Here is a 56970-nt window from a genome sequence, read left to right on the forward strand (position 1 = left end):
CTGGCCCTCTACGTGGAGCCGGCGTGCTGGGGCGACGGCACCGCCGCCGCGCTGCTGGCCGCTGCTCGTGCCGGGCTCGTCGAGCGGGGCTGGACCGGCTACCGGCTGTGGGTGCTGACGGACAACCGGCGGGCCCGCCGGTTCTACGAGCGGGCCGGGTTGTCACCGGACGGTGAGCGGTCGACCTACCAGGTGCCCCTCGCCGGTGGGTGCCCGCCGGTCGGGCTGGTCGAGCTGCGGTACGCCGGCCGCCTCGACGACTGATCCGCCCGGGGTCAGCCACCGGCGGATCGGCAGGAAGGCCAGCAGCGCCAGGCTGATCCAGACGTAGGCGTTGCTGCCCAGGAATCCGTCGACCCCCGTGAAGTCCTTCTCCCAGAACCAGACGGTCCGGCTGATCAGCAACGCGTACCCGATGGTCGCGGCGACCAGCAGGACCCACCGCCGGCGGCCGGCCGGCGCCGCCATCGCGTTGTCGACCAGCAGGATCAGCGCGGGCAGCAGCCAGACCAGGTGATGCACCCAGGTGACCGGGCTGACCAGACACATCACCGCGCCGGTCAGCGCCAGACCGGTCGCTTCGTCGCCCGTCGCGACGGCCGTCCGGGACCGCCAGGCCCACAGCGCCAGGGTGCCGAGCACCAGCAGCAGCCAGAGCAGGGTGCTCGGGTGCTCCGGGTCGAGCCGGGCGACCACCCCGCGCAGCGACTGGTTGGACACGAACGCCAACTCGCCCACCCGGCCGGTGTTCCACAGCGCCTCGGTCCAGAACTCCCGGGAGGCGTCCGGGAAGAGCGCGCCGGCCAGCAGCGACACCCCGGCGGCGGTGCCGCTGGCGGTGAGCGCCGCCCGCCAGCGCCCCGTGACCAGCAGGTAGACGATGAAGATGCCCGGGGTCAGCTTGATCGCGGTCGCCAACCCGATGCCGACCCCCGCCCACCGGTTGCCGGCGGGCAGCAGCCGCAGCAGGTCCACCGCCACCAGGAAGAGCAGCAGGGTGTTGACCTGGCCGAAGTTGACCGTCTCCCGCATCGGCTCGAACGCGGCGGCCAGGCACAGCGCCACGGCGAGCGCGAACCACCGGGTCCAGCCGGCGCGGCGGGCGATCGGGTCGACCAGCCACCAGATCACCACCGTGGTGGTGACCACGCTGGCGAGCACGCTCACCACGATCGCGGCCGTCCACGGCAGGTACGCCATCGGCAGCATGACCAGCGCGGCGAACGGCGGGTACGTGAAGCCGTACTGGGTACCCGGCTTGAGGTAGTCGTAGATCTCCCCGCCGTCGTGCACCCACCACGTCAACGCGCCGTAGTAGACCTTCAGGTCGAAGAAACCGTGTCGGACGGCCGCGACGGCGAGGAACGCGGTGACCGCCGCGGCGAGCACCACCACCCCGACGACCTGCGCGGTCGTCCTGTTGGCACCCTGCGCCACCGTCGCCTCCCTCGCCCTGCGTAGGCTTCCGTCCCATGGCTCTCGGGTACGTCCGCCCGGCGCGTCCCGAGGACGCCGGCGAGATCGCACGCATCCAACTCGCAACCTGGCGGGTCGCGTACCGCCGGATCCTGCCTCGGCACGTGCTCGACAACCTGGACGAGGCGTTCCTCGCCCGGCAGTGGAGCGCCGCGGTGCAGGAGCCGCCCTCGGGCGCGCACCGGGTGCTGGTCGCCGTCGAACAGGCCGAGCAATCGTATCTGGTGGGGTTCGCCGCTTCCGGCCCGGCCGACGCCGAGGCGCTGGCCCCGGGCGAGCCGGCCGAGGCGCTCGGCCCGGACGTGGCCGCGGTGACCGACCTGCTGGTCGAGCCGCGCTGGGGTCGGCGTGGGCACGGCAGCCGGCTGCTCGCCGCCGCCGTCGACCTGTGGCGGGAGGACGGGTTGAGCCGGGCGGTGGCCTGGGCGTTCGAGGGTGACGAATCGACCCGCAAGTTCCTCACCAGCACCGGCTGGGAGCCCGACGGCGCGGCCCGCGCGCTGGACGTCGACGACATGCTGGTGCCCCAGGTGCGCCTGCACGTGGCCGTCCCGGCCGAGAAGGTTCCAACCGACGAGCAGCCCGGCGCCTGACACGCGATCCAGCCGGGTCGCGCGGCGCGTCCGGGCCGTTACGGCGGCCGATGTCACACGGGTCGCCTAACGTCGGCCCCATGAGCGCAGCGACCGCGCCGGTGCCGGCGCCGACCGCGGACGGCCGGCTGGAGGAGTTCCGGGTCGAGCTGACCGGCTACTGCTACCGGATGCTCGGCTCGCTGTACGACGCCGAGGACGCGGTGCAGGAGACGCTGCTGCGGGCCTGGCGCGGGTGGGACGGCTTCGACGGCCGGTCCAGCCCGCGCACCTGGCTCTACCGGATCGCCACCAACGTCTGCCTGGACCTGCTGCGCGGTCGTCGGCGCCGGGCCCTGCCGATGGACCTCGGCGATCCGTCGTCACCGGTGGCCGCGGCGCTGGGCGGTCCCGAGACCGGCTGGGTGGAGCCCGCCCCGGACGCGGCAGTGCTGCCGGCGGCGGCCGATCCGGCCGAGCTGACGGTGGTTCGGGAGTCGGTCCGGTTGGCGTTCGTGGCCGCGCTCCAGCACCTGCCGGCCCGGCAGCGCGCGGTGCTGATCCTGCGGGACGTGCTGCGTTGGCGGGCCGAGGAGGTCGCCGGTCTGCTCGACACCACCGTGCCCGCGGTCAACAGCGCGCTGCAACGAGCCCGGGCCACGCTGGCCGACCGGGTCGGTGACCCTCCGGGCCGGCCGCTGGATCGGGAGCACCGCGACCTGCTCGACCGCTACGTGCAGGTCTTCGAGCGCTACGACGTCGACGCTCTGGTGGGCCTGCTACGCGCCGACGCCGTCCAGAGCATGCCGCCGTACCGGATGTGGCTGCGTGGCGCGGGCGACATCGGTCGTTGGCTGGTCGGGCCGGGGGCGGGCTGCCGGGGCTCCCGGCTCATCCGGGTGACGGCCAACGGCGGCCCCGCCTTCGCCCAGTACCGGCCCGACCCGGCGGGCGGGCACCGACCGTTCTCGATCCAGCTGCCGGAGGTCGCCGGTGGCCGGATCACCCGCCTCACCCACTACCTCGACCCGGGGCTCTTTCCGCGCTTCGGCCTGCCCGCCCGTCTCGACCCCTGACCGTCCGGGCCGGCCGGGCGATGAGTTCCGGCCGGCGACATCGTCCACCCCTCGTACGCCGACAACGAGGAGACCACCGTGTTCACAGACACCAAGGCGTTCAGCGGATTCTCGGTGGACGACACCGGGCGCGCCGAACGGTTCTACGGCGAGACGCTCGGCCTGCGGGTCACCCGGGACGACGCGATGGGCGGGTTGCTGACCCTGCACATCGCCGGGGACCGGCCCGTCCTGGTCTATCCGAAGAACGACCACACCCCGGCGACCTACACGGTGCTCAACTTCCCGGTCGACGACATCGACCGTGCGGTCGACGGGCTGATCGCGCGGGGGGTCCACTTCGCCCGCTACGACGGGATGCCGCAGGACGAGAAGGGGGTCATGCGCGGGCAGGGGCCGGCCATCGCCTGGTTCACCGATCCGGCCGGCAACATCCTGTCCGTCCTCCAGCAGAGCTGACCGGTGGGGCGGCTCCGCACGTCGGGGCCGCCCCACCGGGGCAGGTCAGCCCTTGTCCGAGCCGTCGTTGGCATCCCGGACGAAGTACCGCTGGAACACCACGAAGATGATCGCGACGGGGATGGTGGCCAGCAGCGCCGCGCCCAGCTTGAGCGGATACTGGGTGCCGCTGCCGAGTGAGCCGCTGACCAGGTCGGCCAGCCCACGCGGCAGGGTGAACAGGTCCGGGTCCTGCACCGACACGAGGCTGTGCGGGAACTCGTTCCAGGAGCCCTGGAACGACAAAATGGTCAGGGTAATCAGCGCCGGTTTCGCCATCGGCAGCACCACCGACCAGAAGGTGCGGAAGATGCTCGCCCCGTCGATCCGGGCGGCCTCCTCCACGCTCAACGGGATCGATTCGAAGAACTGCTTCATGATGAACACGCCCGCCGCGTCGGCCAGCAGCGGCACCACCAGACCCGCGTAGCTGTTGTAGATGCCGAGCTGGTTGAGCACCAGGAACTTCGGGATCAGCAGCACCACTCCGGGCACCGCCATCACCGCGATGACGGCGGCGAACAGCCCGCCGCGTCCCCGGAACCGCAGCCGGGCCAGCGCGTACCCCGCGAGCGAGTCGAAGAACACCCGACCGAGGGTGACGAGCACCGTCACCAGCAGTGAGTTGCCCAGCCAGAGCGGGAAGTTCGTGCCGCCGAAGATCCGCTCGAAGCCGGCCAGCGTGAGCGGGTCCGGGAACGGGGAGAGCGGGTTGGCCGCCGCGTCGGGCTCGGTCTTTAGCGAACTGCTGATCTGGATGACGAACGGGTAGAGGAACACCAGCCCGAAGAAGATCAGCGTCGCGTACCCCAGGAAGCGGGTGGCCAGGGTGCGCGCCGCGCGCTGGTCGCGCCGCGCGGGCGCCACCGGCGGCCGGTCGGTCAGCACGGCCATCTCAGGACCTCCCCGGTACGCGCCGACGCCGCCAGCCGCGTCGCGGCCGGTCGGTGTCCCGCTCGGCGAGCACTCGGCGCTGGATCAGCGTGAGCACGATGATGATCAGGAACAGCACGAACGAGATCGCGGCTCCGGAGCCGTAGTCGAAGTCCCGGAAGGCGGTCCGGTACGACAGGTAGGCCGGGGTGAGCGTGGTCTTGGCCGGGCCGCCCTGGCTCATCACGTACACCTGGTCGAAGACCTGCCAGGAGCCGATCAGGCCGAGGGTGAGCACCAGGAACATGGTCGGCCTGATCAGCGGCAGGGTGACGTGCCGGAACCGCTGCCACCGGGACGCGCCGTCGAGGGTGCTCGCCTCGTCCAGCGTGACCGGCACGTTCTGCAGGCCGGCCAGGAACATCAGCATGAAGGTGCCGGAGGTGGTCCAGATGACAAGAGTGATGATCGACATCATCGCCACGCTGGGACCGGCCAGCCAGTCCCACCAGCTCAGCCCGAACGGGCCGCCGTCGGCCAGCGCCGCCGGGGGCGAGTCGACGCCGACCGCTTTGAACAGCAGGTGCAGCACGCCCCGCGAGTCGGCGAACCACTCCGGTCCGTCGATGCCGAGGACGTTGAGCAGCGCGTTGACCGCGCCGGAGTTGGCGAACAGGAACAGGAACACCACGCTGATCGCGACCGAGCTGGTGACCGAGGGGAAGTAGAAGGCGCTGCGGAAGAAGCTCTTGCCCTTGAGCATCCGGTTGTTGACGACCAGCGCCAGCCCGAGCGCGAGCACGGTCTGCGCCGGCACCACGATCGCCACGTAGTAGATGTTGTTGCGGATGCTGGTCATGAAGTCGCGGCGGGCCAGCCCGTCCTCGGTGAACAACTGGGTGTAGTTGTGCCCGCCGACGAACGGCACGTCGCCGGTGAACGGGCTGCCCTGGCCGTTCCAGTCGGTCAGGCTGACCCAGAGCGCCATCAGGATCGGCAGCAGTAGGAACAGCCCCAGGATGACGATCACCGGCGCGACGAAGAGCCAGCCGGCGACGGTCTCGTTGCTGCGGATGCCGCCTCGGCGTCGGCGGGGGCTCTCGCCGGACGCGGTCGCCACGGCGCTCAATGTTTCGGTTGCCATCTCCCCTCCCTCCCTGTCTCGGGCCGACGGTGTAAGGAAGGGCCCCTTGTTATCGCCTGGTGCATAAAAAGGGCCCTTCCTAACACCTCAGCTGGCGCCGAGCGCCGCCTTGGCGTTCTTGTCGAAGTTCTGCAGCACGGTCTTTGGGTCACCGTTGACCAGGCCCTGCAGACCGGTGTCGAGGTCGCCGAGGACGCTGTCCATCTTCGGGGCGTTCACCGGGCCCTGGGCGTACGCGGCGCCGTCGATGAACGGCTTGTCCGCCGGGAAGGCGCTGGTGTACTGGTCGCGCACCGACTGCCGGGACGGCATCACGCCGAACGCCTTGGCGAAGGCCATCTGCTGCTCGCCGCTGGTCATCGCCTCGACGAACTTGATCGCCTGGTCCTTGTACTTGCTCTTGGCCGCGATGCCCCAGCACTGGGTGAAGGAGAGCGTGCCCTGGCCCTTCGCGCCGGCCGGCAGCGGGACGACCTTGTACTTGATGTTCGGGAAGTCGTTCTGGAGGGCGCCCTTGATCCAGTTGCCCTCGATGGTCATCACGGCCTTGCCCTTGCCGAACGCCTCACCGGACCAACCGGCGTCAAGCTGCTTCGGGTACTTGGCGAGGCCCGTGGTCAGCATGGTCTTGACGTACTGGAGGGCCGCCAGGTTCTCCGGGGTGTCGGCGGTGGCCTGCTTGCCGTCCTTGCTCATCAGCCACCCGCCGTTCTGCACCATGAAGGCGCCGATCCGGTCGCGGGTGTCACCGAGGGCCAGCGGGACCTGCCCCTTGGCCTTGATCTTCTGGGCGGTCGCGGTGAGCTGGTCCCAGGTGGTCGGCACGTCGGCGTCGGTCAGCCCGGCCTTGGTCCACAGGTCCGTGTTGATCTGCAGGGCCAGGGTGGAGAAGTCCTTGGGCGCGCAGTAGAGCTTGCCGTCGTAGGTGAAGGCGGTGCGCAGGCTCTCGTAGAAGTCGCTCGTGTTGCTCACCTTGTCGCCGTACGGCTCCAGGGCCCCGACGCTGGCGTAGTCGGCGAACCGCGCCGCGTCGACGTAGAAGACGTCCGGTGGGGTGCCACCGGCGAGGGCCTGACCGAGCTGCTGGGTGAGGTCCTGCGCCGGGGTGACCGTGGCGGTGTTGCCGGAACTGCCGGCCCACTTCGCCGCGGCGTCCTGGACGGCCTTGGTCTCAGCCTCGCCCGAGGAGCCGATCAGGATCTGCAGGCTGGCCGGGCCGCTGGACTGGGTGGCGTCGCCGGAGGAGTCGTCGAAGCCACTGCCGCAGGCCGCAGAGCCGAGGAGGGCGACGGCGGCCAGGCCGGCCACCGCCGCCCGGGTGAGGGTTCGAGGTGCCATGGGTTTCTCCTGGTGGGGGAAGGGACTACGCGGTGTGCCGAAGCGCCAGCGCGGGCTGGAGCAGCACGTGGGCGGGGGTCTCGTGGTTACCGTCGAGGACCCCGGTGAGCAGGTCCACGCAGCGGGCGGCGGCCTCGCCGAGCGGTTGGCTGACGCTGGCCAGCCCGACCGCGGCGGCCACCGGGGTGTCGTCGAAGCCGATCACCGACACGGGCGGGTCGACGCCGCGGATCGCCTGGAGGGCGCCGAGGGCGAGCGAGTCGCTGGCACAGACCACGGCGGTCGGTGCCACGGTGACGAGCAGGTCGCGCATCAGCCGCTCCCCCTCGGCGATGCCGTCCTCGGTCTCCCGGTGCAGCCCGGTCGGGTCGATGCCGGCGGCGCGCAGCGCGTCGCGCCAACCGGCCCGGCGGTCGTCGCCGACGCCGGAGCCGAGCGGCCAACCGATGAACGCGATCCGCCGGTGCCCGGACGCCAGCAGGTGCCGGGTGGCCTGGGCCGTGCCGGCCGCGCCGTCGACGTCGACCCAGGGATGGGCGTCGAGCGCGTCCCACGGCCGGCCGAAGGTCACGAACGGCACGTCCCGGCCGGCGAGCCAGGCGGTACGCGGGTCGCCGTACTTCGTGCCGACGAGCACGAACGCGTCCAGCTCGTACGTGCCCAGCAGGTCGTCGTAGGTGGCGATCTCCCGCTCGTCGTCGGTGGCCGTGTAGAGCAGCACCCGGTAGCCGGCGGCGTCGGCGGTCTCGGTGAGGCCGTGCAGGAAGCGGTCGAGCACCGATCCATTGATGCCGTCACGGGTCGGCTCGATCCGTGCGGCGATCAGCCGGGACCGGCCGGTACGCATCTGCCGGGCGGCCTGGTTGGCCCGGTAGCCGAGCGCGCTGATGGCGTCCTGGACCCGTAGCCGGGTCTCCTCCCGCACGATGTGCGGGGCGTTGAGCACGTTGGACACCGTCTGGCGGCTCACTCGGGCGTGCCGGGCCACCGTCGCGATGGTCACCTTTTCGGCCACTTAATCCCTCTCGCCATCTTGAACGATCCAATCTGGATAAGGCAGGATTAGATCGTTCAAGTTTCTGGAATGTTTCGCACTTTGCACCGCCAGGGGCGCGTTGTCAAGACGTCCGTCCCGCACCCTGAGGATCTGGAGCCACACCGTGATCGAACGCCAGCTGCAACCCCTCCTGCACGAGTTGGTGGGGGTGGTCCTCGCCCCGACCAGCGCACTGGGGGACGCGACCGGGCAGATCCGCCCGACCGGCGTCCAGGGCGTCTTCCACGCCGACGCCAGGGTGCTCTCCCGGGCCGAGCTACGGGTCGACGACCGGGAGCTGGAAGGGCTGACCCGCGGCGACGACGGCCCGCACGGCGCCCGCTTCGTGAGCCTGGCGCGCTGGCTCGGCGACGCCGTGCCCGACCCCACCGTCCGGGTCGACCGGCTCCGCCGGGCCACCCGTGACGGCCTCACCGAGGAGCTGCGGGTCGTCTCCACCGCCACCGTGCCGGTACGCGCCACCGTCAGCATCGACCTCGCCTGCGATCTGGCACCCATCGAGGTGGTCAAGTCCGGCGGCGCCGCGCCGCCGCTGGAAGCCAAGACCGGCCAGCCCGGCGTGCTCACCTGGGCGGCGGAGGGCATCACCGTCACCGTCACCGGCGCGGGCGCCGACGTCCTCGCCACCGGCGAACGGATCACGGCCCCCCGGCTGGCCTGGCCGGTCGAGCTGCCCCCCGGCGGCGAGACGGTGCTGCGCTGGCACCTGACCGTCGAGGACCCGCGCGCCGTGGTCATCGGCCCGGCCGGCGAGCCGGACTGGTCCCGGCCCCAGGTGACCGCCGACGACCGGCGGCTGGTCCGGCTGCTCGACCGCAGCCTCGACGACCTGCGCGGGCTGCGACTGGCCGAGACCGGCGCACCCCGCGACGTCTTCCTCGGCGCCGGGGTGCCCTGGTTCCTCACCCTGTTCGGCCGGGACAGCCTCTGGGCAGCCCGGATGATGCTGCCGCTCGGCACCGACCTGGCCGCCGGCACCCTGCGGGTGCTCGCCCGGCGACAGGGCACCCGCGTCGATCCGGCCACCGGCGAGGCCCCCGGCAAGATCCTGCACGAGCTGCGCCGGCACGAGTTCGCGCTGCCCGACGACGGGCTCCGCCTGCCACCGGTCTACTACGGCACCGTCGACGCCACCATGCTCTGGGTAAACCTGCTGCACGACGCCTGGCGTTGGGGTCTCCCGGTCGAGCAGATCGAACCGCTGCTGCCGCACCTGGAGGCGGCGCTGCGCTGGCTCGGCGAGCACGCCGACCCGGACGGCGACGGTCTGGTCGAGTACATCGACACCACCGGGCACGGGCTGTCCAACCAGGGCTGGAAGGACTCCGGCGACGCCGTCCGGTTCCACGACGGCTCGCTGGCCAGCGCGCCGATCGTGCTGGCCGAGGTGCAGGGGTACGCGCACGAGGCGGCGGTGAACGGCGCCGCGCTGCTCGACGCCTTCGGCCGCCCGGGTGGGGACCGCTGGCGTGCGCACGCGGCCGCGCTCGCCCGCCGGTTCCGGGACAGCTTCTGGGTCGACGGCCGGTACGGCCCGCAGCCCGCGCTGGCCCTGGACCGGGACAAGCGGCCAGTCGACTCACTGACCAGCAACATCGGTCACCTGCTCGGCACCGGCCTGCTCACCGGCGACGAGGAGGACCAGGTCGCCCGCCTGCTCACCACCGACACGCTGGCCGGTGGCTTCGGGCTGCGGACCATGTCCACCGACGACGCCGGATTCAGCCCGCTGTCGTACCACTGCGGTTCGATCTGGACCCACGACACCGCGATCGTGCTCGCCGGGCTGGCCCGCGCCGGGCACCGGGACGCCGCGCTCGGCCTGGCCGAAGGGTTGCTCGCCGCGGCCGAGGCGTTCGACTACCGGCTGCCCGAGCTGTACGGCGGCGACGACCGATCACTGGTGAACCGCCCGGTGCCGTACCCGGCGGCGTGCCGGCCGCAGGCCTGGGCCGCGGCCAGCGCGGTGCTGCTGCTCCAGGCCGCCACCGGGCTCTACCCCGACGTGCCGGGCGGCACGGTCCGGCTGGCGCCGCTGGCCGGAGCCGAGCTCGGCGCGGTCACGGTCAGCGGCTTCCGCCTGGCCGGCACCCCAGTGGACATCACCGTCGACCAAACCGGCCACCCCACCATCACCGGCCTACCCACCCCCCTGACCCCAACCCCAGCCCTACCCATCCAACGCCGCCCCACCACCTCAACCCCCCTCTAACCCACCCCCGCCGCACCCCGTCCCGACCCACTGATCACGAAGTTGTTGTCACCCGCCGCGGCGTGTCGTGGCAATAACTTCATGATCAACGGGGGTGGGGTGGGGTGGGTGGGGGCGTTACCGGGTTCGTTCGGCGATTAGTTCGTCGTCGTCCATGGCGCCGGTGGGGTGGAAGCCCAGGGCCGTGTAGAGGGATGCCGCCTGGGTGTTGTCGGGGTGGTACGAGAGGCGGACCGGAGGATTGCCCTCCTTGGCGGCCAGCCAGGCGGCCAGGGTCCGCACGGTGGCTCGACCGACACCCCGGTTCTGCTCGGCGGCGTCGATCAGCATCCCGCCGATCCAGTGCGAGCCGTCATCGTCCACGCCCCACATGACATGGCCGACGACGGCCTCGTCGGCGTAGACCGCGAGCGAGTTCCACACCTGGATCGGATGCTGACCAGCAGGTAGCGGGCGCCCAGCGCGGCGACGAACCGGCGCTGGTCGTCGCGCGGGGCGACGTCGGCCACGGCACGCCAGTTGTCGTCGTCCACCGGGCGCAGGGTGACCCGGCGTCCGACCTGGTCCAGATGTCCACCATTGATCATGGCGGCAGCCTAGGACCGGCCCGACTCCCCGCGATCCGGTTTCCGCCCACCCTCGACACTGCGGCGCGGTCAGTCGAGCAGGGCGTCCAGGCCGACGGTGAGACCGGGGCGGTTGCGCACCGCGCGCACGGCCAGCAGCACACCCGGCATGAACGAGGCCCGGTCGTACGAGTCGTGCCGAATGGTCAGCGTCTCGCCGGTGGTGCCGAACAGCACCTCCTGGTGGGCGACGAGCCCGGTGGCGCGCACGGCGTGTACGCGTACCCCGTCGATCTCGGCGCCCCGCGCGCCCGGCACCTCGTCCTTGGTGGCGTCCGGGACCGGGCCGAGCCCAGCCTCGGCGCGGGCCCGGGCGATCTGCCGCGCCGTGTGCGTGGCCGTGCCGCTCGGGGCGTCCAACTTGCGCGGGTGGTGCTGCTCGATGATCTCGACGGACTCGAAGTGCCGGGCGGCCCGCGCGGCGAACTGCATCATCAGCACCGCGCCGATGCCGAAGTTCGGCGCGATCACCACGCCCACCCCCGGCTTGCGGGCAAGCCAGCCGCGCACCCGGTCCAGCCGCTGCTCGGTGAAGCCCGTGGTGCCGACCACCGCGTTGATGCCCTGGTCGATGCACCAGTGCAGGTTGTCCATGACGACGTCCGGCGTGGTGAAGTCGACGACCACCTCGGCGCCGGCGTCGGACGCGGCGAAGAGGCCGTCACCCTGGTCGACCATCGCCACGAGCTCAAGGTCGTCGGCGGCGTCGACCGCCTTGCACACCTCGATGCCCATCCGGCCCCGGGCACCCAGGACACCGACCCGCACCGGGTCGGCGGGAGTTCTCTCCTGCTCGTCAGTCACGGGGCACAACCTATCCCAATCGGGACGCTGGCTCCCGGCCGGACCGGATCCACGCCACTGTCCGGGAGGTCACCCGGCCCGACTGCCCCACCGGGGCGGCAGCGCCCTCAGCCGACGAAGTCGGAGGCGCCGAACGGGCCGACCACGGCCAGCGACATCGGCCGGCCGAGCAGCTCCGCGGCGAGGGCGTTCACGTCCGCCACGGTGACCTCGTCGACCCGCCGGAGCAGCTCGTCCACCGGCATCAGGTCGCCGTAGAGCAGCTCCCCCTTGGCCAGCCGGCTCATCCGGGAACCGGTGTCCTCCAGGCCGAGCACGAACGAGCCCTTGCTCATCCCCTTGCCCCGGGCCACCTCGGCCTCGGTCAGCCCCTCGGCGGCCACCCGGGCCAGCTCGGCGCGGGTCAGGGCCAGCACCTCGTCCACCTTGCCCGGCGCGCAGCCGGCGTAGACGGCGAACAGGCCGCTGTCGGCGTACTGGCTGGCGTACGAGTAGACCGAGTACGCCAGGCCGCGCTGCTCGCGGATCTCCTGAAACAGCCGGCTGGACATGCCGCCGCCGAGCACGTTGTTGAGCACCCCGAGGGCGAAGCGCCGATCGTCGATGCGATCGATGCCGGGGCAGCCGAGGATGATGTGCGCCTGCTCGGTCTCCTTCGGCTCCACCAGAGTGGTGGCGGGCCGGGTCCGTACCGCCGGGGTGGCCTTGCGGTACGGCGCCGGGGTCGCCGGGTCGCTGTCCAGCGGGGTGCCGCGCACCGCCTGGCGGACCAGCTTGACCACCGCGGCGTGGTCGAGGTTGCCGGCGGCGGCGATGACGATCTGCGGCGCGGTGTAACGGCGCCGGTAGAAGCTCTGGATCTGCCGCCGGGTCATCGGCGTGACGGTCTCCTCGGTGCCGGAGATCAGTCGGCCCAGCGGGTGGTCGCCGTAGACGGCGCGGGCGAAGAGGTCGTGCACCTCGTCACCGGGCTCGTCGTCGTGCATGGCGATCTCTTCGAGGATCACGCCGCGCTCGGTCTCCACGTCGGCCGGCTCCAGCAGCGAGTCGGCGACCAGGTCGCACATCACGTCGATCGCCAGCGGCAGGTCCTCGTCCAGCACGCGGGCGTAGTAGCAGGTGTATTCCTTCGTGGTGAAGGCGTTGGTCTCGCCACCCACCGCCTCGATCTGCGAGGAGATCTCCAGGGCGGTGCGCTTGTGGGTGCCCTTGAAGAGCAGGTGCTCGAGAAAGTGTGCGGCACCGGCCTGTGGGCCGGTCTCGTCCCGCGAGCCGACCGCCACCCAGATGCCGAACGAGACGCTGCGCATCGCCGGAATCGCCTCGGTGAGCACGCGCAGGCCGCCGGGCAGCACGGTACGACGTACCGTGCCGCCCAGCGGGTCGTCGCTGAGCGTCCGGGTCACCGCCCGGGCGGTGCCGCCGGAGCGGCCCGCCCCGGTGTCCCGGGACGCGGCCACCCCCCGTCGATCCGGTGGAAACGGCGCACTGAAGGCCCGACTCACGTACTGCTCCCGGTTCGACGAGGGGTGGGTGATGCGATGTACGACGATCAGCTGTGCCGGGTCCGGCGGCGCGGACGCTCGCCGCCCTCACCACCCTCGCCGCCGCCGTTGCCGCCCTCGCCACGGTCGCCGCGCTCCGGGCCACGGCCGCCCTTGTCGCCGCCACGCTCGCGGTCGCCCCGGTCACGCGGCCCACGGTCGCCACGGTCGCGGCTGGCCGGCCGGTCGCCACCGGCGGCCTCACCAGCGGCCGGCGCCTCGGCGCCCTCCGGGCGGACCTTGTCCAGGTAGATCTTGCCGCGGGCGTCGATGTCCGCGATCTCGACCTCGACCCGGTCGCCGACGTTGAGGAAGTCCTCAACGCGCTCGACCCGCTTGCCGTCGCCCACCTTGGAGATGTGCAGCAGGCCGTCACGACCCGGCAGCAGCGAGATGAACGCACCGAACGCGGCGGTCTTGACCACCGTGCCGAGGAACCGCTCGCCCTGCTTGGGCAGGGTCGGGTTGGCGATCCCGTTGATCCGGTCGACGGCCGCCTGGGCCGACGGGCCGTTGGTGGCGCCGACGTAGATCGTGCCGTCGTCCTCGATGGAGATCTCGGCGCCGGTCTCGTCCTGGATCGCGTTGATGGTCTGCCCCTTCGGGCCGATCACCATGCCGATCTTGTCCACCGGGATCTTGACGGTGGTGACCCGCGGCGCGTAGTCCGACATCTCGGCCGGAGCCTCGATCGCCGCCTTCATGACACCGAGGATGACCTGCCGGGCCTCGTTCGCCTGCTGCAGCGCGGCGGCCAGCACGTCCGACGGGATGCCGTTGAGCTTGGTGTCGAGCTGGAGCGCGGTGACGAACTCCGGCGTGCCGGCGACCTTGAAGTCCATGTCACCGAACGCGTCCTCGGCACCGAGGATGTCGGTCAGCGTCACGTACTGGGTCTTGCCGTCCACCTCGTCGGAGATGAGCCCCATCGCGATGCCGGCGACCGGCGCCTTCAGCGGCACACCGGCGCTGAGCAGGCCCAGCGTCGAGGCGCAGACCGAACCCATCGAGGTGGAGCCGTTGGAGCCGAGCGCCTCGGAGACCTGCCGGATGGCGTACGGGAACTCCTCGCGCGCCGGCAGCACCGGGATCAGCGCCCGCTCGGCGAGCGCGCCGTGGCCGATCTCGCGCCGCTTCGGCGAGCCGACCCGGCCGGTCTCACCGGTCGAGTACGGCGGGAAGTTGTAGTTGTGCATGTAGCGCTTGCGGTTCTCGGGGGACAGCGTGTCCACCATCTGCTCCATGCGGAGCATGTTGAGCGTGGTGACGCCCAGGATCTGGGTCTCGCCCCGCTCGAACAGCGCCGAACCGTGCACCCGGGGCAGCACGCCGACCTCGGCGGTCAGCGGGCGGATGTCCCGCGGGCCACGCCCGTCCATGCGGACCTGCTCACGCAGCACGCGGTTGCGCACCTCGGACTTGGTCAGCGAGCGGAAGGCGGCGCTGAGCTCCTTCTCCCGACCCTCGAACCGACCACCCAGCTCCTCGGCGACCCGGGCCTTGACCCGGTCCAGGGCCTCCTCGCGGTCGGCCTTGCCGGCGATGGTGATCGCCTCGGCCACCTCGGTGCGGGCCAGCCCGGCGACCGCGTCGTACACGTCGTCCTGGTAGTCCAGGAAGACGGGGAACTCGGTGACCGGCTTGGCAGCGACCTCGGCCAGCTCGCTCTGCGCGCGGCACAGCTCACGGATCGCCGGCTTCGCGGCCTCCAGGCCGCTGGCCACGATCTCCTCGGTCGGGGCGGTGGCACCGGCCGAGATCAGGGCGACGGCGTTCGGCGTGGCCTCGGCCTCGACCATCATGATCGCGACGTCGCCGTCCTCGAGCGTGCGGCCGGCCACGACCATGTCGAAGGTGGCGCGGGCCAGCTCCTCCAGGGTCGGGAAGGCGACCCACTGGCCGTCGATGTGCGCGACCCGGGTGGCACCGATCGGGCCGGAGAACGGCAGGCCGGAGAGCTTGGTCGACATCGAGGCCGCGTTGATCGCCACGACGTCGTACGGGTGCTGCGGGTCGAGCGCGAGGATGGTCTCGACGACCTGGACCTCGTTGCGCAGGCCCTTGACGAACGACGGGCGCAGCGGCCGGTCGATCAGCCGGCAGGTGAGGATGGCGTCCTCGCTGGGCCGGCCCTCACGGCGGAAGAACGAGCCGGGGATCCGGCCCGCGGCGTACATCCGCTCCTCGACGTCGACGGTCAGCGGGAAGAAGTCGAACTGCTCCTTCGGGTGCTTACCGGCGGTGGTGGCGGAGAGAACGACCGTCTCGCCCAGCTGGGCGACGACGGAACCGGCGGCCTGGCGAGCCAGCCGACCGGTGGAGAAGGTGATCTCACGGGTGCCGAAGGACCCGTTGTCGATCACGGCGGTTCGGGATTCGGTGCCGAGGTTGGTCTCGGTCATGTGCTGTAGTGCTCCTTCGCGTCGTGGGCCCCACGACACGGGGAACTGCTCAGCCGGCCGGTCTTCGATCGAAGCGCCCGGGTGGCCGGCATGATGCCGGGATTCCCGGGGGCCACTACCGGAGACCGGTACGCTGACCGGCTCCCTGTCGGGTGGTCGCGCGGCCCGTGTTCTTCAGGTGGGACGCCGATCGGGGGAGCGGCCGGTCGGCCACTCCCCCGTCACGTCACCGGCGCAGGCCGAGCCGCTCGATGAGCGACCGGTAGCGGGCAATGTCCTTCTTCTGGACGTAGTTGAGCAGCCGACGGCGCCGGCCGACCAGCAGCAGCAGCCCACGGCGGCTGTGGTGGTCGTGCTTGTGCACCTTCAGGTGCTCGGTCAGCTCAGCGATCCGCTTGGTGAGGACCGCGACCTGGACCTCCGGCGAACCGGTGTCGCCCTCGGCGGTCGCGTACTCCGCGCGGATCGTGGCCTTGGCTTCCTGATCGAGCGCCATGTTCTCCCTGTTTCAGTGGGTTGATCAAGTAGGTGTCCGTCGTCCCGATGGACCGGGAACGGACTGGTACCTCGCACCCGCGGCGTCGAGCAGGCACGCGAGGCCCCACGCCGGTCACCCGACGTTTCCGCCAGACTACCAGCACCCGCCGGTAGCACCCGGTCAAGGGCCTCGGGCAGGCAGCTGCGTCGCCCGGGAGGATCAGCCCAGAGCGCGCCGGGTGCGTTCGACGTCCTGTTCCATCTGGGCGATCAACGGCTCGATCGAGTCGTACCGGATCTGCCCCCGCAGGTGCGCCACGAAGTCCAGGGCCAGCCGCTCGCCGTAGAGGTCACCGTCGAAGTCCAGCGCATACGCCTCCACCCGCCGCTCCCGGCCGGAGAAGGTCGGGTTGGTGCCCACCGACACCGCCGCCATCAGCGGCTCGCGCTGCCCGCGGCGGATCAGCCGGGCCGCGTACACCCCGTCGGCGGGCACCGCCGCGTACCGGTGGCAGAGCAGGTTGGCGGTGGGAAAGCCCAGTTCCCGCCCACGCTGGTCACCGCGGACCACCACGCCCTCCAGCCGGTGCGAACGGCCCAGCGCGGCCGCCGCCGCGCCCACGTCGCCCGCGTCGACGCAGGAGCGGATGTACGTCGAGGAGAAGACGGTGCCGTCCTCGGCGACCAGCGGGCCGCCCTCCACCGCGAAGCCGAAGGTCTGACCCAGCCGCTCGAGCAGCGCCACGTCGCCGGCCGCCCGGTGCCCGAAACGGAAGTTGCTGCCGACCACCACCAGCGCCGCGTGCAGGTGCTCGACCAGGATGTCGTGCACGAACTGCTCGGCGGGCAGCCGGGAGAACTCCGGTGTGAACGGCACCACGCAGAGCACGTCCACGCCGAGCGCCTCGATCAGCTCAGCCTTGCGGGCGGGCTCGGTGAGCACAGCCGGATGCGAGCCGGGGCGGACCACCTCGGCCGGGTGCGGGTCGAACGTGACCACGACGGACTGCACGCCCAGCTCTCGGGCCCGGGCCACGGCGTGCCCGATGGTCGCCTGGTGCCCCTTGTGCACGCCGTCGAAGACGCCGATGGTGACGACCGAACGCCCCCACCCGCCGGGTGCCGCGTCGTACCCCCGCCACCGCTGCATGCCGCTCCCCTCCGTAAGGAAGGGCCCCTTCTTAACGCCTCGTGCAGAGGAAGGGCCCCTTGTTAACACTCGCCGGGCGGATCCGCGCCGCCGGGCGCCACCCGGCGCGTACCGGCGGCCTCGCCGTCTAGGCCGGGGCGAGCACGATCTCCGCGCGGGCCCGCCCGTCCCGCTCGCTGACGATAGCGATCAGCCCGCCGGCCGGGCCGAAGACGGCGTACGGCCCGGCCAGGCCGGCCGGGTCCAGCGGCCCGCCGTGGGCGAGCACCCGCGCCTCGTCGGGCGTGGCCTCCCGACGGGGGAAGAACCGGTCGGCCGCCGCGTCGAGCGGCAGGTTGACCACGTCCGGGGCGCGCTGCTCCAGCTCGTCGAGGGTGGTCGCCTCGGCGAGGGTGAAGCCGCCCACCGCGGTGCGGCGCAGCGCGGTCAGGTGGCCACCGACTCCGAGCGCCAGGCCCGCGTCCCGGGCGATGGCGCGGATGTACGTGCCGGAGGAGCAGGTGACGTCGATGTCCACGTCCACCACGTCCGGCTCGGTGCGGCGGATCGCCAGCACCTCCAGGTGGGAGATGGTGACTCGCCGCGCCGGCAGCTCGACGTTCTCCCCGTCGCGCACCCGCTTGTACGCCCGCTGCCCGTCGATCTTGATGGCGCTGACCGCGCTCGGCACCTGGTCGATCTCCCCCGTCGACGCGCTCAGCGCAGCCCGGATCGCGTCGTCGGTGACCTGACCGGCCGGGGTGGTGGCGATCACGTCGCCCTCGGCGTCATCGGTGACGGTGGCCTGGCCGAGCCGGATGGTGCCGGTGTAGCTCTTGCCCGCGCCGATCACGTAGGTCAGCAACCGGGTGGCCCGGCCCACGCCGATCACCAGCACGCCGGTCGCCATCGGGTCGAGCGTGCCGCCGTGCCCGACCCGCCGGGTCTTCGCCAGCCGGCGGATCCGCGCCACCACGTCGTGCGACGTCATGCCGCCGGATTTGTCGACCACGATCAGACCATCGGTGCTCACGTCGCCCAAGCCTGCCAGATGCCCCGGATGCCGACGTGTGTGGGCAGGCGCCGCCTCAACGAATCGCGCCGACGACGGCCCAGCGGCCGTCGCGCAGTCGTAGCAGCAGGGCGACCAGCCGGATCACCACGAACAGGGTGAGCCCGGCCCAGATGCCGCCCAGCCCCAGCTTGAGCCCGTACGCCAGCCAGATGGCCGGCAGGAAGCCGCCGAGCGCCGCCACGATGGTGAGGTTGCGCAGGTAGCGCACGTCGCCGGCGCCGATCAGCACGCCGTCGAGCGCGAACACCACTCCGGCCAGCGGCTGCATGGCGACGAACCAGGGCCAGGCCACCATGGCCTGCTCGCGTACCTCGGGGTCGGAGCTGAACAACGACGGCACCACGCCGGCGCCGGCGGCGATCAGCAGCGCGAACCCGACGCCGCAGACGCCGCCGAGCAGCCCGATCCGGCGGGCCAGCGCCCGGGCGCCCGCCGCGTCGCCGGCCCCGAGCGCGGCGCCCACCAGGGACTGCGCGGCGATGGCGAGGGCGTCGAGCACCAGCGCGGTGAAGAACCAGAGTTGGAGCGCGATCTGGTGGGCGCCGACGGCGGCGGCGCCGAAGCGGGCGGCGACGGCGGTCGCGGAGAGGAAGCTGGCCTGGAACGCCACGCCCCGGATCAGCAGGTCCCGGCTGAGCACCAACTGCTGGCGGATCAGCCGGGGTCGGGGTCGCAGCGACACCCGCTCGGCGACCAGCGCGGCGGCGAAGAGCACCCCGGCGAGCGTCTGCGCGATCACGTTCGCCACGGCCGACCCCACCAGGCCGAGCCCGGCGGGGTAGACCAGCAGCGGGCAGAGCAGTGCGGAGAGCAGGTTGGGGCCGAGCACGAAGACCAGCGGGCGGCGGGTGTCCTGCACTCCACGCAGCCAGCCGTTGCCGGCGGCGGCGAGCAGCAGGCCGGGAGCGCCGAGCGCCGCGATCCGAAGCCATTGCGCGGCGGCGTCGGCCACCTCCCCGCCGCCTCCGGCGAGGGTACGTGCCAGCGCGCCCCCGCCGATCTGCATGCCGACGGCGACCAGCAGCCCGACGCCGAACGCCAGCCAGGACGACTGAACACCCTCGGCCACCGCCGCTGCCCGGTCGCCGGCGCCGAAGCGGCGGGCCGAACGCCCGGTGGTGCCGTACGCGACCACGGTGCCGAGCCACGCGGTGAGCGTCATGACCGTGCCGCCGACGGCGAGCGCGGCCAGCGGCACCCGGCCGAGGTGACCGACCACGGCGGTGTCGACCAGCACGTAGAGCGGTTCGGCGGCCAGCACCACGAGGGCTGGCAGGGCGAGGCCGGCGATCCGCCGGGGGGACGCGGCAAGCGTGCTGGTGTCCATCGCCGGCGATCCTGTCACGAGCACGGTAAGGATCGCAAGGAGGGCCAGCACTTACCGGTGAGAACCGGCGGGGCTACCCCGCGGTGCGGGATCAGTGCGTGGCGCAGCCCGGACGGGACCAGGCCGGTCGGGCGGTGACGCCGTGGACGGAAATCGTCGGCGGCGTCACCGCCGGACGGGTCGGGTCACTGACGGGTGTCCATCGACGTCTGCAGCGCGCGGCGGGCCTGCTCGCGGGCGTCGTCGGTGGTCTCCGGCTTGGGCTTGTTCGGCATGGTGGCGCTCCTTCCAGGGTGCGAGCCACCGGCACGCGGCGGCCCTCACGGGCGGTCGTGCTGAGCGCCCCACGGCGGTCCGGGGTTACCGGAGCAGCCGGCTGGGCGGCGTAAGCCCGGGTCGGTCCGACCCTGGAGGGAGGCGGCACGAGGTGTGGCACCACCGCCCACGACCTGCACCGCGGCGCGGCGCCGGCCGTCTCCCAAGCTATCGTTCAGGTCCACATGCTGCCCACGGTTCCCGCTATCTGGACAGGCCGGTACCCGGTTCAGCGGGCCAGGAAGTGCCAGCCCAGCCACCACCAGAAGCCGAACAGACCGATCCGGCCCACCGGCACCGGGCCGACCTCGTAGCGCATCACGTACGCGCAGACCTCGCCCAGCGTGGGGATCCGGGAGCCCTCCCGCCGGGCCAACCACTCGACCACGCCGAAGAGGGCCAGCGCGGTGAGGAAGCCGCCGATCGCGAGCGCCCGCATCATCGCCGCACCAACCCCCAGAACGCGCCCAGCCAGGCGAACCAGGCCGCCGACCGGGTCAGCTGGTCCTCCAGCAGGGGATCGGCCAGCCGGGAGAAGGTGGGGAAGTCGTCGCCCACCGCCAGCACGAAGGTGACGCCTTCGAAGACGCCGAAGATCACGACCGGCAGCGCCCACCAGGCCGCTCCCACACCCAGCCGACGCGGCGCCGGACGACGGGGCACCCGGTTGCTCAGACCGAGCCAGATCAGCACCCCGCCGGTGCCGAGGGTGTACAGGTTGGCCTCGGTGGAGAATGACGCGAACCGGCCACCGACGAGCGACAGGCAGACGAGGACCGGTACGGAGACGGCAGGCCGGTCCCAGGCGCGGGGGGCCTCCATGGTGAGGTCGTGCGGCTGCTCCATCCCGCAATTCTTCCCGGTCTCACCGAACGCGGGAAGACCAACACTCCCCGGAGTTGACCCTGATCTCCCCCTCGGCAGAGCGTGTGGCTGGTCCGCGCACCGGGTGTGCGACACCCGGCGGCGCGAGTGCCTCGATCAGTCGCCGGGGCGGATCAGTGCCGCGTCCAACTGGCCGCGGATCGCCTCGACCACCTGCTCGACGGTGCCCCGACCGGTGAACCCGGCCGCGAACTTGTGGCCACCACCGCCCAGCGCGACCGCCACCCGGCTGACGTCGACCGCGCCCTTGCTGCGCATCGACACGGCCCAGTCGCCGGGCGTGGTCTGCTTCAGCACGCAGCTCACGTCCGCCTCGGCGGTGCACCGCACCGAGTCGATCAACGCCTCCAGCACGTACGGGCGCTGGTCGTGCCGGGCCAGGTCGTCCAGGGTCGCGAAGGTCCACACCAGGCCCCGACCGTCGGCCTCGGCCGGCTCCAGCCGGGCCCGGCCCAGCACCTCGCCGAAGAGCCGGACCGCGCCGAAGGGGCGGGTGTCGAAGACGCGCCGGGAGATGTCACCGGGTGAGATGCCGGTGGCCAGCAGCCGGGCGGCCAGCTGGTGCACGGCCGGGGTGGTCGCCTCGAACCGGAACGAGCCCGTGTCCGTGGTCAGTGCCACGTAGAGGCACTCCGCGATGGCCCGGTCCAACGCCACACCGAGCCGGGCCAGCAGCTGCTCGGCCACCACCGAGGTCGCCGCGGCCGCCGGGTCGACCAGGTTGACCGTGCCGAAGCCGGTGTTCGAGGCGTGGTGGTCGAGCACCAGCGCCGCCCCCGCGGACGACAACCGCCCGACCAGCTCACCGAGGCGCGACTCGCTCGCCGCGTCGAAGCAGATCACCAGGTCCGGGTCGGGATCCGCTGCGCCGGCCGGGACCAGCAGGTCCAGCCCGGGCATCCCCCGGAACGGCTCAGGCACCTCCGGCGGCCCGGGAAAGGTCGCCTGCAGGTGGCGTACGCCGAGCTGACGCAGGCCCAGGCCGAAGCCGAGCATGCTGCCCAGCGCGTCGCCGTCCGGGTTGACGTGACAGATCAGCAGCACCCGGCCGGTCGGCGGAAGGGCGCGCACCAGCGCCTCGGCCGCCACCCAGTCCGCCTGGGTGGGGCCGGCACCGACCGCCGTCGCTAGCTGGGGGCCGGCGGTGCCGGTCACCGCGCTTCCCCACCCCGGGGGTTCTCCGGGACCTCGGCGCCCTCGCCGTCGGTCTCGTCCGTCTCCTCGTCGACCCGGTACGGCTGTGCCTCGCCCGCGTACTTCGCCTGGGCGGCGAGCCGCTGCACCTCGGCGTCCGCATTGCGGGCCGCGGCGAGCAGGTCGTCGATGTGCTTGACCTGATCCTGCACGTCGTCGAGGACGAAGGTGAGGGTCGGCGAGTGCCGCAGCCCGAGCGCCTTGCCGACGGTGCTGCGCAGCAGCCCCTTGGCGCTCTCCAGCGCCGCCGCGGTGTCCGCCTGGGCCACCGCGTCGCCGAGCACGGTGTAGAAGACCGTCGCGTCGCGCAGGTCGGCAGTGATCCGGGCGTCGGTGATCGTGATCATGCCGAGCCGCGGGTCCTTGATCTGGCTCCGCACCACCGACGCGACCAGCTCACGCACCCGTTCCGCGTGCCGGCGTACCTTGGCCGGATCAGACATCTCGCCACCTCCACGGCGTCCTGCTCCCGGCCGACACGGCGACCCGCGGGCCGCCGGCCGACCGGCCAACATCTCGAACACTACCTTCGCGACCGGCCGGGTCGCCCGGCACCGTCGGCACCCTGCTCAGTCGTCCTCCGCGCCGTACAACCGGCGCCGAACCGACAGCAGCTCCACCTCGGGGCGACCGACCACCAGGCGCTCGCAGGAGTCCAGCACCTCGCGGACGTGGGCCGCCTCGGCGGCCACCACGGCCACCGCTATCTGCGCTCGACCGTGCAGGTCGAGCGCTCCCACCTCGGCGGCCGACACCTCGAAGCGGCGCAGCGCCGCCACGATCGGCCGTACATATGATCTCTTGGCTTTGAGCGACCTGGAGTCGCCCGGCAGCAGCAGGTCGAAGACCGCGGTTCCGGTGAACATCGCCCCGGACGATACCGCCAACCCGCCCCACATGATCAAGGGGTTTACGCCGAGCGGCGTAAACCCCTTGATCAGCTTGTCACCGCCGGATCAGGCGCGAACCTTCTCCCGCATCTCGAAGGTCTCGATGATGTCGCCGACCTGGACGTTGTTGTAACCACCCAGGGTCAGACCACACTCGAAGCCCTCGCGGACCTCCGTGGCGTCGTCCTTGAACCGCTTCAGGGAGCTGATCGTGAGGTTGTCCGCCACGACCGCCCCGTCCCGCAGCAGGCGCGCCTTCGCGTTGCGCCGGATGACACCGGACCGGACGATACAACCGGAGATGTTGCCGATCTTGGACGAGCGGAAGACGTCGCGGATCTCCGCGCTGCCCAGCTCGACCTCCTCGTACTCCGGCTTGAGCAGGCCCTTGAGCGCCGCCTCGATCTCCTCGATGGCCTGGTAGATGACGGTGTAGTACCGGATCTCCACGCCCTCGCGGTCGGCCATCTCGCGGACCTTGTTCGAGGCCCGCACGTTGAAGCCGATGATCGTGACCGGCTCGGACGAGGCGCTCGCGAGCATGACGTTGCTCTCGGTGATCGCGCCGACGCCCCGGTCGAGGACCTTGAGCTGGACCTCCTCGGGAATGTCGAGGTTGAACAGCGCGTCCTCCAGGGCCTCCACCGAACCGGAGCCATCGCCCTTGAGGATGAGGTTGAGCGACGTCTTCTCGCCCTCCTTGAGCTGCTCCATGAGCGTCTCGAGGGTGGCCCGGCCACGGGAGTTGGCGAATGCCGCCGCCCGCCGCCGCGCCTGGCGCTGCTCGGCGATCTGCCGCACCGTACGGTCGTCCGCCGCGGCGAGGAACGTGTCACCCGCGCCGGGCGGCGCGGTCAGACCCAGGACCATGACCGGACGCGCCGGCCCGGCCTCGGAGACCTGGTTGCCGTTCTCGTCGAGCATGGCCCGGACCCGGCCGTGCGCCCCACCGGCGACGATCGAGTCGCCCGCCCGCAGGGTGCCCTTCTGCACCAGCACCGTCGCCACCGCACCGCGGCCCTTGTCCAGGTGCGCCTCGATGGCCACACCCTGCGCCGGCCCGTCGATCGGAGCGGTCAGCTCCAGCGACGCGTCGGCGGTCAGCAGGACAGCCTCGAGCAGCTCCTCGATGCCGATGCCCGGCTTCGCGGCCACGTTGACGAACATGGTCTCGCCGCCGTACTCCTCAGCGACCAGGCCGTACTCGGTCAGCTGCTGGCGAACCTTGTCCGGGTTGGCCTCCGGCTTGTCGACCTTGTTGACCGCGACCACGATCGGCACGTCAGCCGCCTTGGCGTGGTTCAACGCCTCGATCGTCTGCGGCATCACGCCGTCGTCGGCCGCGACCACCAGGATCACGATGTCCGTCACCTGGGCACCACGAGCACGCATGGCGGTGAACGCCTCGTGACCCGGGGTGTCGATGAAGGTCACCGCGCGGTCCATGCCGTCGTGCGGCACGTGGACCTGGTAGGCACCGATGTGCTGGGTGATGCCACCGGCCTCGCCGGCCACGACGTTCGCCTTGCGGATCGCGTCGAGCAGCTTGGTCTTACCGTGGTCGACGTGACCCATGACGGTCACCACCGGCGCACGGCTGACCAGACGCTCCTCGGCCACCTCCGCGTCGAGGTCGATGTTGAACTGCGCGAGCAGCTCGCGGTCCTCGTCCTCCGGGCTGACGATCTGGATGTCGAATCCGAGGTGCTCACCCAGCAACTGCAGGGTGTCGTCAGAGCAGGACTGGGTCGCGGTGACCATCTCGCCCAGGTTGAACATCTCCTGGACCAGCGAACCCGGGTTGGCGTTGATCCTGTCGGCGAAGTCCGACAGCGACGCGCCACGGGAGAGCCGGACGACCTGACCCTGACCCCGGGGAGCACCCGAGCTCATGGTCGGGGCCGACAGGTTGTCGAACTCCTGTCTGCGCTGCTTCTTGGACTTGCGACCGCGCGTCGGCCGGCCACCCGGACGCCCGAAGGCACCCGCGGCGCCACCGCCACGGCCACGACCGCCCGCACCCGGACGACCGCCACCACCGGCCGGAGCACCCGGACGGAAACCGCCACCGGGAGCACCGCCGCCGCCGGGACCGCCACGGTAGCCACCGCCACCGCCGGCACCCGCGCCGCCACCGGGGCCGCCGCGGTAACCGCCACCGCCACCGGCGCCACCGCCGGGACCGCCACGGAAGCCACCGCCACCGCCACCGCCACCGGGACGACCAGCGCCGCCACCGGGACGACCAGCGCCACCGGGGCCGGGACGACCGGCGGCCGGACGCTGACTCGGCATGGACGCCGGGCTGGGCCGCGGCGGCATGGAGTTCGGGCTCGGACGCGGCGGCATGCCCGCCGGGGTGTTGGGCCGGGGGCCACCCGCGCCCGCCGCCGGCGGCCGCTGCTGCTGGCCACCCTGAATGCCGAACGGGTTGTTACCGGGGCCGCGCGCCGGCGGACGACCGCCGGGCCGGGCACCGGGACCCGGTGCCGGCGTGCTCGGACGAGCTGCCGGCGAACCGGGACGGGGCGGCATCGCGGCGGGACCCGGCCGAGGGCCGGGGCGGTTGCCGCCGTCTGCCGGAGGCTCCCGGCGAACGGGGTTGTCCCGCTGCTGCTGACGGGCGGCCTGCGCGGCCTTGACCGCGGCCTCCTGCTCAGCCTTCAGCGCGGCGGCACGCGCCTCCGCGGCCGCCACCTCGATGTCGTGGGCACTCGCCGGCTTGGCGACCGGGGCCGGGGCCGCGGGCTGCGGCGCACCAGGCACCGGACCCTTCGGCTTCGGACCCGGGGCCGGCGCGGCCGGCCGCCGAGGCGGCATCGGCTTGGCCGAGACCCGGGGCGCGCCCGGGGTCGGGGACGGCGTCGGGGTCGAAGCCGGCGCCGGCGCGGGCGCCGACGGGGCGGCCGGCGCCGGAGCACCGGCGGACGCCACTAATGCGTTACGCAGCCGCCGGGCGACGGGCGCCTCGACGGTGCTGGACGCGGACTTCACGAACTCGCCCATTTCCTTCAGCTTGGCGAGAACGGTCTTACTCTCGACCCCGAGCTCTTTTGCAAGCTCGTGTACGCGGGCCTTGCCTGCCACTGCACTCCTCACTCCGAGGTCGTGCGGGCAGCACCCGCAGCGACCTCACTCGTGCACTTGAAGCCTGGTCATTTCAGGGACTTCATCGTGTGCTCATGTCGGTCGTCCTACCCTGCTAGCGACCCTCGCCCGGTCGGGCTGACCGGACGTAGTGGTTGGCGCATCGACGTGCTCCGCCAGCACACCGTGGTCAAGGACCTCGGTGATGCGCAACGCACGCCCGAAGGCGCGGCGCCGCACCGCCAGCGCGAAGCAGGCCGGATCCGGGTGCATGTTCGCTCCCCGACCCGGCAGCCTGCGGAGCGGATCAGGCCGGAGGCTGTAACCAGCCTCGTCTCCGATCGCGACGATCCGCAGCAATTCGCTGGCCGGCGCACGTTGCCGGCAACCCACACAGGTGCGCTCCGGCTGCGCGCGTCGTACCACTGGAGGAAGTCTACCCCTAGCTGCCCGAGATCGCGCCGCCCGGTTCCGGCACGTGATCAGCTGCCCCACGCGCGGCCGGGCTGGTCTGCTCCGCGTCGGACCGAATGTCGATCCGCCAACCGGTCAATCGGGCCGCGAGGCGGGCATTCTGCCCCTCCCGCCCGATGGCGAGAGAGAGCTGGAAGTCCGGAACGGTCACCCGGGCGGCCCGGGCGGCAAGGTCCACCACCTCGACCCGCAACGCCTTGGCCGGCGACAACGCGTTGCCGACGAAGGTCGCCGGGTCGTCCGACCAGTCGATAATGTCGATCTTCTCACCGTGCAGCTCGCTCATCACCGCGCGCACCCGCTGGCCCATCGGGCCGATGCAGGCGCCCTTGGCGTTCACCCCGGGGGTGGTGGAGCGTACGGCGATCTTCGTACGGTGACCTGCCTCACGGGCGATCGCGCCGATCTCCACCGTGCCGTCGGCGATCTCCGGCACTTCCAGCGCGAACAGCTTCTTGACCAGCGCCGGGTGCGACCGGGACAGGGTGATCTGCGGTCCGCGCATGCCCTTGGCCACGTGCACCACCACGCAGCGGATCCGCTCGCCGTGCGCGTACCGCTCGCCGGGCACCTGCTCGGACTGCGGCAGCACACCCTCCAGCTTGCCCAGGTCGACGCTGACGATGCCCTTCTCGGTCCGCGTCTCGTGCGCCTGCACCACGCCGGTGACCAGGTCGCCCTCGCGGCCGACGTACTCGCCGAAGTGCACCTCGTCGGTGGCCTCCCGCAGCCGCTGGAGGATCACCTGCTTGGCGGTCATGGCGGCGATCCGGCCGAAGTCGTGCGGGGTGTCGTCCCACTCCCGCACCAGGGTGCCGTCCTCGTCCATCTCCTGCGCGTACACCAGGGCGGCGCCGGACTTGCGGTCGATCTCCACCCGGGCGTGCGGCTCGGCACCGTCGGTGTGCCGGTAGGCGGTCAGCAACGCGGTCTCGATCGCCGCGAGAATCGTGTCGAACGGGATCTCCCGCTCGCGCTCGAGTGCGCGCAGCGCCGCGAGGTCGATGTTCACCTCTCCTCGTCCTCCACATCATCTTCGTCGTCGATGTCGTCTGAATCGTCGATCTCGTCGGTCTCGTCCGCGTCGTCGAACTCGTCCGGCTCGCCCAACTCGGCGAGCCTGGTGAACTCGACCTGCACCCGGCCCGGGCCCAGCTGGGCGTACGGGAGGAGGGCGCGGCCGTCGTCGGTCTCCAGCTGCACGCCCTCGTCGTCGGCGGCGACGACCCGGCCGGTCAGCTGGCGGTCCCCGGCGGGCTGCTCGCCGCGCTGGCCGGGCAGCCCGGCCGCGCCCCGGGCGGTGACCTTGACCAGCCGGCCCACGTTGCGCCGCCAGTGGCGGGGCAGGGTGAGCGGCCGGTCCACGCCCGGCGAGCTGACCTCCAGCTGGTACTCCCCGGCGACAATGTCGCCGCCGGTCTCCTCGGCGGCGTCCAGCGCGGCCGAGACGGCGCGTGAGACGTCCGCGACGGCGTCCAGGTCGATCCCGCCGTCGGCGTCCACGATCACTCGGACCACGTGTCGCCGGCCGGCCCGGGAGACCGAAAGGTCCTCCAGGTCGTAGCCGACGCCGTTGACCACCGGCTCGATCACAGTCCGCAACCGGGTACGCCGCGCGGCGAGATCACCGCCGCGGGGACCCGCGCCGTCGCGGGGTCGACCTGTCGACCTGGTGGCACGGCCACGCTGCGTCATCTCCGCACCCTTTCCCTGGTCGACGGTCCGGGTTGTCCCGCCATGCCGGCACGCCACCGGAGCGGACGCGCCGGTGGCTGCGCAGAGCGTAACGCGCCAGCCCGTCGGTGGACCGGGCGGCGCACCGACGCCGGTGGCCCCCGGAGCGGCGCGGATGGTGTTGACTTGGCCGGTGGGGATCGGCAGAACGACACAGCGCGACCAGGCATCCGGGCATTCCCGGCGAAAGCTCCTGCGTACCGGGGTGCTGCTGGCGCTCAGCGGCGCCGCGGCGCCGCTGACCGGCTGTGATCTTTTCGACCGTGACGACGAGCCGGCGCCGCCACCGGACCCGCTGCGGCCGATGGTGGACGAGTCACTCGGGCTGGCCGCGGCGCACCGGGCGAGCGCCGCGGCGCACCCGGAGCTGGCCGGCCGGCTGGACCCCATCGCCGAGGCGCACACCGCGCACGCCACCGAGCTGGCCCGGGTGATCGGGGTCGCGTTGCCGTCGGCGCCCGCCGCGGACCCGACCACCGCCCCGGCGACCGACCCGGCCGGCGCGCTGGCCGCCCTGCGGACGCTGGAGAAGACCGGCCAGCGATCCGCCACCCTCGCCTGCGCCGCCGCCCCGGCGGAACGCGCGGCGCTGCTCGGGTCGATCGCCGCCGCCCGGGCAACCCATCAGGAGGCACTGAAGTGAGGCAGCCGTCCGTCGGCGAGGCGCTCGCCGCCGCCCTCTCCGCCGAGTACGCGGCCATCTACGCCTACGGGCGGATCGGCGTCCGGCTCAGCGGGGCGGCCCGGGACGCCGCGCACCAGGCCGAGGCCGCGCACCGACGCCGGCGCGACGCGCTGGTGGTGCAGCTCAGCACCGCCGGCAGCACCGTGCCGCCGGACCTGGCTGGCTACGCGCTTCCGTTCCCGGTCACCGACCGGGCGAGCGCGTTGCGCCTGGCCGTGGAGGTCGAGGAGCGCACCGCGGCGCACTGGCGGGCCGCGCTGGCCTCCACCACCGGCGCCGACCGGGACCAGGCGCTGGCCGCCCTGGTCGAGTACGCCGTGCGCGCCACGAGGTGGCGAAAGACCGCCGGGGTGACCCCGTCGACTGTCGCGTTTCCCGGCCGCCCGACCTGAACGGGTTCGCCGCGGTTGCGGTGCGCATACCAGGTATGCATACTCCGTTGCCATGTCCATCCGTCACGGGTTGCTCGCCCTGCTCGAACGCGGCCAGATGTACGGCTACCAACTGCGGGCCGCGTTCGAGGAGTCGACCGGCTCGACCTGGCCGCTGAACATCGGGCAGGTCTACACCACGCTGTCCCGGTTGGAACGGGACGGTCTGGTGCGCCCGCTGCCGGAGAGCGAGGCCGGGCAACGGCCGTACGAGATCACCGATGCCGGCCGGGCGGACCTGGCGCTGTGGTTCGCCACCCCGGTCAGCCGTACCGACCGTCCGCGTGACGAGCTGGCGATCAAGCTGGCGCTGGCGCTGACCACCCCCGGCGTGGACGTCCGCTCGGTGGTGCAGGCCCAGCGCAGCGCGACGATGCGGGCGTTGCAGGAGTTGACCCGGTTGAAGTACGGCAGCGACCGGCCGGAGGACCTGCCCTGGCGGCTGGTGCTGGACTCGATGGTGTTCCAGGCCGAGGCGGAGGTGCGCTGGCTGGACCACTGCGAGACGAGTCTGGTGCGGCATCAACCCGGGGCCCCCGGGCCACCCGTGCCCAGGCCGGGCGACGCCGACGCGTCCGACGCGGCGCGGTGGGCCGACGAGGAGGCGCGACGGTGAGCGGGGCGGACGACGCGGTGCTGGAGTTACGCGCCGTCCACCGCACCCACGGGGTCGGCCCCGCGGCGGTGCACGCCCTGCGCGGCGTCAGCCTGGTCGTCCGGCCGGGCGAGCTGGTCGCCGTGATGGGTCCGTCCGGCTCCGGCAAGTCGACGCTGCTCTCCCTCGCCGGTGGGCTGGACCGCCCGACCGGCGGCGAGGTACGGGTCGAGGGCCAGCCGTTGGGCGCCTTGGACCGCAGGGGGCTGGCCCAGCTGCGCCGCCGCCGGATCGGCTACATCTTCCAGCAGCTCAACCTGCTGGGCAGCCTCAGCGCGGTGGAGAACGTAGCGCTGCCGCTGGAGCTCGACGGCACCGGCGGGCGCAAGGCCCGCGCGGCGGCCCTGGCCGCGCTGGCCGAGGTGGGCCTCCCGGCGTTGGGTGACCGGTTCCCCGACCAGCTCTCCGGCGGCCAGCAGCAGCGGGTGGCCATCGCCCGGGCACTGGTCGGCGAGCGGCGACTGGTGCTCGCCGACGAGCCGACCGGGGCGTTGGACTCGCAGACCGGCGAGGCCGTGCTGCACCTGCTGCGCCGCCGGGTCGACGCGGGCGCCGCCGGCATCCTGGTCACCCACGAGGCGCGGCACGCCGGCTGGGCCGACCGGGTGGTGTTCCTGCGCGACGGGGTGCTGGTCGACACGACGGCGCCGCTGGGCAGCGTCGAGCAACTGCTGTCCGGCAGCGACCGGTGACCATCCGCCGGGCGCTGCGGGCCCCCGCCCGCGCCGACGTCCCGGCGGCCCCGCCGGTCGCGCCACCCGCGCCACCGGGCCGACGGCGGACGGCCGAGCTGATCGGCTCCTGGCGGGCGGCGCTGCGGATCGCCCGGCGGGAGTCGCGCCGGGCCCGCCGGCGAACCGCCCTGGTGCTCGCGATGATCGCCCTGCCGGTGCTGGTGCTGACCTTCCTGGCGGTCAGCTACGACATGGCCGAGCTGACTCCCCAGGAGCGGTTCGACCGCCGGCTCGGCGTCGCCGACGCGGAGCTGCGCTGGCTCGCCGACACCTCGATCGAGCAGGACGCGTGGGGCGACAACTGGTCCGCCCACGAGAGTGAGCACACGTCGGGTCGCCGCGTCGCCACCACCTCCGAGGTGGCCGCGCTGCTCGGCCCGGGCAGCCGGGTCACCGAGATGCGCGGCCCCCTGTCGCTCACCGTGCGCGGCCCGGTGCGCGACGAGGACGTGGAAGGTCGGGTGCTGGACCTCACCGACCCGTTGGCCCGAGGTCTGGTGCGGTTCCAGGCGGGGCGTACGCCGCGGCAGCCCGGCGAGGTCGCGGTGAGTCCGGCCGCGTTCCGCCGTCTGGACCTGCGCCTCGGCGCCGCGATGGCCACGGCCGACGGAACCAGGGTGTACACCGTGGTCGGGGTGGTCGAGTTTCCCGACGACCTCGGCCCGGTGGTGGCGCTGCATCCCGCCGCCGTGCCGCGTACCGAGCCGGGACCGCCCAGCACCTGGCTGGTGGACGTGCCCGGCGCCGCTGATGCCGCGATGGTTTCCCGGCTCAACGAGCGCGGTTTCCTGGTCGTCCCCCATCACCCGACCGGCCCGACGACGCAGCCGTCCCGAGGCTGGCCCGGGTTCATCGGTCCGGCCGACGCGGCCGACCTGAGCACCGGCGTACTGATCGCCGGCCTCGGGCTGCTGGAGGTCGTGCTGCTGGTCGGGCCGGCCTTCGCGGTCGGCGTCCGCCGCCGACGACGTGACCTCGCACTGGTCGCGGTGGCCGGAGGGGACGCGGCCCAGCTTCGCCGGGTCGTGCTCGCCGACGGCGTGGTGCTGGGCGTGCTGGGCGCTGCCGCCGGCCTGCTGCTCGGCGTCGGCGCCGCGTTCGCCGGCCGCCCGCTGGTCGAGCAGTACGTCTTCGGTGCCCGCTTCGGCGGGTACCGGTGCTGGCCGTCGGCGCTGGTCGTGCTCGGTGGGGTCGCGGTGCTGGCCGGGGTGCTCGCCGCGCTCGCACCGGCCTGGACCGCCGCCCGGCAGGACGTCATCGCCGGGCTCGCCGGGCGACGCACCCCGCCCGCGACCCGGGCACGGTGGCTGGTCCTCGGTCTCACGCTGGTGGTCGGCGGGGCGGCGCTCGCGGCGTTCGGGGCCACCCAGACCTCGCCGGCGGTGATCCTGACCGGCCTGATCCTCGGCGAACTGGGCCTGGTCTGCTGCACGCCCACCCTGATCGGCGCGCTCGCCCGCCTCGGCCGGGTGCTGCCGCTGGCGCCCCGGATCGCGCTGCGCGACGCCAGCCGCAACCGGGCGGCCGCCGCGCCGGCCATCTGCGCCGTGATGGCGGCGGTGGCCAGCAGCGTCGCGCTCGGCGGGTACCTGGCCAGCGACGGGGCCCGCGAGGCGCGCGCCTACCAGCCGATGCTGCCGACCGGTCACGTGCTGGTCAGCCCGGCCGAGCCGACCCGCGAATCCGGGCCCACGCTGGCCCAGGTCACCACGGCCGCCCGGGCGCAGTTGGACGCCGCGGCGGTGGCTCCGGTGCAGATGGCGGCCTGCCAACCGGCGGCGACCCCCGGCGGCTACTGCTACGTCGAGCCGGAGCTACCACCGGAGCGGGCCTGCCCCTGGCGACCCGGGGACGCCCTCTCAGAGGCGGAGCGCCGGCAGGCCCGGGCGGACCCGCGCTGCGTGGCCCCGCCCGGGGACCACTACGGCAGCTACGTGCAGCCACTGGTGGACGACGGCAGCGCGCTGCCGCTCCTCACCGGCGCGGATCCGGCGGAGACCGCCGCCGCCACCGCGGTGCTGCGCGCCGGGGGTGCCGTGGTGACCGACCCACGCTATCTGCACGATGGCCGGGTGACCGTGCGGGTCAACCGGGTGGAAATGGAGGCCGACAGGCCGGCCGTCACCACCGGCGAACTGCCCGCGTACGCGCTGAGCGCGGCGGTCGGCCAGCCCAGCCTGCTGCTGTCCCCACCCGCGGCCCGACGCCTCGGCCTGATCGGGTCCCCGAGCGGCTGGGTGATCGGCACGCCGAAACCGCCGGACGTGCACCGGCAGAAGCGCTTCACCGCCGCCCTGCAATCCTTCGGGACGTTCTCGTTGAGCGTGGAGCAGGGGGCCGCGCCACGCGACAACTCACCGCTGCTCCTGTTGCTCGCGGCGGCGGCCGGGCTGATCACGGTGGGCGCGGCGGGGATAGCGACCGCGCTCGCCGCCGCCGAGGGCCGCGCCGAGCTGTCCACCCTCGCGGCGGTCGGCGCAGCCCCGGCGGTACGCCGGCTGCTCGCGATCTGCCAGGCCGGGATCATCGCCGGCCTCGGCTCGGTGCTCGGCATCGTGGCCGGGCTGGGCACCGCCGCGATCGTGCTGCTCTCGGTCAACCGGCAGTACGCCACCGCCTGGCCGGTACGCGAGCCGTACCCGTTCCTGGTGCCGTGGCCGGCGCTCGGCGTCCTGGTGCTGGTGCCGGTGGTGGCGATGCTCGGCGCGGGCCTGTTCACCCGCGCCCGGCTGCCGATCGAGCGGCGACTGGACTGACCGGGGCGCTCCGGCGGGCATTCGGGGGGTGCCGCCGGGGCCTGGCAGCCGGCAGACTGTCGGCGTGTCAGTGCTGGGAACCCTCACCCGCCGAGTCGGGCACCACCGCTGGTTCGGCGCCGCCGCCCGCCTGCTGGTGCCCGCCGACCGGATCGTCGGCCGGCTCACCCGGGGCCGGGTGGTCGCGCTCGGCCTGATCCCGTCCCTGGTGATCACCACCACCGGCCGCCGCTCCGGCAGGCCGCGCAGCAATCCGCTGCTCTATGTGCCCGACGGCGACGCGTACGTGGTGATCGGCTCCAACTGGGGTCAGACCCACCAGCCCGGCTGGGCGATGAACCTGCTCGCCGAGCCGGCCGCCGAGGTGGACGTGAAGGGCCGTCGGGTGCCGGTCCGGGCCGAGCCGGCCACCGGCGCGGAACGGGACCGGCTGTGGCAGCTCCTGGTGACCGAGTGGCCGGCGTATCGCACGTACGTGCAGCGGGCCGGCGGGCGGGAGATCCGCATCTTCCGGCTGGTGCCGGCCGGGCGCGGCGCGCCGGCCGGGCCGCCACCGGCTGGCTAGGCTGACACTCAGTCGCCAGGCGGGGTTGGTCCGCAGTCGGGAACGAGAGGTGGCCCGGTGAGCGCGAGGAGTGAGCCGCTGTTGCGAGCCCCGCAGTCGCGAACAAAGGCGGCCCGGTGAGCGCGAGCAGCGAAAAGACCGTAACCGACCGGGGCCGCGACGATCGGCGGTGGACGGTGGCGGAGCAGGTCGCCGAGGCGGCCCGGCGGCGTTTCCCGGCCGACGTGCTCGCGGTCGCGGTGCACGGGCCGCTGGCGCACGGCGACGACGACGGCGGCGGGGACCGCGAGGTGGGGATGCTGGTGGTCACCTACCGACCCGGCACCGGCCCACCACCGGCGACCCGGCGGGTGGACGGGGTGCTGGTCGACCTGACCGTGGCCGCCGCCGACGACTACCTCGGGCAGGCCCGGGTGCTCTCCCCCCTGTGGCCGCTGACCGCCGACCGGTACGTCACCACCCGGGCTCTGCACGACCCGACCGGTTGGCTGCCGACGCTGCGCGACGAGCACCTCGGTCGGCTGGCCCGGGCCCGGCCGGCGGAGTTCAGCACGGCGGCCCGGCAGGCCTGGTACCGGGGCAGCGCGGCGCATGCCCGGGCTGCCCGGCTGGCCGAGTGGTACGAGACGGACCAGGCGCTGCTGATGCTCGGCGAGGCACGGCTGGCCGCGGCCACGGTGACGGGGCTGCTGAGCCGCACCTACTTCCGGGACCCGGGGGACGCGGTGCGCCGCACCGGGCTGGCCGGCGCGGACATGACCGAGGTGGGGGTGGTGCTGGCCCGGCAGGCCGAGGAACTCACCGCCCGTGGCCGCCCGGTCGACGGCACGGTCGACGAGCTGCTCAGCGGCTGACCGGCGTCACAGCCCGCCCTGTACGCCGATCAGCGAGCCGATCAGGTAGGTGGCGCCGGCGGCCGCGGCACCCAGCAGGAGTTGGCGCAGGCCGCCGGTCCACCAGGGCCGGTTGGTGAACCGGGCCACCACCGCTCCGGCGGCGAACAGCCCGAGCCCGCCGACGGCGAGTGCCAGCCAGAGCTCGGTGGCGCCGAACAGGTACGTCAGCAGCGGCACGAGCGCACCCAGCGAGAAGAACAGGAACGAGGAGATGGCAGCCGCCCACGGGCTGGGCTGGTCGTCGGGATCGACACCCAGCTCCTCGCGGACGTGCACCCGCAGCGCCTCCTCGGGATCGCGCCGCACCGCTTCGGCGACCTGGGTGGCCAGGTCCCGCGGCAGGCCGCGGGCCACCCACGCGTCGGCCAGCTCGCGGGCCTCCGCCTCGGGGTGCCGCTCCAGCTCCCGCCGCTCCTTGGCCACCTCGGCGGCGACCTGCTCGTTGGCCGAGCGCACGCTGGTGTACTCGCCGAGCCCCATCGAGATCGCGCCGGCCACCAGGCCGGCGGAGCCGGTCAGCACGATGCTGCGCGGCGAGACCCCGCCGCCGCCGACTCCGGCGATCAGGGCGATGTTGGTGACCAGCCCGTCCATCGCGCCGAAGACGGCTGGGCGCAGCCAGCCGCCGGAGACGTCCGCGTGGTGCGCTTCGCGCAACGCCGCTGGGGTGTCGGTCACGGCAGGGTCAGGATCTCGTGGCCGTTGTCGGTCACCACGATGGTGTGCTCGAACTGCGCCGTCCACTTCCGGTCCTTGGTGACCACGGTCCACCCGTCGTCCCACATGTCGTACTGGTAGGTGCCCAGCGTGATCATCGGCTCGATGGTGAACGTCATCCCCGGCTCCATGATGTCGGTGGGCCGTGGGCTGTCGTAGTGCGGCACGTAGAGCCCGCTGTGGAAGGATTCGCCGATGCCGTGGCCGGTGAAGTCACGGACCACGCCGTAGCCGAACCGCTTGGCGTACGACTCGATGACCCGGCCCACCACGTTGATCTGCCGGCCCGGGGCGACCGCGCGGATGCCGCGCATCATCGCCTCGTGGGTCCGCTCGACCAGCAGCCGGGCCTCCTCGCTGACCTCGCCGACGCAGAAGGTGGCGTCGGTGTCGCCGTGCACCCCGTTGATGTACGCGGTCACGTCGACGTTGATGATGTCGCCGTCCTTGAGGACGGTGGAGTCCGGGATGCCGTGGCAGATGACCTCGTTGAGGCTGGTGCAGCAGGACTTGGGGAAGCCCCTGTAGCCGAGCGTCGACGGGTACGCGTCATGGTCGCAGAGGAACTCGTGCACCACGCGGTCGATCTCGTCGGTGGTCACGCCCGGCTTGCAGTGCTCACCGGCGAGCTGGGTCGCCTGGGCGGCCAGCCGGCTGGCGATCCGCATCTTCTCGATGGTCTCCGGCGTCTGCACGTGCGAGCCACGCCACTCCTGGGGGCGCTTCTTGCCCACGTACTCCGGTCGGGGAATGTGGGCGGGCACCGGTCGCATCGGGGAGAGCGTGCCTGGGGTCAGCGGCGGACGGACGGTCATGCCGCAAGCCTATCGCCGGAGCCGCCGGTGACTCGTGCCACGGCCGCTCCGGACCGGTTGTTGCCCAGTCAGGTCGGCTGTGCCATGGTGTCTGCGTGGATCAAGGGGGAGCACCACCCGTCTTCTCTGCCAGCGCGGAGATCGACGGTGGCCACCTCCACGTGGTGGTGGCCGGCGAGGTCGACATGGCGACCGCCGACACGATGCTCCAGACGGCGCTCCGCGAGCCCGCCGAGCGGATCACCCTCGACCTGAACGCGGTCACCTTCTTCGACTCGGCCGCCATCCACGCCCTGGTCCGGCTCGCCCAGCAGTTTCCCGGCACGCTCACCGTGCTGCCGTCCCGGCAGGTCCGTCGGGTGCTGGACATCTCCGGCCTGGGCGAGCAGAGCTGGCTGAGCCCGGCCTGAGCGGCTCACGCTCCGCACCCCTGGGCAGCGCATGCGGTACGCGGCGACCGGAGCGCGTGGTCAGGCCTGCAACTGCCGGCGCAGCGTCACCTCGGTGCCCTCGGCGGTACGCCGCACCGACAGGTCACCCAACGCCTTGATCAGAGTCAGCCCGCGCCCCCGGAACCCGGAGCCGGTCGACTCCCGCCACTGCCCGCTGTCGCGCACGGTGGCGGTCACCGTGCCGTCCTCGATGGCCACCTCCACGGTGATCATCGGCTCGGCGGGGTGCACCGGGTGCTCGATGGCGTTCGCGGCGGCCTCGGAGACCGCCACCGTCAGGTCGAACAGGTCCGTCTCGCCGACCCCGTGCGCGACCAGGAAATCCTCCAGGCGCTTGCGCAGCACGCTCAGCCGGGTCGGGTCCGCCGGCAGTCGCAGCACGAAGCGGTTCAGCTCGGCCGCCTCCAGGGCCAGCACCGCCACGTCGTCGCGGCGCGGCCGCCCGGCGACCCGCTCGACCACCGCGTCGATCAGGTCGTCCACGTGCTCGCCGGGGATGGCCGCGTCGACGCGCAGTTGGGCCAGCGCCTCGTCGATGCCGATCTGACGGTCCTCGATCAACCCGTCGGTGTAGAGCAGCAGCCGGCTGCCGACGGGCAGCTCCCCCTCGACCGTCCGGTACGTCGTGTCGGGGATGGCGCCGACCGGTGGGCCGAGCGCACGGTCGTGCAGGAACGCCGCGTCGCCTCCCCGGATCAGCAGTGGCGACGGGTGGCCGGCGCTGGCGTACCGCAGCCGGCCGGCCCGCGAGCTGAACAGCAGGCAGACCACGGTCGCGAAGGAGCGGCCCTCGGTGGAGCCGACCAGCCGGTTGAGCCGGGTCAGCGACTCACCCGGGTCGAAGCCCTCCAGGACGTACGCCCGCAGCGCGTTGCGCAGTTGCCCCATCGCCGCGGCGGCCTGGACGCCCTTGCCGACGACGTCGCCGATGACCAGCACCAGCTCGTCGCTCTCCAGCGGAATCACGTCGTACCAGTCGCCGCCGACCTCGACGTCGGCGGTGCCGGGCAGGTAGCGGCTGGCCACCACCGCGCCGGGCAGCTGTGGCAACGACCGGGGCAGCAGGCTGTGCTGCAACGTGGTGGCGATGCGGTGATCGGCCTCGTACAGCTGGGCGTTCTCCAGCCGCACCCCGACCAACCGGGCCAGCTGGGTGAGAGCGGCCTCGTCGGCCCGGGCGTCGTCACCGGGCGGCCGCCAGACCCGCAACTCGCCGAGCTGCTCGCCGGTGGTGCCGGTCAGCTCGCTCACGAAGGACGGGTCGGTGGCGGTGACACCCCCGGCGTCCGCCTCGGAACGGGCTCCGCTCGCGGTGACCACCACCCGGGCGGCCTCGGCGAGGGTGAGCGCGTGCCGGGCGGCGACCTGGAGCACCTCGGCGGTGGACCGGGCGGTGTTCACCGCCACGGCGGCGTCGGCCAGCGCCCGGAGCCGGCGGATGATCTGCCCGCGCAGCTGGCCCAGTTCGACGTTCGCCCGGACGCGGGCGATCAGCTCCTGCCCGGAGAACGGCTTGGTGAGGTAGTCGTCGGCGCCGGCGGAGAGGCCGGCCACCGCCTCCGCGGAGCCCGCCCGGGCGGAGAGCAGCACGATCGGCACGTGCCGGGTACGCGGGTCCGCGCGCAGCGCGCCGACCAGGCCGAACCCGTCCAGCCGGGGCATCATCACGTCGGCGAGCACGAGGTCGAACCCACCGTCGCGGGTCAGCGGCAGGGCCGCCAGGCCATCGCTCGCGGTGACCACCTCCCAGGTCGGGGAGAGCAACCGGGTGACGTGCTCGCGCAGGTCCACGTTGTCGTCGACGACCAGGATCCGGCCGGCCGGGGCGATCTCCGCGGGCTGGCCGCCGAAATCGGGCGTCGGCTCGGTGCCGGTCCACAGCGCGGTCTCCGCCACGTAGAGCCGGGCCTGCTCGGGCTCGCCCGTCGGAAGGGGGGCGAACGCCACCACCCGGTCGCCGGGCAGGTGCGCCGACCCGAACGGGACCGTCACCGTGAACGTGCTGCCCTCGTCGACCCGGCTGGTCAGCCCGACCTCGCCACCGTGCATCTCGACCAGCTCCCGGACCAGCGCCAGGCCGATCCCGGTGCCCTCGTGGGTGCGGGCGCGCACCCCTGGCACCCGGTGGAACCGTTCGAAGACGTGCGGCAGCTCGGCCGGCGCGATCCCCACGCCGGTGTCGCTGACCTCCAGCCGGGCGGCGCCGTCCACGGCCCGGACCCGGACCCGGATCTCGCCGCCGAAGGTGAACTTGACCGCGTTCGACACCAGGTTGAGGACGATCTTTTCCCACATGTCCCGGTCGACGATGACCGGCGCGGGCAGCGGCGGGCAGTCCACCACCAGCTCCAACCCGGCCCGGTCGGTGGCCGAGCGGAAGGTGCTGGCCAGCCGGGCCGTGTAGCCGGCCAGGTCGGTGGGCTGGTAGCGGGCGGCCAGCCGACCAGATTCCAGCCGGGAGAAGTCCAGCACGGTGTTGACCAGCTTGAGCAGGCGCAGCGCGTTGCGGTGCATCATGGTGAGCCGGTCGGTGTAGTCGGAAGGCAGCGCCCGGTCGGCCAGCAGGTCCTCCAGCGGGCCGAGCACCAGGGTCAGTGGGGTCCGGAACTCATGGCTGACGTTGGCGAAGAAGTTGGTCTTCGCCCGGTCCAGCGCGGCCAGCTCCGCGGCGCGGGCCTGCTCCTGCTCGTACGCCCGCTGCCTGCCCACCGCCCGGGAGATCTGGGCGGCGACCAGGTCGAGGAAATTTCGGTACTCATCGTTGAGCGGCAGCCGGCGGGCCACGCCGACGACGAGCGCGCCGACCCTCTCGTGGGTCGCCGTGACGGGCAGCACGAGCGCCTCATCGGCCGCGTCGGCCGGCGGCGCGTCGAGCAGCCCGGCCACGTCGATCGTGGCGGGCACGCCGTCGGCGGTCACCCGGGCGAGCACCCCGGGGTCGACGTCGACGGCGGCCTGGCCGGTGCCGTCGGAGCCGGCCAGGACGAACCGGCCGGTGTCGTCGGCCAGGTTGATCAGCGCGAACGGTACGTCGGCCCGGTGCCGACCCAGCACCTCGGCGGCGGTCCGGCCGAGCTCGGCGGCGCTGCCCACCTCGGCCAACTCGGCGCCCAACTCGGCCAGCGCCCGAAGCCGGCGCTCGCCGAGAACACGGCCGGTGGTCTCGTTGACGATGCAGTAGACGCCGCTGACCGAGCCGTCGGCCCCTCGGATCGGGTCGTACGAGACGTCGAAGTAGGTCTGTTCGAGAAAGCCGTGCCGGTCCAGCAGGAAGGGATGGTCCTCGCCGCGGTACGAGCGCCCGGTGCGCCGTACGCCCTCCAGCAGGGGGCCGAGCACCTCCCAGGTCTCCGCCCAGTGCTGCGCTGCCGGTTGACCGAGCACGCCGGGGTGCTTGCCGCCGATGGTCGGGCGGTAGGCGTCGTTGTAGAAGGCGAGCTGGTTGTCGCCCCAGAACATGACGATCTGCGCGCTGGAGGCGAGCATCATGCCGACCGCGTTGGAGAGCGCCGACGGCCAGCAGGCCGGGGCGCCCACCGGTGTCGAGGACCAGTCGAAGCGACGCAGCCGTTCGCCCAACTCGCCACCGGCCGCGAACGCGGCCGCCAGCATCGGGGGGAGCTCCGCGCCGACCGCCGAGGAACCCTCCGCGTCCGCGCCCCCCTGGGCCGAGCTCATACAGCCTCCCGCTCCGGCTGTGCCCCCAGCCGTTGATCTCCGCCTGCCGTGTCCCGACCTGTACCCCGGCGGACCAGCAACGTAACGCGTGACGCCCCTCGGACGCTGGTTACGTGCGCCGGGCCCGTCGGCCATCCGACACCGGGGCGGACGCGGCGTCCGGGCAACCCCTGGTGGAGCGCCCTCGACGGCTCAGAAGACGGGCAGCCCGTCGATGCTCGCCGCGTTCCTGGTGGCCCGGTAGACCACCAGGTCGTCGGCGGTACGGCGCGAGTGCGCGGTGAGCAACAGGTCGCGTTCGGCGCGGTAGTCCATGAGCGGCACCGCGTACCCGCAGGAGTCGCTGACCCGGTCCACCTCGACGGTGATCACGGCCCGCACGGCGTGCACGTCCGGTGGCTCGGGGAACTCGGCGAGCCGGTCGGCGAACGCCTCCTCGGTCACCGCGACGCTGCTGCCCCGACCGTGCAACCGGACGATCTTCGGTGGCCCGTCGAAGGCGCAGAACATCAGCGTGATCCGGCCGTTGTCCCGCAGGTGGGCGATGGTCTCCGCGCCGCTGCCGTGATAGTCCAGGTAGGACACCCGGTGTGGGCCGAGGATCACGAAGGTGCCCCGCATGCCCTTCGGCGAGACGTTGACGTGCCCGTCGGCGCCCGACGGCGCGGTGGCCACGAAGAAGACCGGCTGGGCCGCGATGAAGTCGCGCAGCCGACCGTCGATCTCCGGATAGACCTTGCCCATGCGCTGATCCTCCCACCGGCCACCACGGCCGGCGGGTGCGACGTGCGTCACGTACCCCGGGGTCGCACCGACCGCCCGGCGTCGTCGGGCGCGGTGCCGGGCGGTCGCTGGCGGGCGGCCCGGACCAGCGCGGTGATCGGACGGGGATCCGGCTCGTTCTCCGGATGCCACTGCACCCCGAGCACGAACGGCCGGCCCGGATCCTCGACCGCCTCGATCACACCGTCCGCCGCCCAGCCGCTGACCGCGAGCCGCCCAGGGTCGGCAACCGCCTGGTGGTGGTACGAGTTGACCCGGTCCACCCCGGCCAACACCGTCGCGGCCAGGCTGCCCGGCGCGAACCGCACCGGATGCTCACCGTAGACGCCGGGCGCCGGGCGGTGCGCCTGGTGACCGACCACGTCCGGCAGGTGCTGGTGCAGGGTGCCGCCGTACGCGACGGCGAGCAGCTGCATCCCCCGGCAGACGCCCAGCACCGGCAGCTCCGCGGCGAGCGCCGCGGACAGCAGGGTCAGCTCGCCGTCGTCCCGGTCCGGCCGGTCCTCGGTCCTGGGGTCGGGCAGCTGGCCGTACCGCCCCGGGCCGACATCGGCACCACCGGCCAGCAGCAATCCGTCCAGGACCGCCAGCACGTCGCCGTCCCCGTCGTCCGGCGGCAGCACCACCGCCCGGCCGCCGGCGACGGTCACCGCCCGCACGTACGCCTCGGGCACCAGCACGGCGCGCACGCCCCGCCATATGGCCCAGTCGGCGGGCTCGACGTACGCGCTGATCCCGATCAGTGGCCTGGTCATAGTGGAGTGACATACGCGCCGGTGATGCCCCCGTCCACCACGAACTGCGCGGCGGTCATGAACGAGGCGTCGTCGCTGGCCAGGAACGCCACGGCGGCGGCGATCTCCTCCGGTTGCCCGAACCGGCCCATCGGCACGTGCACCAGCCGGCGGGCGGCCCGCTCCGGGTCGGCGGCGAAGAGTTCCAGCAGCAGCGGGGTGGCCACCGGGCCGGGGCACAGCGCGTTGACGCGGATGCCCTCGCGGGCGAACTGCACACCCAGCTCCCGGGTCATCGCCAGCACCCCGCCCTTGCTCGCGGTGTACGCGATCTGCGACGTCGCCGCGCCCATCAGCGCCACGAACGAGGCCGTGTTGATGATCGAGCCCCTGCCCTGGCGGCGCATGTGCCCGATGGCGTACTTGCAGCAGAGGTAGACGCTCGTGGTGTTGACCCGCAGCACCCGTTCCCAGGCGTCCAGGCCGGTGGTCAGGATGGAGTCGTCGTCCGGCGGCGAGATGCCGGCGTTGTTGAACGCGATGTCGACCCGCCCGTGCCGGTCGACCACCCCGTCGAAGAGGTCACGCACCGCTGACTCGTCGGCGACGTCGGTGGCCACGAACTCGCCGCCACACTCCTCGGCGGCCCGCTTCCCGGCCGCCGCGTCGATGTCCACGCAGACCACCCGGGCCCCCTCCGCGGCGAACCGACGGACGGTGGCCAACCCGATCCCACTGCCCGCACCGGTGATCACGGCCACCCGGTCCTGCAACCGACCCTGCACTGGCGTCACCCCTCTGTCGCGATGAACACGTTCTTGACATCGGTGAAGGCGTGCAGCGCATCCGGACCGAGCTCCCGGCCCAGGCCGGAGCGCTTCATCCCGCCGAACGGGGTCCAGTAGCGCACCGAGGAGTGCGAGTTGACGCTGAGGTTCCCCGCGTCGACGGCGCGGGCGAGCCGGAGCGCGCGGCCCACGTCCCGGGTCCAGATCGAGCCGGAGAGGCCGTACTCGGTGTCGTTGGCGAGCCGGACCGCGTCGGCCTCGTCGTCGAACGGGAGCACCGAGACCACCGGGCCGAAGATCTCCTCCCGCCAGTGCCGGTCGGCTGGCGAGTCGGCCAGCAGCACCGTCGGGGCGTGCCAGAAGCCGGGACCGTCGGGGCAGGAGCCGGTGAACGCCACCCGGGACCCGGCCAGGTAGCCGGCGGCCCGGTCGCGCTGGCCGGCGGAGATCAGCGGGCCCATCTCGGCGGTGTCCCGGGCCGGGTCCTCGACCCGCACGGCGCGGACCGCCGGTTCGAGCAGTTCCAGGAAGCGGTCGTACACCGGGCGCTGGACCAGGATCCGGGACCGGGCGCAGCAGTCCTGGCCGGCGTTGTCGAACACCGCGCCAGGAGCGGTCGCGGCGGCGCGTTCCAGGTCGGCGTCGGCGAAGATGATGTTGGCGCTCTTGCCGCCCAGCTCCAGGGTCAGCCGCTTCACCTGCGTGGCACAGCCGGCCATGATCCGCGTGCCGACCTCGGTGGAGCCGGTGAAGCAGATCTTGCGGACCGCCGGGTGGCTGACGAACCGCTCCCCCACCACGGCGCCCTCGCCGGGGACAACCGTGAACACGTCGTCGGGCAGGCCGGCCTCGCGGGCCAGCTCGGCCAGGCGCAGCGCGGTGAGCGGGGTCAGTTCGGCGGGCTTGAGCACCACGGTGTTGCCGGCGGCGAGGGCCGGGACGAACCCCCAGGCGGCGATCGGCATCGGGAAGTTCCACGGCACGATCACGCCGACCACGCCGAGCGGCTCGTGGAAGGTGACGTCCAGCCCGCCGGGCACCGGGATCTGCCGCCCGGTCAGCCGCTCCGGCGCGCCCGCGTAGTAGTCCAGCACGTCGCGGACGTTGCCGGCCTCCCAGCGGGCGTTGCCGATGGTGTGCCCGGAGTTGCGAACCTCCAGCGTGGCCAGCTCGTCCAGATGCGCGTCGACAACAGCGGCGAACCGCCGCAACATCCGGGCCCGGTCCCCCGGCGCCACCCCCCGCCACCCGTCGAACGCCCGGTCCGCCCGAGAGATCGCGGCGTCGACCTCCCCAACCGAAGCCCCGGGTACGTCCCGGAAACTCTCCCCGGACGCCGGATCCACCACCTGCGTCACGCCGGCACCCCCATTCCTGCGTCGTCAGAGGCGTTCGAAGCCACGGGTCAGCTCCCAGTCGGTTACCGCCGCGTCGAAGGCTGCCAGCTCCACCCGGGCCTGATTGGCGTAGTGAGCGACCACCTCGGGACCGAAGGCGTCCTGGGCGGCCGTCGACTGCTCCCAGAGGGTCAGGGCGTCGCGCAGGGTGCCGGGCACGCGCTCGGCCTCCGGGTCGTCGTACGCGTTGCCGGTGCACTCCGGGCCCAGCTCCAGCTCCCGTTCGATGCCGTGCAGCGCGCCGGCGACCAGCCCGGCGATCGCCAGGTACGGGTTGACGTCGGCGCCCGGCACCCGGTTCTCCACCCGCATGCCCTGCCCGTGCCCGACCACCCGCAGCGCACAGGTGCGGTTGTCCACCCCCCAGCGCAGCGCCGTCGGGGCGAACGACCCCGGCTGGTAGCGCTTGTAGGAGTTGATGTTCGGGGCGAAGAGCAGGCTGAACTCCCGCATCGTGGCCAGCAGCCCGGCGAGCACCCGCTGCCCGGTCTCCGACAGGTGCGCGGGCCCGTCGCCGAGCATCGCCGAGGCGCCGGTGGTGTCGCGCAGCGAGAAGTGGATGTGGCAGGAGTTGCCCTCCCGTGCGTTCGGCTTGGCCATGAAGGTGATCGCCATGCCCTCCTGGGCGGCGATCTCCTTGGCCCCGTTCTTGTAGATCACGTGGTGGTCGGCGCAGGCGACCGCCTCGTTGTACCGGAAGGCGATCTCGTGCTGGCCGAGGTTGCACTCACCCTTGGCGCTCTCCGGGGTCAGCCCGGCGCCGGCCATCTCGCTGCGGATCCGGCGCAGCAGCGGCTCCACCCGGGCGGTGCCGAGCAGCGAGTAGTCCACGTTGTACTGGTTGGCCGGGGTGAGGTCACGGTAGCCGCGCCGCCAGGCGTCCTCGTACGAGTCGCGGTACAGCACGAACTCCAGCTCGGTGCCGGCGTACGCGGTCAGCCCGTGCTCGGCCAGCCGGCCCAGCTGCCGGCGCAGGATCTGCCGGGGCGAGGCGACCACGTCACCGGAGCCATCCAGCCAGGTCAGGTCGGCCAGCAGCAGCGCGGAGCCCGGCTGCCACGGCATCCGGCGCAACGTGCCGAGATCCGGCACCATCGCGAAGTCGCCGTAGCCGCGTTCCCAGCTCGACATCGCGTACCCGTCGACGGTGTTCATGTCCACGTCGACGGCGAGCAGGTAGTTGCACCCCTCGCTGCCGTGCTCGACGACCTGATCGAGGAAGAAGGGCGCGTGGAACCGTTTTCCCTGCAGGCGACCCTGCATGTCGACCAGGGCCAGCACGACGGTGTCGATCTCACCCTCGGCGACAGCGACCCGCAGTTGTTCCAGCGTGAGCGGAGCTCTCCTCATTCACGGGCCTCCATCACCAAGGTCTACTGGCAAACCGGATCACCGTCAATGCCCCCGGCGGCGAGGGTGGCAAACCCGGCGGGACGGCAGTGGCGCCCGTCCCGCCGGGCGCGGGTCAGGCCGGGCCGTCGACCGGCGCCGGGTCGGCCGCCGGAGCAGGCTCCTCGACGGTACGAACCGGGCCCGCGAACCATTTCCGGGCCGAGACGTACCACCAGACGGCGACCACCAGCAGCACCCCGCCCACGGCCAGCGGCGCGTAGTTCACCGCCGACCAGGTGAACCCGTCGTTGCCGGGCACCCCGGCGGGCACGATCGGCAGCACGAAGTAGACGGCGATGACCGCGATCTCGATCACCGCGATCCAGCCGAGCAGCTTGTACTTCCGTCCGAGCGTCCACGGGCCGGGGACGAACCGGTCGCCCATCCGCAGGCGCAGCGCGATCGGGATGAGGAAGGACAGGTAGAGCCCGAGCACCGCGACGGAGACCACGGCGTAGAAGGCGATCGGGATGCCGGCGGAGCTCTCGTAGAGCGCCGGCAGGGTGAGCACCAGGCCGGCCAGGGTGGCACCGATGATCGCGTTGACCGGGGTGCCGTTGCGGTCCACCCGGGACCAGAGCCGCCAGCCCGGCACGGCGCGGTCGCGGCTGAACGCGTACGCCATCCGGCTCATCGAGGTCACGCAGCTCATCCCGCAGAAGAACTGCCCGATGGTGGAGATGATGATGACGATCTTGAAGAAGACCGGGGTGAGCGCGGACTCGAAGATGGCGCCGGAGAAGCCGCCGGCTGCGTTGACCGCCTCGACGTCGGTGGCCGCGAAGAGGAACGCCAGCAGCAGGATCCAGCCGCCGACCGCCGAGTAGAAGATGGACTGCCAGAGCCCGCGGGCGGCGGCCTGCGAGGCGCCCCGGGTCTCCTCGGACACGTGCGCGCAGGCGTCGAAGCCGGTGATCGTGTACTGGGTGAGCAGGAAGCCCAGCGGCAGCACGTAGAACCAGAAGGTCAGCCCGCCGGTGTCCCCGTCACCGAAGCCGGAGTTGTTGAACCGCTCGGTGAACACGAACTGGAAGCTCTGGTGGTTGTCCGGAACGAGGACCAGGATGGCCACCACGGCTGCCGCCCCTGCCACGTGCCACCAGACGGAGACGTTCTGCAGCACGTCGATGATCCGGTGCCCGAAGATGTTGATCAGCCCGTGCAGCACCAGGATGATCACGAAGAGGACGAACGCCTGGCGCAGCGTGCCGGCCCAGCCGTCGAAGAGCGCCGACAGGGTCAGGTTGAGGAAGGTCGCGCAGCCGTAGTCGACCGAGGCGGTGACCGCGACCAGGCCGATCAGGTTCAACCAGCCGGTGAACCAGCCGTGCACCGGGCGGCCCATCGTCGCGGCCCACCAGTAGATCCCGCCGGCGGTCGGGTACGCCGACACCAGCTCCGCCATGCAGAAGCCGATGATCAGGATGAACAGCGAGATCAGCGGCCAGCCCCAGGAGATGGCGACCGGCCCGCCGTTGTTCCAGGCCTGGCCGAAGGTGGTGAAACAGCCGGCCAGGATCGAGATGATGGAGAACGAGATGGCGAAGTTGGAGAAGCCGCTCCACTTGCGGCGCAGCTCCTGTTTGTAGCCGAGTTCGGCGAGCCGTCGGGCGTCGTCGTCCATCGGATGCTCGGCGGTCGGCACAGGCGTCGTGGCCACTGCACACCTCCCTGAGGTGATTCCGCGTACGAGTGCGCAAAGTGTCGTCCCGCTGATCAAGGTGGTCAATACGATGACCGTGGGAATCTCACCGCCGTCGGGCTAATTGCGTTGCCGTGACCCCACCCCGGACGCCATCCTTGACCCCGTGACCAGGCCCGATCGGGCCCACTGACCCACCCTCCCCGGGCACTCGGACCGCCCGGACCGCGGCGGCGCGGGGCACACTCTCTCTCACGTGCGGCGTTCCGCCGTACCCGACAGTGCCCCGCGCCCCCGGGCGTCGGTCAGGTCAGGAGGAGTCCGATCAGCCAGGTGGCGGCGATCAGCAGACCGGCGGTGAACTCCACCAGCATGGACAGGCCGGCGGCCTTGAGCGCCTGCACCGTGGACGGCCAGGCCAACTGGTTGCTGCCCAGCCTCAGCCGTTCCGCCGCCCACACCCCAGCGACGAAGCCCAGCACCAGCCCCACCACCGGCACCACGAAGAAGCCGACGATGCCCAGCACCGCGCCGGCGAGCAGCGTGGAGGTCGGCACGCCGGTGCGCTTCAGGTTGCGACCAGGCCACGCGTACTTGATCACGGTGCCCCCGGCGGCAACCAGCGTCGCGGCGGCGAACACCGCCCAACCACCCGGGCCCGCGCCGCCGAAGATCGCCCAGACCAGCACCCCGCCCCAGCACAGCGGCAGCGCCGGCAGGCCGGGCACCACCACGCCCGCCAGCCCGGCCAGGATGGCCAGCGCGGCCACCACCGTCACCACCGTCTGCGAGTCGTTCAGGCTCACGCCGTCGCCCTCCGTCGCCACACCCGGAACCGGCCGGTCCGGACGGATCCCCCGCTCACCCCACCGCCCCGCCGCGCAGCCGGAGAGTGATCGCCTCGGCTGGCGCCGGAGCCCCGAAGTACCGGCCCTGCCCGGTGTCGCAGCGCAGCGCCCGCAGCCGCTCGGCCTGCACACCGGTCTCCAACGCCTCGGCGGTGACCCACAGCTCCAGCGCGTGCGCCAGCCGGACCAGCGCGTCGACGATCCGCTCGTCGCGGTGGTCGGCCACGGCGTCCGTTCCGTCGGCGCGGATGCCCTCGACGAACGGGCCGGCCAGCTTCAGGCAGTGGATCGGCAGCCGCCGCAGGTACGCCAAATTGGAATACCCGGTGCCGAAGTCGTCCACCGCCAGCCGGACGCCCAGCCCGGCGAGCCGGTGCAGGCTGCGCAGCGGCTCGCCCGCGCTACCCATCACGGCGCTCTCGGTCAGCTCCAGCTGCAGCAGCTCCGCCGGCAGCCCGCTGGTGGCCAACGCGTCGGCCACCGTCTCCACGATCGCCGGGTCGTCGGCCTGCCGGGCGGCCAGGTTCACGCTGACCACCAACCGGGCGTCGGGGAACTCCCGCCACCACCGCTCGGCGTCGCGGCAGGCCCGCCGCAGCACCCACTCGCCGAGCCGGACGATCAGGCCGGTCTCCTCGGCCAGGGCGATGAACCGGTCCGGCCCGATCAGGCCCAGCTCCGGGTGCTCCCACCGGACCAGCGCCTCCACCGCGAGCATGGTGCCCTCCAGCAGCGACACGATCGGCTGGTAGTGCAGCACGAACTCGCCCCGGTCCAGCGCCGCCGGCAGCCCGGCGACCAGCGCCGACCGGGCGATGTCCCGGGCGCTGCGCTCCGGGTCGTAGACCGCCCACCGGCCCCGGCCGGCGGCCTTGGCCCAGTAGAGCGTGGTGTCCGCGGCCTTCATCAGCTCCGAGGCGGTGGTCTCGGCGGCGGGGCACTCCACGATGCCCACGCTGGCCGAGACGGCCAGTTGCTGGTCACCGACGTGCACCGGGGCTGCGACGGCGGCCAACGCGGCCTCCGCCACGGCCACCGCGTCGTCGAGGTCGTTCCCGCCGTCGACCAGGATGACGAACTCGTCGCCACCCATCCGGGCGACCAGGTGGCCGTGGTCCGCCACGCACGCGGCCAGCCGCCGGGCGATCATCACCAACAGCCGGTCACCGAGGTCGTGACCCAGGCTGTCGTTGATCGCCTTGAAGCCGTCCAGGTCGAGGAAGCACACCCCGACCCGCCGCCCGGTTCCGGCGGTGTCGAGGACCCGGCCCAGCGTCTCGAAGAACAGCGTCCGGTTGGGTAGCCCGGTCAGCGGGTCGTGCAGCGCCTGGAAGCGAAGCCGCCGCTGGAGTTCGTACCGCTCGGTGATGTCCTCGATCATCGCGACGGTGAACCGGGGCCGGCCGTCGTCGTGCCGGATCAGCGAGACGGCCAGATCGGTCCAGACCACGCTGCCGTCCTTGCGGTGGTAGCGCTTCTCCAACCGGGCCGAGTCCTGCTTGCCCTCGATCATCTCCTGGTACAGCTCCCACATCCCGGCGGCGTCGTCGGCGTGGAACAGGGCGGACACGTTGGTCGCACACAGCTCGCTGATCGAGTAGCCGAGCATGTCGGCGAACGCCTGGTTGACGTCGATGATCTGGCCGTCCACCCTGGCGATGCCGATCCCGATCGCGGCGCCGGTGAAGACCGCCCGAAAGCGTGCCTCGCTGTCGCGCAGGGCCTGCTCGACCTCGTCCCGCGCCTGCCAGGCCGACCGGGCGATCCGCTCCTGCTGGATGAAGGTGCGGTCGCGCAGCGCACGGGCGAACCCGGCGGCCAGGCCGCCCTGCACCGCCGCGATCCGCTCGGTCAGGTCCGCCGGCTGGTCGTCCGCGCCCAGCACCTGGCGGGGGAAGTCCTGACCGAGGGCGCGCAGTGACCACTCGAGCGCCCGGGGCTCGGTGAGGTGCGCCTCCACCAGCGCCCGCCCCACCTCCTCGGCGGGGCGGGCCGAGAACGGCTCGGCCCGTACCGCCTGAGCCAGCCGGACGGTGTGCACCAGCAGCAGCCGCTCGGTCTCGGCCGCGCTGAGCGGCACGAAACCGAGACGGCGTACCGCGCGGGCCCAGTTGGCGGCGTAGCCCTGGGCGTCGCCCCGGCCGGCGTCGACCCCGGTCGGGTCCGGGACGGCGGCCACGGGATCAGCCGGCGGGCTGGTCGTACCGGGCGACGCCCCCGAAGGCGCCGAACCGCTCCGGGTGCTCGTCCACATCGGAGGGCGAGTCGGGACGCCAGAGCGGCATGTGCACGACGCCCGGGTCGAGGACGGTCCAGTCGCCGAAGAAGCCGGTGACCTGAGCGCGGGAACGCAGCGTGATCTCGGTGTCCGTCCGCGCGGAGAGCCGCTGGGCGTCCAGCATCTCCTGCGGCTGATCCTCGAAGGTGGAGTGCGAGATGACCAGGAAGCTGCCGGGTGCGGCGGCCGCCCGCAGGGTGGCCAGAATGGCCTCGGGCCGGTCGGCGTCCGGGACGAAGTGCACGACCCCGGCCAGCAGGATGCCCATCGGCCGGCTGAAGTCGATCAGCCCCAGCTGGCGGGTCTCGGCGAGGATCCGCTCCGGGTCGCGCAGATCGGCGTGGATCACCCCGGTCAGGTCGTTGCCGGCGAGCAGTTCCCGGCTGTGCGCGACGGCCACCGGGTCGATGTCGACGTAGACCACCCGGGCCTTGGGGTTCGCCCCCTGGGCCACCTCGTGCACGTTGCCCACGGTGGGAATTCCGGAGCCGATGTCGAGGAACTGGTCGATGCCGGCGTCGAGCAGAGCCCGGACGGCCCGGCGCAGGAACTCCCGACCCGAACGCATGGTGGCGGCGAGATTCGGCGTCATGCTGGCGATCTGCTCGGCCAGCCGACGGTCGATCTCGAAGTTGTGCGCCCCGCCCAGGAAGTAGTCGTACACCCGGGCCGCGCTCGGCCTGGTCAGATCGATCTCGGTCGGAATCCCGTCCGGCATCAGCGTGCTCCCCAGTTCATCGCCGCGGCGCGGGACGGCACCGGCGTCGGCTGGCACGCGCGACCACCGGTCGACCCGCGGGTCGTGTGGTGTGGACCACTCTAGGCCGCCGACTCCCGCGTCCGGGAGATCCCTTCGCGCTCTTTCCGTGCTCAGTCGGCCGACTCGAGCAGCAGCGAGATGCCCTGCCCGACGCCGATGCACATGGTGGCCAGGGCGCGGCGGCCGCCGCGACGGCGCAGCTCCAGGGCGGCGGTCAACGCCAGCCGAGCGCCGCTCGCGCCCAACGGGTGCCCCAACGCGATGGCGCCGCCATTCGGATTGACGTGCTCGGCGTCCACGGGCAGCCCCAGCTCGCGCAGCACCGCCACGGACTGCGCGGCGAACGCCTCGTTCAGCTCCACCACGTCCACCGCGCTCAACTCGACGCCGGCACGGTCGAGCAGCTTGCGGGTGGCCGGCACCGGGCCGATCCCCATGATCCGGGGTGGCACGCCGGCCGCCGCCGCGCTGCCGATGCGGGCCAGTGGGGTGAGTCCGTACCGGGCCACCGCGGCCTCACTGGCCACCAGCAGCGCGACCGCACCGTCGTTGACGCCGGACGAGTTGCCGGCGGTCACCGTGCCGCCCTCCCGGAACGGGGTGGGCAGCGCGGCAAGCTTCTCCAGCGAGGTCTCCCGGGGGTGCTCGTCGACCTCGACCAGCCGGGTCTCCCGGCGGCCGGCCGGCACCGAGACCGGCACGATCTCCTCGGCGAACCGGCCGTCGGCCTGCGCCTTGGCCGCGCGCTGCTGCGAGCGGTACGCGAACGCGTCCTGTTCGGCCCGGCTGACGCCGTACTCGGCGGCCACGTTCTCCGCCGTCTCCGGCATCGAGTCGACGCCCCAGCCGTCCCGCATCAGCGGGTTGACCAGCCGCCAGCCCAGGGTGGTGTCGTACACCTCGGCCGAGCGGGAGTACGCCGACGTCGCCTTCGGCATGACGAACGGCGCCCGGCTCATGCTCTCGACCCCGCCGGCGACCACCAGCTCCGCGTCCCCGGCCACGATGGAACGGGCGGCGGTGGCGAGGGCGTCCAGCCCGGAGCCGCAGAGCCGGTTGACCGTACTGCCCGGCACCTCTTCGGGCAGGCCGGCCAGCAGCGCCGCCATCCGGGCCACGTTGCGGTTGTCCTCGCCGGCCTGGTTGGCGCAGCCGAGCACGACGTCGTCCACCCGGGCCCAGTCCACCGAAGGGTGCCGGGCGACCAGCTCACGGATCACGTGCGCGGCCAGGTCGTCGGGACGCACACCGGCCAGCGCGCCGGCGTACCGGCCGATCGGGGTGCGGACACCGGCCACCAGGTATGCCACGGTCATCGCGAGTCCTTCGGGGTGGAGACGGCGGGGGTGGGGGCGCCCACCGGGGTCGTGCGGGCTGCCAGCCGCCAGGATATCCGCGCCCCCCAGCCGATAGGTTGACGGCATGGCTCGGGCCCAGTTCAGCGCAGAGACCAGCGGCGGCGGCGCGTTCGTCCGCCAGCCCAACCGGTTCACCGGCCGGGTCACCCCGGACTCGACCTCCCCGCCCGGCGGCGGCCCGGACGAGCAGGACCGCTGGCCGCTGGAGGCCGGCCGCTACCGGCTGATCTGGTGCCGCGCCTGCCCGTGGGCGCACCGGGCCCGGATCGTGCGCGGCCTGCTCGGGCTGGACGACGCGATCTCGCTGGGCACCGTCGACCCGATCCGGGACGAGCGGGGCTGGGCGTTCGCCCTCGACCCGGACGGCTTCGACCCGGTCCTCGGCGTCGGCTTCCTCTCCGGGGCGTACCTGGCCACCGACCCCGACTACACCGGCCGGGTGACCGTGCCGGCGCTGGTCGACACGCTGACCGGTCGGGTGGTCACCAACGACTACCCGCAGCTCACCCTCGACCTCTCCACCGAGTGGCGGCGGCTGCACGCCCCCGGCGCGCCGGATCTGTACCCGGTCGAGCTGCGCCCCGAGATGGACGCGCTGATGGCCGAGATCCACACCGACGTCAACAACGGCGTCTACCGGTGCGGCTTCGCCACCTCGCAGGAGGCGTACGACGAGGCGTTCCGGGCACTCTTCGCCCGGCTGGACGCGCTCTCCGAGCGGCTGGCCGGGCAGCGCTACCTGATGGGCGACGCGATCACCGAGGCCGACGTACGGCTGTTCACCACGCTGGTCCGCTTCGACGCCGCGTACCACGGGCACTTCAAGTGCAACCGGCACAAGCTGACCGAGATGCCGGTGCTCTGGGCGTACGCCCGGGACCTGTTCCAGACCCCGGGCTTCGGCGAGACGGTGGACTTCGACCACATCAAGCGGCACTACTACGGCACCCACCGGCAGATCAATCCGAGCGGCATCGTGCCGCTCGGGCCCGACGAGTCCGGCTGGACCACGCCGCACGGGCGTGGCTGAGCCGGGTCGGCGCGGCACCTCGACCGCGCCGGCGGCCCGGGCGGACGTCGCGCGCCGCGTCGCCGGGTGGGCCGCCGCCGGCTGCGGGCTGATCGGTGCGGTCGCGGTGACGGTCGCGGTGGTCGCCGGTCCCGGGCCGGGGTTCACCGGGTACGTCAGCGAGGCGGGCATCGCCGGCGGCGGCCACGCGGCGACGTACCGGATCGGGATCCTCGCACTGGCCGGCTCGCTGCTGCTGCTCGCCGCGGCCCTGCCCCCCGGGGTGCGGGCGGCGCCGGCGCTGCTCGCCGCCGGTGCCGTGTGCACCGCGCTGTCCGGGGCGGTCACCTGCTCGGCCGGCTGCCCGCTGCCGCCGTTCGAGCGCGCCACGGTGGCGGACCTGGCGCACGGCGGCGCGAGCATCGCGGCGACCGCGTCGGTGGTGTTCGCCATGATCGCGCTCGCCGTGGCCGGCCCGGTCGACCGGGCGGTACGCCGACTGTCCGGCACGGCCGCCGCGCTGAGCCTCCCGCTGTGCGCCACGGTGGGGCTGGGCCTGCTCGTCATCGGTCGGGGCACCGTGGTGGGCGTGCTGGAGCGGCTGATCCTCGCGCTGGCGATCCTGTGGGGCCTCGCCACCGCCACCACCCTCGCCCTGACCCGCCGGTAGGGCGTGTAAGGAGCGTCACCCCGATTCGCGCCTTGCGATGGCCACTCACCGGCGTATCGTCGGCTGGCGATGACCAATCTCTGGGACCTCACCGTTCGCCTGTACGTCGATCTTCGACTGCAGGCCAGCGGCAGCTGTCCGGCGTAGCTGCGCTCCCACGCCTACCCCGTTCAGCCCAGACAATTGGATCAATCCTCATGCCCTTCGGCCTGCGCAAAATTCCCTTCTCCGTGCAGATCCTGCTCGGCCTCGTGCTCGGCGTGGCGCTCGGCTTCCTGGCCCGCACCAACGACCTGAGCTGGCTGACCAGCACCCTGCACACCGTCGGCAGCCTCTTCATCCAGCTGCTCAAGCTGGCCGTGCCGCCCCTGGTCTTCACCGCCATCGTGGTCAGCGTGGTCAGCCTGCGCGGCGTCGCCAACGCCGCCCGGCTCGCGCTGAAGACCCTGATGTGGTTCGGCATCACCGCACTGATCTCGGTCGCCATCGGCATCGGCCTCGGCCTGGTGACCAACCCGGGCAGGGGCGTCACCCTCGACCTGGGCGGCGCGGCGCCGCCGAAGAACACCGGCTCGTGGACGGACTTCCTCACCGGCATCGTGCCCACCAACCCGGTCGGGGCGTTCGTCGAGGGCAACGTGCTCCAGATCGTCTTCCTCGCCCTCGTGGTCGGGGCCGCGGCGCTGCTGGTGGGCGACGCCGCCGAGCCGTTCGTGGCGCTGAACCGCTCGCTGCTGGAGATCGTCCAGAAGGCGCTCTGGTGGGTCATCCGGCTCGCCCCGATCGGCACCCTCGGCCTGATCGGCAACGCCGTCGCCTCGTACGGCTGGGACCTGCTGGCCCCCCTCGCGAAGTTCACCACCGCCGTCTACGTCGGCTGCGCCATCGTGCTGTTCGTGGTCTACCCACTGGTGCTGATCTTCGCCGGCCGGCTCAACCCGCTGCGCTTCTTCGCCGGCGCGTGGCCGGCGATCGAGCTGGCCTTCGTGTCCCGCTCCTCGGTGGGCACCATGCCGGTGACCCAGCGCTCCGTCGAACGGCTCGGCGTGCCCCGCGAGTACGCCTCGTTCGCGGTGCCCTTCGGCGCCACCACGAAGATGGACGGCTGCGCCGCGATCTACCCGGCACTGGCCGCGATCTTCGTGGCGCAGGTGTTCGGCGTGCACCTCGGCATCACCGACTACCTGCTGATCGCCTTCGTCTCGGTGGTCGGCTCGGCGGCCACCGCCGGCCTGACCGGCGCGATCGTGATGCTCACCCTCACCCTGAGCACGCTGGGCCTGCCGTTGGCCGGCGCCGGCCTGCTGCTGGCCATCGACCCGATCCTGGACATGGTCCGCACCGCCACCAACGTGGCCGGGCAGGCGCTGGTGCCGACCGTGGTCGCCGCCCGCGAGGGCACCCTCGACCGGGCCGCGTACGAATCCGCCGGTCGGCGGGACCTGACCGATCCGGAGCCGGTCGCGGACAGCCGGCCCGACCGGCGGGACGAGCTCACCCCCGTCCCCGCCTGACCGGTTCGCATCGACGACGACGGGCCCCTCCCCGGGGGCCCGTCGTCGTTTCCGAGAGGATGACGAGATGAGCTCCCTGTTCACCCCACTGGCCCTGCGCGCGGTAACCCTGCCCAACCGGATCGCCATGGCGCCGATGTGCCAGTACACCGCCGGCCCGGACGGTCTGCCCACCGACTGGCACCTCATCCACCTCGGCAGCCGGGCGGTCGGCGGGGTCGGGCTCGTGCTGACCGAGGCGACCGCCGTACTGCCGGAGGGCCGGATCAGCCCGCAGGACACCGGGCTGTGGTCCGGCGCGCACGTGGACGCCTGGCGGCCGGTGACCGCGTTCGTCACCGATCACGGCGCGGTGCCCGCGGTCCAGCTCGCGCACGCCGGCTTCAAAGCCTCCACGCACCGGCCGTGGGCCCCGAGCCGCGGCGGCGTGCCGGACACCGAGGGCGGCTGGACGCCGGTCGGCCCCGGGTCCGAGCCGTTCGTCGCCGACTACCGGGTGCCGACCGCCCTCGACGTGGCCGGGATCGCGGGCGTGGTCGAGGCGTTCGCCACCGCCGCCGAACGCGCCCTGGCAGCCGGCTTCGCGGCCGTGGAGATCCACGCCGCGCACGGCTACCTGCTGCACGAGTTCCTCTCGCCGCTGACCAACCACCGCACCGACTCCTACGGCGGTGGCCGGGCCGCCCGGATGCGGCTCACCCTGGAGGTGGCCCGCGCGGTGCGCGCCGCGGTCGGCGAGAACGTCCCGGTCCTCACCCGGATCTCCGCCACCGACTGGGTCGAGGGTGGCTGGACGATCGAGGACAGCGTGGTGCTCGCCGGCGAGCTGGCAGGTGTCGGCGTGGACCTGGTCGACACCTCCTCCGCCGGTGTGAGCGTGGACCAGCGCATCCCCCTCGGTCCCGGCTACCAGGTGCCGCTGGCCGCCCGGATCCGCCGCGAGGCCGGCGTGCCGACCGGCGCGGTCGGTCTGATCGTCGAGCCGGAGCACGCCGAGCAGATCGTCGCCGGCGGCGAGGCCGACCTGGTGCTGCTCGGCCGGGAGTTGCTGCGCGACCCGTACTGGCCGCGCCGGGCCGCCGCGAAGCTCGGCGTGGCGTACACCGGGCCCGCCCAGTACGCCCGCGCCGCCTGATCCCCCGCCGGCCGGGCGGCTGCCGTGCCGGGCAGCCGCCCGCCGTCAGCCGGCCAGGTGCGACCAGTC

The 56970-nt window shown here is 72.9% G+C and carries 53 protein-coding genes (2 of these 53 running past the window's edge); 17 read left to right on the top strand and 36 right to left on the bottom strand.

All coding sequences use genetic code 11. The features are described from left to right. Window positions 1–264, top strand: partial view of a GNAT family N-acetyltransferase gene (locus ACFYPS_RS17325; RefSeq protein WP_387325405.1) — the end only. It extends 288 nt beyond the left edge of the window; only the last 264 of its 552 coding nucleotides appear in the window; its start codon lies beyond the left edge, outside the window; it ends in the stop codon at window positions 262–264. On the opposite strand, the gene ACFYPS_RS17330 is transcribed toward ACFYPS_RS17325, so the two are convergent. After that, window positions 163–1437 carry a glycosyltransferase 87 family protein gene (locus tag ACFYPS_RS17330; RefSeq protein ID WP_387325408.1) on the bottom strand — a complete coding sequence of 425 codons (1275 nt, stop codon included), beginning with the start codon at window positions 1435–1437 and terminating at the stop codon, window positions 163–165. The genes ACFYPS_RS17325 and ACFYPS_RS17330 overlap by 102 nt on opposite strands. 35 nt (window positions 1438–1472) lie before the next feature. Here ACFYPS_RS17330 and ACFYPS_RS17335 point away from each other — a divergent pair, with 35 nt between their 5' ends. The 3 genes from ACFYPS_RS17335 (at window position 1473) to ACFYPS_RS17345 (ending at window position 3583) form a co-directional block, all read left to right on the top strand. Then, window positions 1473–2069, top strand: coding sequence for a GNAT family N-acetyltransferase (locus ACFYPS_RS17335; RefSeq protein ID WP_387325411.1), 597 nt, complete (start codon window positions 1473–1475; stop codon window positions 2067–2069). An 80-nt stretch (window positions 2070–2149) separates the two neighbouring features. Continuing rightward, window positions 2150–3124, top strand: coding sequence for a sigma-70 family RNA polymerase sigma factor (locus ACFYPS_RS17340; protein WP_387325414.1), 975 nt, complete (start codon window positions 2150–2152; stop codon window positions 3122–3124). Between the two features lie 78 nt (window positions 3125–3202). Next, complete coding sequence (locus ACFYPS_RS17345; protein ID WP_354963224.1) at window positions 3203–3583, top strand: VOC family protein; 381 nt, start codon at window positions 3203–3205, stop codon at window positions 3581–3583. A gap of 45 nt (window positions 3584–3628) precedes the next feature. On the opposite strand, the gene ACFYPS_RS17350 is transcribed toward ACFYPS_RS17345, so the two are convergent. The 4 genes from ACFYPS_RS17350 to ACFYPS_RS17365 form a co-directional block, all read right to left on the bottom strand. Continuing rightward, a complete protein-coding gene (locus tag ACFYPS_RS17350) occupies window positions 3629–4516 on the bottom strand; it encodes a carbohydrate ABC transporter permease (RefSeq protein WP_387325418.1) in 888 nt (295 codons plus the stop codon). Between the two features lies 1 nt (window position 4517). Next, a complete protein-coding gene (locus ACFYPS_RS17355; protein ID WP_354963226.1) occupies window positions 4518–5639 on the bottom strand; it encodes a sugar ABC transporter permease in 1122 nt (373 codons plus the stop codon). 87 nt (window positions 5640–5726) lie between these two features. Beyond that, window positions 5727–6977 carry an extracellular solute-binding protein gene (locus ACFYPS_RS17360; RefSeq protein ID WP_354963227.1) on the bottom strand — a complete coding sequence of 417 codons (1251 nt, stop codon included), beginning with the start codon at window positions 6975–6977 and terminating at the stop codon, window positions 5727–5729. A 25-nt stretch (window positions 6978–7002) separates the two neighbouring features. Next, window positions 7003–7992, bottom strand: a complete 990-nt coding sequence (locus ACFYPS_RS17365) for a LacI family DNA-binding transcriptional regulator (protein ID WP_354963228.1) — start codon at window positions 7990–7992, stop codon at window positions 7003–7005. Window positions 7993–8137: 145 nt separating this feature from the next. Between ACFYPS_RS17365 and ACFYPS_RS17370 the strand changes: the two genes are divergently transcribed. Then, window positions 8138–10246, top strand: a complete 2109-nt coding sequence (locus ACFYPS_RS17370; protein ID WP_387325422.1) for a glycogen debranching N-terminal domain-containing protein — start codon at window positions 8138–8140, stop codon at window positions 10244–10246. Between the two features lie 117 nt (window positions 10247–10363). Here ACFYPS_RS17370 and ACFYPS_RS17375 read toward each other — a convergent pair whose 3' ends face one another. The 17 genes from ACFYPS_RS17375 to rimP form a co-directional block, all read right to left on the bottom strand. Then, complete coding sequence (locus ACFYPS_RS17375; RefSeq protein WP_387325425.1) at window positions 10364–10669, bottom strand: GNAT family N-acetyltransferase; 306 nt, start codon at window positions 10667–10669, stop codon at window positions 10364–10366. A 233-nt stretch (window positions 10670–10902) separates the two neighbouring features. After that, complete coding sequence (dapB, locus tag ACFYPS_RS17380) at window positions 10903–11676, bottom strand: 4-hydroxy-tetrahydrodipicolinate reductase (RefSeq protein ID WP_387325428.1); 774 nt, start codon at window positions 11674–11676, stop codon at window positions 10903–10905. Window positions 11677–11783: 107 nt separating this feature from the next. Continuing rightward, window positions 11784–13181, bottom strand: coding sequence for a M16 family metallopeptidase (locus tag ACFYPS_RS17385; RefSeq protein ID WP_387325431.1), 1398 nt, complete (start codon window positions 13179–13181; stop codon window positions 11784–11786). Window positions 13182–13228: 47 nt separating this feature from the next. Continuing rightward, window positions 13229–15622, bottom strand: a complete 2394-nt coding sequence (locus ACFYPS_RS17390; RefSeq protein ID WP_387325434.1) for a polyribonucleotide nucleotidyltransferase — start codon at window positions 15620–15622, stop codon at window positions 13229–13231. 226 nt (window positions 15623–15848) lie between these two features. Next, window positions 15849–16118, bottom strand: a complete 270-nt coding sequence (rpsO, locus tag ACFYPS_RS17395; protein ID WP_074317913.1) for a 30S ribosomal protein S15 — start codon at window positions 16116–16118, stop codon at window positions 15849–15851. Between the two features lie 201 nt (window positions 16119–16319). Next, window positions 16320–17249 (bottom strand): bifunctional riboflavin kinase/FAD synthetase, encoded by a 930-nt coding sequence (locus ACFYPS_RS17400; protein ID WP_354963234.1) that lies wholly within the window; start codon window positions 17247–17249, stop codon window positions 16320–16322. Between the two features lie 127 nt (window positions 17250–17376). Next, window positions 17377–18261 (bottom strand): tRNA pseudouridine(55) synthase TruB, encoded by an 885-nt coding sequence (gene truB, locus ACFYPS_RS17405; RefSeq protein ID WP_387325438.1) that lies wholly within the window; start codon window positions 18259–18261, stop codon window positions 17377–17379. Between the two features lie 55 nt (window positions 18262–18316). Next, window positions 18317–19630: an MATE family efflux transporter gene (locus tag ACFYPS_RS17410; RefSeq protein WP_354963236.1), complete on the bottom strand. Its 1314-nt coding sequence runs from the start codon at window positions 19628–19630 to the stop codon at window positions 18317–18319. Between the two features lie 544 nt (window positions 19631–20174). Then, on the bottom strand, window positions 20175–20384 hold the full coding sequence (locus ACFYPS_RS17415) for a DUF6186 family protein (RefSeq protein WP_199723267.1): 210 nt from the start codon (window positions 20382–20384) through the stop codon (window positions 20175–20177). Further along, window positions 20384–20791, bottom strand: coding sequence for a hypothetical protein (locus ACFYPS_RS17420; protein ID WP_387325442.1), 408 nt, complete (start codon window positions 20789–20791; stop codon window positions 20384–20386). The genes ACFYPS_RS17415 and ACFYPS_RS17420 overlap by 1 nt, the downstream gene beginning before the upstream one ends. Window positions 20792–20926: 135 nt before the next feature. Further along, window positions 20927–21985 (bottom strand): bifunctional oligoribonuclease/PAP phosphatase NrnA, encoded by a 1059-nt coding sequence (locus ACFYPS_RS17425; protein WP_387325445.1) that lies wholly within the window; start codon window positions 21983–21985, stop codon window positions 20927–20929. Beyond that, window positions 21982–22467 (bottom strand): 30S ribosome-binding factor RbfA, encoded by a 486-nt coding sequence (gene rbfA / locus ACFYPS_RS17430; RefSeq protein WP_354963239.1) that lies wholly within the window; start codon window positions 22465–22467, stop codon window positions 21982–21984. The genes ACFYPS_RS17425 and rbfA overlap by 4 nt, the downstream gene beginning before the upstream one ends. Before the next feature lie 126 nt (window positions 22468–22593). Then, the gene (locus ACFYPS_RS17435) at window positions 22594–22890 is read right to left on the bottom strand and encodes a DUF503 domain-containing protein (protein WP_354963240.1); all 297 of its coding nucleotides are present in this window, start codon (window positions 22888–22890) and stop codon (window positions 22594–22596) included. Between the two features lie 90 nt (window positions 22891–22980). Then, window positions 22981–26001 carry a translation initiation factor IF-2 gene (gene infB, locus ACFYPS_RS17440; RefSeq protein WP_387325449.1) on the bottom strand — a complete coding sequence of 1007 codons (3021 nt, stop codon included), beginning with the start codon at window positions 25999–26001 and terminating at the stop codon, window positions 22981–22983. Between the two features lie 93 nt (window positions 26002–26094). Next, the gene (locus ACFYPS_RS17445) at window positions 26095–26427 is read right to left on the bottom strand and encodes a YlxR family protein (RefSeq protein ID WP_354963242.1); all 333 of its coding nucleotides are present in this window, start codon (window positions 26425–26427) and stop codon (window positions 26095–26097) included. Between the two features lie 16 nt (window positions 26428–26443). Continuing rightward, entirely contained in the window at window positions 26444–27487 is a 1044-nt protein-coding gene (nusA, locus tag ACFYPS_RS17450) for a transcription termination factor NusA (RefSeq protein WP_089017218.1), read from the bottom strand. Further along, entirely contained in the window at window positions 27484–28170 is a 687-nt protein-coding gene (gene rimP / locus ACFYPS_RS17455) for a ribosome maturation factor RimP (RefSeq protein WP_354963243.1), read from the bottom strand. The genes nusA and rimP overlap by 4 nt, the downstream gene beginning before the upstream one ends. Before the next feature lie 154 nt (window positions 28171–28324). Between rimP and ACFYPS_RS17460 the strand changes: the two genes are divergently transcribed. From ACFYPS_RS17460 to ACFYPS_RS17490, 7 genes are all read left to right on the top strand, one after another. Continuing rightward, window positions 28325–28852, top strand: a complete 528-nt coding sequence (locus ACFYPS_RS17460) for a hypothetical protein (RefSeq protein ID WP_354963244.1) — start codon at window positions 28325–28327, stop codon at window positions 28850–28852. Beyond that, window positions 28849–29286, top strand: coding sequence for a ferritin-like domain-containing protein (locus ACFYPS_RS17465; protein ID WP_354963245.1), 438 nt, complete (start codon window positions 28849–28851; stop codon window positions 29284–29286). Before ACFYPS_RS17460 ends, ACFYPS_RS17465 begins: the two co-directional genes overlap by 4 nt. A 52-nt stretch (window positions 29287–29338) precedes the next feature. After that, window positions 29339–29941: a PadR family transcriptional regulator gene (locus ACFYPS_RS17470; protein ID WP_354963246.1), complete on the top strand. Its 603-nt coding sequence runs from the start codon at window positions 29339–29341 to the stop codon at window positions 29939–29941. Further along, on the top strand, window positions 29938–30672 hold the full coding sequence (locus ACFYPS_RS17475) for an ABC transporter ATP-binding protein (protein WP_387325455.1): 735 nt from the start codon (window positions 29938–29940) through the stop codon (window positions 30670–30672). The genes ACFYPS_RS17470 and ACFYPS_RS17475 overlap by 4 nt, the downstream gene beginning before the upstream one ends. After that, a complete protein-coding gene (locus ACFYPS_RS17480; protein ID WP_387325458.1) occupies window positions 30669–33470 on the top strand; it encodes an FtsX-like permease family protein in 2802 nt (933 codons plus the stop codon). Before ACFYPS_RS17475 ends, ACFYPS_RS17480 begins: the two co-directional genes overlap by 4 nt. Window positions 33471–33534: 64 nt before the next feature. Continuing rightward, complete coding sequence (locus ACFYPS_RS17485; RefSeq protein ID WP_354963248.1) at window positions 33535–34035, top strand: nitroreductase/quinone reductase family protein; 501 nt, start codon at window positions 33535–33537, stop codon at window positions 34033–34035. Window positions 34036–34151: 116 nt separating this feature from the next. Continuing rightward, window positions 34152–34889 (top strand): nucleotidyltransferase domain-containing protein, encoded by a 738-nt coding sequence (locus ACFYPS_RS17490; protein WP_354963249.1) that lies wholly within the window; start codon window positions 34152–34154, stop codon window positions 34887–34889. A gap of 6 nt (window positions 34890–34895) precedes the next feature. Here ACFYPS_RS17490 and ACFYPS_RS17495 read toward each other — a convergent pair whose 3' ends face one another. Both ACFYPS_RS17495 and map read right to left on the bottom strand, forming a co-directional pair. Further along, the gene (locus tag ACFYPS_RS17495) at window positions 34896–35609 is read right to left on the bottom strand and encodes a VIT1/CCC1 transporter family protein (RefSeq protein ID WP_354963250.1); all 714 of its coding nucleotides are present in this window, start codon (window positions 35607–35609) and stop codon (window positions 34896–34898) included. Beyond that, window positions 35606–36463: a type I methionyl aminopeptidase gene (gene map / locus ACFYPS_RS17500; protein WP_354963251.1), complete on the bottom strand. Its 858-nt coding sequence runs from the start codon at window positions 36461–36463 to the stop codon at window positions 35606–35608. Before map ends, ACFYPS_RS17495 begins: the two co-directional genes overlap by 4 nt. Window positions 36464–36558: 95 nt before the next feature. On the opposite strand from map, the gene ACFYPS_RS17505 reads away from it, so the two are divergent. Further along, on the top strand, window positions 36559–36873 hold the full coding sequence (locus ACFYPS_RS17505; protein WP_354963252.1) for an STAS domain-containing protein: 315 nt from the start codon (window positions 36559–36561) through the stop codon (window positions 36871–36873). A 60-nt stretch (window positions 36874–36933) separates the two neighbouring features. Here ACFYPS_RS17505 and ACFYPS_RS17510 read toward each other — a convergent pair whose 3' ends face one another. From ACFYPS_RS17510 to pcaF, 11 genes are all read right to left on the bottom strand, one after another. Continuing rightward, complete coding sequence (locus ACFYPS_RS17510; RefSeq protein ID WP_387325464.1) at window positions 36934–40593, bottom strand: SpoIIE family protein phosphatase; 3660 nt, start codon at window positions 40591–40593, stop codon at window positions 36934–36936. Between the two features lie 192 nt (window positions 40594–40785). Then, a complete protein-coding gene (locus tag ACFYPS_RS17515; protein WP_354963254.1) occupies window positions 40786–41337 on the bottom strand; it encodes a pyridoxamine 5'-phosphate oxidase family protein in 552 nt (183 codons plus the stop codon). Window positions 41338–41384: 47 nt separating this feature from the next. Next, entirely contained in the window at window positions 41385–42131 is a 747-nt protein-coding gene (locus ACFYPS_RS17520; RefSeq protein ID WP_354963255.1) for a gamma-glutamyl-gamma-aminobutyrate hydrolase family protein, read from the bottom strand. Beyond that, window positions 42128–42895, bottom strand: a complete 768-nt coding sequence (locus tag ACFYPS_RS17525; RefSeq protein WP_354963256.1) for a 3-oxoacyl-ACP reductase — start codon at window positions 42893–42895, stop codon at window positions 42128–42130. Before ACFYPS_RS17525 ends, ACFYPS_RS17520 begins: the two co-directional genes overlap by 4 nt. A 5-nt stretch (window positions 42896–42900) precedes the next feature. After that, window positions 42901–44256, bottom strand: coding sequence for an aldehyde dehydrogenase family protein (locus ACFYPS_RS17530; RefSeq protein ID WP_354963257.1), 1356 nt, complete (start codon window positions 44254–44256; stop codon window positions 42901–42903). Between the two features lie 24 nt (window positions 44257–44280). Further along, window positions 44281–45645, bottom strand: a complete 1365-nt coding sequence (locus tag ACFYPS_RS17535; RefSeq protein ID WP_387325468.1) for a glutamine synthetase family protein — start codon at window positions 45643–45645, stop codon at window positions 44281–44283. 115 nt (window positions 45646–45760) lie between these two features. Further along, window positions 45761–47347 (bottom strand): amino acid permease, encoded by a 1587-nt coding sequence (locus ACFYPS_RS17540; protein WP_387325472.1) that lies wholly within the window; start codon window positions 47345–47347, stop codon window positions 45761–45763. Between the two features lie 287 nt (window positions 47348–47634). Then, the gene (locus ACFYPS_RS17545; protein WP_354963260.1) at window positions 47635–48135 is read right to left on the bottom strand and encodes a DUF456 domain-containing protein; all 501 of its coding nucleotides are present in this window, start codon (window positions 48133–48135) and stop codon (window positions 47635–47637) included. 55 nt (window positions 48136–48190) lie between these two features. Continuing rightward, window positions 48191–50356: a putative bifunctional diguanylate cyclase/phosphodiesterase gene (locus ACFYPS_RS17550; protein WP_387325476.1), complete on the bottom strand. Its 2166-nt coding sequence runs from the start codon at window positions 50354–50356 to the stop codon at window positions 48191–48193. 4 nt (window positions 50357–50360) lie between these two features. Then, on the bottom strand, window positions 50361–51173 hold the full coding sequence (locus ACFYPS_RS17555) for an SAM-dependent methyltransferase (RefSeq protein WP_354963262.1): 813 nt from the start codon (window positions 51171–51173) through the stop codon (window positions 50361–50363). 152 nt (window positions 51174–51325) lie between these two features. Further along, window positions 51326–52531, bottom strand: a complete 1206-nt coding sequence (pcaF, locus tag ACFYPS_RS17560) for a 3-oxoadipyl-CoA thiolase (RefSeq protein ID WP_387325478.1) — start codon at window positions 52529–52531, stop codon at window positions 51326–51328. 106 nt (window positions 52532–52637) lie between these two features. On the opposite strand from pcaF, the gene ACFYPS_RS17565 reads away from it, so the two are divergent. The 4 genes from ACFYPS_RS17565 (at window position 52638) to ACFYPS_RS17580 (ending at window position 56901) form a co-directional block, all read left to right on the top strand. Continuing rightward, the gene (locus tag ACFYPS_RS17565) at window positions 52638–53603 is read left to right on the top strand and encodes a glutathione S-transferase C-terminal domain-containing protein (protein WP_354963264.1); all 966 of its coding nucleotides are present in this window, start codon (window positions 52638–52640) and stop codon (window positions 53601–53603) included. Next, entirely contained in the window at window positions 53596–54252 is a 657-nt protein-coding gene (locus tag ACFYPS_RS17570) for a DUF998 domain-containing protein (RefSeq protein WP_354963265.1), read from the top strand. The genes ACFYPS_RS17565 and ACFYPS_RS17570 overlap by 8 nt, the downstream gene beginning before the upstream one ends. A 209-nt stretch (window positions 54253–54461) precedes the next feature. After that, entirely contained in the window at window positions 54462–55766 is a 1305-nt protein-coding gene (locus ACFYPS_RS17575) for a dicarboxylate/amino acid:cation symporter (RefSeq protein WP_354963321.1), read from the top strand. 67 nt (window positions 55767–55833) lie between these two features. Then, the gene (locus tag ACFYPS_RS17580) at window positions 55834–56901 is read left to right on the top strand and encodes an NADH:flavin oxidoreductase/NADH oxidase (RefSeq protein ID WP_387325482.1); all 1068 of its coding nucleotides are present in this window, start codon (window positions 55834–55836) and stop codon (window positions 56899–56901) included. Between the two features lie 45 nt (window positions 56902–56946). Here the strand turns inward: ACFYPS_RS17580 and ACFYPS_RS17585 are convergent, their stop codons facing one another. Beyond that, on the bottom strand, window positions 56947–56970 hold the final stretch of the coding sequence (locus ACFYPS_RS17585) for an ABC transporter ATP-binding protein/permease (protein ID WP_354963267.1). The gene runs 3501 nt beyond the window's last position; 24 of the gene's 3525 nt are visible here — the last part of the coding sequence; its start codon lies beyond the right edge, outside the window — the gene reads right to left on this strand; its stop codon occupies window positions 56947–56949.

The sequence above is a fragment of the Micromonospora sp. NPDC005087 genome (genome assembly GCF_042872965.1).
Lineage (GTDB): Bacteria > Actinomycetota > Actinomycetes > Mycobacteriales > Micromonosporaceae > Micromonospora.

What these genes read in the sequence shown, in the direction of transcription:
- ACFYPS_RS17335 (WP_387325411.1), top strand. Translation starts at nt 1,473, where the DNA reads ATGGCTCTCGGGTACGTCCGCCCGGCGCGTCCCGAGGACGCCGGCGAG.
- ACFYPS_RS17340 (WP_387325414.1), top strand. Translation starts at nt 2,150, where the DNA reads ATGAGCGCAGCGACCGCGCCGGTGCCGGCGCCGACCGCGGACGGCCGG.
- ACFYPS_RS17350 (WP_387325418.1), bottom strand. Translation starts at nt 4,516, where the DNA reads ATGGCCGTGCTGACCGACCGGCCGCCGGTGGCGCCCGCGCGGCGCGAC.
- ACFYPS_RS17355 (WP_354963226.1), bottom strand. Translation starts at nt 5,639, where the DNA reads ATGGCAACCGAAACATTGAGCGCCGTGGCGACCGCGTCCGGCGAGAGC.
- ACFYPS_RS17360 (WP_354963227.1), bottom strand. Translation starts at nt 6,977, where the DNA reads ATGGCACCTCGAACCCTCACCCGGGCGGCGGTGGCCGGCCTGGCCGCC.
- ACFYPS_RS17390 (WP_387325434.1), bottom strand. Translation starts at nt 15,622, where the DNA reads ATGACCGAGACCAACCTCGGCACCGAATCCCGAACCGCCGTGATCGAC.
- rpsO (WP_074317913.1), bottom strand. Translation starts at nt 16,118, where the DNA reads ATGGCGCTCGATCAGGAAGCCAAGGCCACGATCCGCGCGGAGTACGCG.
- ACFYPS_RS17400 (WP_354963234.1), bottom strand. Translation starts at nt 17,249, where the DNA reads ATGCAGCGGTGGCGGGGGTACGACGCGGCACCCGGCGGGTGGGGGCGT.
- ACFYPS_RS17410 (WP_354963236.1), bottom strand. Translation starts at nt 19,630, where the DNA reads ATGGACACCAGCACGCTTGCCGCGTCCCCCCGGCGGATCGCCGGCCTC.
- ACFYPS_RS17415 (WP_199723267.1), bottom strand. Translation starts at nt 20,384, where the DNA reads ATGCGGGCGCTCGCGATCGGCGGCTTCCTCACCGCGCTGGCCCTCTTC.
- ACFYPS_RS17420 (WP_387325442.1), bottom strand. Translation starts at nt 20,791, where the DNA reads ATGGAGCAGCCGCACGACCTCACCATGGAGGCCCCCCGCGCCTGGGAC.
- rbfA (WP_354963239.1), bottom strand. Translation starts at nt 22,467, where the DNA reads ATGTCTGATCCGGCCAAGGTACGCCGGCACGCGGAACGGGTGCGTGAG.
- ACFYPS_RS17435 (WP_354963240.1), bottom strand. Translation starts at nt 22,890, where the DNA reads ATGTTCACCGGAACCGCGGTCTTCGACCTGCTGCTGCCGGGCGACTCC.
- rimP (WP_354963243.1), bottom strand. Translation starts at nt 28,170, where the DNA reads ATGACGCAGCGTGGCCGTGCCACCAGGTCGACAGGTCGACCCCGCGAC.
- ACFYPS_RS17460 (WP_354963244.1), top strand. Translation starts at nt 28,325, where the DNA reads ATGGTGTTGACTTGGCCGGTGGGGATCGGCAGAACGACACAGCGCGAC.
- ACFYPS_RS17470 (WP_354963246.1), top strand. Translation starts at nt 29,339, where the DNA reads ATGTCCATCCGTCACGGGTTGCTCGCCCTGCTCGAACGCGGCCAGATG.
- map (WP_354963251.1), bottom strand. Translation starts at nt 36,463, where the DNA reads ATGACCGTCCGTCCGCCGCTGACCCCAGGCACGCTCTCCCCGATGCGA.
- ACFYPS_RS17510 (WP_387325464.1), bottom strand. Translation starts at nt 40,593, where the DNA reads ATGAGCTCGGCCCAGGGGGGCGCGGACGCGGAGGGTTCCTCGGCGGTC.
- ACFYPS_RS17515 (WP_354963254.1), bottom strand. Translation starts at nt 41,337, where the DNA reads ATGGGCAAGGTCTATCCGGAGATCGACGGTCGGCTGCGCGACTTCATC.
- ACFYPS_RS17520 (WP_354963255.1), bottom strand. Translation starts at nt 42,131, where the DNA reads ATGACCAGGCCACTGATCGGGATCAGCGCGTACGTCGAGCCCGCCGAC.
- ACFYPS_RS17535 (WP_387325468.1), bottom strand. Translation starts at nt 45,645, where the DNA reads ATGAGGAGAGCTCCGCTCACGCTGGAACAACTGCGGGTCGCTGTCGCC.
- ACFYPS_RS17555 (WP_354963262.1), bottom strand. Translation starts at nt 51,173, where the DNA reads ATGCCGGACGGGATTCCGACCGAGATCGATCTGACCAGGCCGAGCGCG.
- pcaF (WP_387325478.1), bottom strand. Translation starts at nt 52,531, where the DNA reads ATGACCGTGGCATACCTGGTGGCCGGTGTCCGCACCCCGATCGGCCGG.
- ACFYPS_RS17565 (WP_354963264.1), top strand. Translation starts at nt 52,638, where the DNA reads ATGGCTCGGGCCCAGTTCAGCGCAGAGACCAGCGGCGGCGGCGCGTTC.
- ACFYPS_RS17580 (WP_387325482.1), top strand. Translation starts at nt 55,834, where the DNA reads ATGAGCTCCCTGTTCACCCCACTGGCCCTGCGCGCGGTAACCCTGCCC.